The 42,550-nt window shown below is 69.4% G+C and carries 42 protein-coding genes; 17 read left to right on the top strand and 25 right to left on the bottom strand.

The window, feature by feature from the left end; translation table 11 throughout:
- Positions 1 to 262: 262 nt before the first annotated feature.
- Positions 263 to 1,000 (bottom strand): DUF2076 domain-containing protein, encoded by a 738-nt coding sequence (locus GAK38_RS16105; protein ID WP_325345863.1) that lies wholly within the window; start codon positions 998 to 1,000, stop codon positions 263 to 265.
- Between the two features lie 186 nt (positions 1,001 to 1,186).
- Between GAK38_RS16105 and GAK38_RS16100 the strand changes: the two genes are divergently transcribed.
- The gene (locus GAK38_RS16100; protein WP_325345861.1) at positions 1,187 to 2,290 is read left to right on the top strand and encodes an ROK family protein; all 1,104 of its coding nucleotides are present in this window, start codon (positions 1,187 to 1,189) and stop codon (positions 2,288 to 2,290) included.
- Positions 2,291 to 2,336: 46 nt separating this feature from the next.
- On the opposite strand, the gene GAK38_RS16095 is transcribed toward GAK38_RS16100, so the two are convergent.
- The 9 genes from GAK38_RS16095 to GAK38_RS16055 form a co-directional block, all read right to left on the bottom strand.
- On the bottom strand, positions 2,337 to 2,927 hold the full coding sequence (locus tag GAK38_RS16095) for a DUF3016 domain-containing protein (RefSeq protein ID WP_325345859.1): 591 nt from the start codon (positions 2,925 to 2,927) through the stop codon (positions 2,337 to 2,339).
- 92 nt (positions 2,928 to 3,019) lie between these two features.
- Positions 3,020 to 3,343 carry a hypothetical protein gene (locus GAK38_RS16090; RefSeq protein WP_325345858.1) on the bottom strand — a complete coding sequence of 108 codons (324 nt, stop codon included), beginning with the start codon at positions 3,341 to 3,343 and terminating at the stop codon, positions 3,020 to 3,022.
- 19 nt (positions 3,344 to 3,362) lie between these two features.
- Positions 3,363 to 3,839, bottom strand: coding sequence for an FKBP-type peptidyl-prolyl cis-trans isomerase (locus GAK38_RS16085; RefSeq protein ID WP_325345856.1), 477 nt, complete (start codon positions 3,837 to 3,839; stop codon positions 3,363 to 3,365).
- Between the two features lie 61 nt (positions 3,840 to 3,900).
- Complete coding sequence (locus GAK38_RS16080; protein ID WP_325345854.1) at positions 3,901 to 4,980, bottom strand: SDR family oxidoreductase; 1,080 nt, start codon at positions 4,978 to 4,980, stop codon at positions 3,901 to 3,903.
- An 85-nt stretch (positions 4,981 to 5,065) separates the two neighbouring features.
- On the bottom strand, positions 5,066 to 5,278 hold the full coding sequence (locus tag GAK38_RS16075; protein ID WP_325345852.1) for a helix-turn-helix domain-containing protein: 213 nt from the start codon (positions 5,276 to 5,278) through the stop codon (positions 5,066 to 5,068).
- Between the two features lie 57 nt (positions 5,279 to 5,335).
- Positions 5,336 to 6,496, bottom strand: coding sequence for a mechanosensitive ion channel family protein (locus GAK38_RS16070; RefSeq protein WP_325345850.1), 1,161 nt, complete (start codon positions 6,494 to 6,496; stop codon positions 5,336 to 5,338).
- 510 nt (positions 6,497 to 7,006) lie between these two features.
- Complete coding sequence (locus tag GAK38_RS16065) at positions 7,007 to 7,996, bottom strand: Bug family tripartite tricarboxylate transporter substrate binding protein (protein ID WP_325345848.1); 990 nt, start codon at positions 7,994 to 7,996, stop codon at positions 7,007 to 7,009.
- 20 nt (positions 7,997 to 8,016) lie between these two features.
- Positions 8,017 to 9,753: a M28 family peptidase gene (locus GAK38_RS16060; protein ID WP_325345846.1), complete on the bottom strand. Its 1,737-nt coding sequence runs from the start codon at positions 9,751 to 9,753 to the stop codon at positions 8,017 to 8,019.
- A 31-nt stretch (positions 9,754 to 9,784) separates the two neighbouring features.
- The gene (locus tag GAK38_RS16055; protein ID WP_325345845.1) at positions 9,785 to 10,666 is read right to left on the bottom strand and encodes an alpha/beta hydrolase; all 882 of its coding nucleotides are present in this window, start codon (positions 10,664 to 10,666) and stop codon (positions 9,785 to 9,787) included.
- Positions 10,667 to 10,692: 26 nt separating this feature from the next.
- Here GAK38_RS16055 and GAK38_RS16050 point away from each other — a divergent pair, with 26 nt between their 5' ends.
- Positions 10,693 to 11,637, top strand: a complete 945-nt coding sequence (locus GAK38_RS16050) for a LysR family transcriptional regulator (RefSeq protein ID WP_325345843.1) — start codon at positions 10,693 to 10,695, stop codon at positions 11,635 to 11,637.
- A 325-nt stretch (positions 11,638 to 11,962) separates the two neighbouring features.
- Here the strand turns inward: GAK38_RS16050 and GAK38_RS16045 are convergent, their stop codons facing one another.
- Entirely contained in the window at positions 11,963 to 12,766 is an 804-nt protein-coding gene (locus GAK38_RS16045) for an AraC family transcriptional regulator (RefSeq protein ID WP_325345840.1), read from the bottom strand.
- Between the two features lie 124 nt (positions 12,767 to 12,890).
- Here GAK38_RS16045 and GAK38_RS16040 point away from each other — a divergent pair, with 124 nt between their 5' ends.
- Together GAK38_RS16040 and GAK38_RS16035 are read left to right on the top strand one after the other, a co-directional pair.
- The gene (locus GAK38_RS16040; protein WP_325345838.1) at positions 12,891 to 13,535 is read left to right on the top strand and encodes an MSMEG_1061 family FMN-dependent PPOX-type flavoprotein; all 645 of its coding nucleotides are present in this window, start codon (positions 12,891 to 12,893) and stop codon (positions 13,533 to 13,535) included.
- 34 nt (positions 13,536 to 13,569) lie between these two features.
- On the top strand, positions 13,570 to 13,968 hold the full coding sequence (locus GAK38_RS16035; RefSeq protein ID WP_325345837.1) for a hypothetical protein: 399 nt from the start codon (positions 13,570 to 13,572) through the stop codon (positions 13,966 to 13,968).
- On the opposite strand, the gene GAK38_RS16030 is transcribed toward GAK38_RS16035, so the two are convergent.
- Positions 13,965 to 14,594, bottom strand: a complete 630-nt coding sequence (locus tag GAK38_RS16030) for a class I SAM-dependent methyltransferase (RefSeq protein ID WP_325345835.1) — start codon at positions 14,592 to 14,594, stop codon at positions 13,965 to 13,967. The genes GAK38_RS16035 and GAK38_RS16030 overlap by 4 nt on opposite strands.
- A gap of 232 nt (positions 14,595 to 14,826) precedes the next feature.
- Between GAK38_RS16030 and ssuD the strand changes: the two genes are divergently transcribed.
- Together ssuD and GAK38_RS16020 are read left to right on the top strand one after the other, a co-directional pair.
- The gene (gene ssuD, locus GAK38_RS16025) at positions 14,827 to 16,026 is read left to right on the top strand and encodes an FMNH2-dependent alkanesulfonate monooxygenase (RefSeq protein WP_325345833.1); all 1,200 of its coding nucleotides are present in this window, start codon (positions 14,827 to 14,829) and stop codon (positions 16,024 to 16,026) included.
- Between the two features lie 230 nt (positions 16,027 to 16,256).
- Complete coding sequence (locus GAK38_RS16020) at positions 16,257 to 18,119, top strand: ABC transporter ATP-binding protein (protein ID WP_325345831.1); 1,863 nt, start codon at positions 16,257 to 16,259, stop codon at positions 18,117 to 18,119.
- A gap of 71 nt (positions 18,120 to 18,190) precedes the next feature.
- Here GAK38_RS16020 and GAK38_RS16015 read toward each other — a convergent pair whose 3' ends face one another.
- Positions 18,191 to 18,544 (bottom strand): HPF/RaiA family ribosome-associated protein, encoded by a 354-nt coding sequence (locus GAK38_RS16015; RefSeq protein ID WP_325345829.1) that lies wholly within the window; start codon positions 18,542 to 18,544, stop codon positions 18,191 to 18,193.
- Positions 18,545 to 18,889: 345 nt separating this feature from the next.
- Between GAK38_RS16015 and GAK38_RS16010 the strand changes: the two genes are divergently transcribed.
- Together GAK38_RS16010 and pdxR are read left to right on the top strand one after the other, a co-directional pair.
- Positions 18,890 to 19,789 carry a gamma-glutamyl-gamma-aminobutyrate hydrolase family protein gene (locus GAK38_RS16010; RefSeq protein WP_325345827.1) on the top strand — a complete coding sequence of 300 codons (900 nt, stop codon included), beginning with the start codon at positions 18,890 to 18,892 and terminating at the stop codon, positions 19,787 to 19,789.
- Between the two features lie 42 nt (positions 19,790 to 19,831).
- Positions 19,832 to 21,277 (top strand): MocR-like pyridoxine biosynthesis transcription factor PdxR, encoded by a 1,446-nt coding sequence (pdxR, locus tag GAK38_RS16005; protein WP_325345825.1) that lies wholly within the window; start codon positions 19,832 to 19,834, stop codon positions 21,275 to 21,277.
- Between the two features lie 73 nt (positions 21,278 to 21,350).
- On the opposite strand, the gene GAK38_RS16000 is transcribed toward pdxR, so the two are convergent.
- From GAK38_RS16000 to GAK38_RS15950, 11 genes are all read right to left on the bottom strand, one after another.
- Positions 21,351 to 22,316: a HEAT repeat domain-containing protein gene (locus GAK38_RS16000; RefSeq protein WP_325345823.1), complete on the bottom strand. Its 966-nt coding sequence runs from the start codon at positions 22,314 to 22,316 to the stop codon at positions 21,351 to 21,353.
- A 232-nt stretch (positions 22,317 to 22,548) separates the two neighbouring features.
- Positions 22,549 to 23,547, bottom strand: coding sequence for an amidase family protein (locus GAK38_RS15995; RefSeq protein WP_325345821.1), 999 nt, complete (start codon positions 23,545 to 23,547; stop codon positions 22,549 to 22,551).
- A 9-nt stretch (positions 23,548 to 23,556) separates the two neighbouring features.
- Entirely contained in the window at positions 23,557 to 24,405 is an 849-nt protein-coding gene (locus GAK38_RS15990; protein WP_325345819.1) for an ABC transporter ATP-binding protein, read from the bottom strand.
- Positions 24,402 to 25,229, bottom strand: a complete 828-nt coding sequence (locus tag GAK38_RS15985) for an ABC transporter permease (protein ID WP_325345817.1) — start codon at positions 25,227 to 25,229, stop codon at positions 24,402 to 24,404. Before GAK38_RS15985 ends, GAK38_RS15990 begins: the two co-directional genes overlap by 4 nt.
- 21 nt (positions 25,230 to 25,250) lie before the next feature.
- Positions 25,251 to 26,684: an ABC transporter substrate-binding protein gene (locus GAK38_RS15980; protein ID WP_325345815.1), complete on the bottom strand. Its 1,434-nt coding sequence runs from the start codon at positions 26,682 to 26,684 to the stop codon at positions 25,251 to 25,253.
- A gap of 34 nt (positions 26,685 to 26,718) precedes the next feature.
- Positions 26,719 to 26,952 (bottom strand): 4Fe-4S dicluster domain-containing protein, encoded by a 234-nt coding sequence (locus GAK38_RS15975; RefSeq protein ID WP_325345813.1) that lies wholly within the window; start codon positions 26,950 to 26,952, stop codon positions 26,719 to 26,721.
- A gap of 26 nt (positions 26,953 to 26,978) precedes the next feature.
- The gene (locus tag GAK38_RS15970; protein WP_325345811.1) at positions 26,979 to 28,700 is read right to left on the bottom strand and encodes a fumarate reductase/succinate dehydrogenase flavoprotein subunit; all 1,722 of its coding nucleotides are present in this window, start codon (positions 28,698 to 28,700) and stop codon (positions 26,979 to 26,981) included.
- Positions 28,701 to 28,711: 11 nt separating this feature from the next.
- Positions 28,712 to 29,476 (bottom strand): GntR family transcriptional regulator, encoded by a 765-nt coding sequence (locus GAK38_RS15965; protein WP_325345809.1) that lies wholly within the window; start codon positions 29,474 to 29,476, stop codon positions 28,712 to 28,714.
- Positions 29,477 to 29,598: 122 nt separating this feature from the next.
- Positions 29,599 to 30,078: a carboxymuconolactone decarboxylase family protein gene (locus GAK38_RS15960; RefSeq protein ID WP_325345807.1), complete on the bottom strand. Its 480-nt coding sequence runs from the start codon at positions 30,076 to 30,078 to the stop codon at positions 29,599 to 29,601.
- A 181-nt stretch (positions 30,079 to 30,259) separates the two neighbouring features.
- A complete protein-coding gene (locus tag GAK38_RS15955; RefSeq protein ID WP_325345805.1) occupies positions 30,260 to 30,958 on the bottom strand; it encodes a GNAT family N-acetyltransferase in 699 nt (232 codons plus the stop codon).
- A 7-nt stretch (positions 30,959 to 30,965) separates the two neighbouring features.
- Positions 30,966 to 33,905: a DNA topoisomerase III gene (locus GAK38_RS15950; protein ID WP_325345803.1), complete on the bottom strand. Its 2,940-nt coding sequence runs from the start codon at positions 33,903 to 33,905 to the stop codon at positions 30,966 to 30,968.
- A 120-nt stretch (positions 33,906 to 34,025) separates the two neighbouring features.
- On the opposite strand from GAK38_RS15950, the gene GAK38_RS15945 reads away from it, so the two are divergent.
- From GAK38_RS15945 to GAK38_RS15905, 9 genes are all read left to right on the top strand, one after another.
- Positions 34,026 to 34,523 carry an SET domain-containing protein gene (locus tag GAK38_RS15945; RefSeq protein ID WP_325345801.1) on the top strand — a complete coding sequence of 166 codons (498 nt, stop codon included), beginning with the start codon at positions 34,026 to 34,028 and terminating at the stop codon, positions 34,521 to 34,523.
- Positions 34,520 to 35,353 carry a biotin--[acetyl-CoA-carboxylase] ligase gene (locus GAK38_RS15940; RefSeq protein WP_325345799.1) on the top strand — a complete coding sequence of 278 codons (834 nt, stop codon included), beginning with the start codon at positions 34,520 to 34,522 and terminating at the stop codon, positions 35,351 to 35,353. Before GAK38_RS15945 ends, GAK38_RS15940 begins: the two co-directional genes overlap by 4 nt.
- Positions 35,354 to 35,368: 15 nt before the next feature.
- Positions 35,369 to 36,013: an SPOR domain-containing protein gene (locus tag GAK38_RS15935; RefSeq protein WP_325345797.1), complete on the top strand. Its 645-nt coding sequence runs from the start codon at positions 35,369 to 35,371 to the stop codon at positions 36,011 to 36,013.
- 1,250 nt (positions 36,014 to 37,263) lie between these two features.
- Complete coding sequence (locus GAK38_RS15930) at positions 37,264 to 39,303, top strand: SLBB domain-containing protein (RefSeq protein WP_325345795.1); 2,040 nt, start codon at positions 37,264 to 37,266, stop codon at positions 39,301 to 39,303.
- 2 nt (positions 39,304 to 39,305) lie between these two features.
- Positions 39,306 to 40,199 carry a Wzz/FepE/Etk N-terminal domain-containing protein gene (locus tag GAK38_RS15925; protein WP_325345794.1) on the top strand — a complete coding sequence of 298 codons (894 nt, stop codon included), beginning with the start codon at positions 39,306 to 39,308 and terminating at the stop codon, positions 40,197 to 40,199.
- Positions 40,123 to 40,503: a GNVR domain-containing protein gene (locus GAK38_RS15920; protein WP_325345792.1), complete on the top strand. Its 381-nt coding sequence runs from the start codon at positions 40,123 to 40,125 to the stop codon at positions 40,501 to 40,503. The genes GAK38_RS15925 and GAK38_RS15920 overlap by 77 nt, the downstream gene beginning before the upstream one ends.
- Positions 40,496 to 41,095 carry a sugar transferase gene (locus GAK38_RS15915; protein ID WP_325345790.1) on the top strand — a complete coding sequence of 200 codons (600 nt, stop codon included), beginning with the start codon at positions 40,496 to 40,498 and terminating at the stop codon, positions 41,093 to 41,095. Before GAK38_RS15920 ends, GAK38_RS15915 begins: the two co-directional genes overlap by 8 nt.
- The gene (locus tag GAK38_RS15910) at positions 41,044 to 41,214 is read left to right on the top strand and encodes a sugar transferase (protein ID WP_443089231.1); all 171 of its coding nucleotides are present in this window, start codon (positions 41,044 to 41,046) and stop codon (positions 41,212 to 41,214) included. Before GAK38_RS15915 ends, GAK38_RS15910 begins: the two co-directional genes overlap by 52 nt.
- 92 nt (positions 41,215 to 41,306) lie before the next feature.
- Positions 41,307 to 42,266 (top strand): FAD-binding oxidoreductase, encoded by a 960-nt coding sequence (locus tag GAK38_RS15905; protein WP_325345786.1) that lies wholly within the window; start codon positions 41,307 to 41,309, stop codon positions 42,264 to 42,266.
- A 108-nt stretch (positions 42,267 to 42,374) separates the two neighbouring features.
- Here the strand turns inward: GAK38_RS15905 and GAK38_RS15900 are convergent.
- The coding region (locus GAK38_RS15900) for an IS3 family transposase (protein WP_325345865.1) at positions 42,375 to 42,550 on the bottom strand (176 nt) is incomplete at its 5' end.

Here is a 42,550-nt window from a genome sequence, read left to right as displayed (position 1 = left end):
CGCCTGCATCAGTCGCCCTGCTCGCACTCGCTTGCGGATGGCTTCGTCCATCTTGGCCATGCTCCCATTCTCCGATCAGACCCCTGATCCGATAACGCTCACCAGCCTCCTTGGTCGTCATGGCTCCTTAATTCTCAATAAGTGATTGATAAACCTGCTGTATCTGGCTTCGGCGCAGTCCAGCGGATTGCCGGGCTGGAGTCATGGTGAAATGAAAAACGCGCCCCGGAGGCGCGTTTTTCTTTGGGGCGACGGCTGTATGTCAGATGAAGCTCTCGCCGTCATCGTCGCCGAACGCCGGGCCATCGTCATCTGGCGTCCAGTCCGCGCTGCGCAGCGCGTCGTCCCGGCCACGGTCGCCGTCGCTGTCGTAGAAGTTCTCGTTGGTGATGTTCTGTACCACCGTCTCCTGCGGCACCATGCCCGGGCCGAGCAGGCCGCTGGCATTGCCGAAGCCGCCCAGGCCGGCCGCACCGTCGTGGCGGCCCAGCAGGTGCTCCAGGCCCTGGAACAGGAACATGCCGCCGGCCACGCCCGCCGCGGCGCTCGCTGCCGTGCCGAGAAAGCTGCCGCCCGCGCTCGGTGCGGCAGCGGCGGGGCTGCCGCCGCCGAACCAGCGCTCACGCCAGCCCGGCGCCGCAGGAGGCGGCCCATAGGCCGGCGCGGCCTGGGCCGGCGAAGGTGTGTAGGCCTGCGAGGGCGCACGGCCGAAGCCGGGCTCCGGCGGCGCAGCGCGTTCGGCCGCCCCGCCCAGGAAGCTGCCGCCGCCGGCCGCAGGCTGCTGCCGCTCCTGCTGCAGGCGCGCGATCTCCTGCTGCGCCTGTTCCAGCCCGTGCTCCAGCAGCAGGCAGCGCTGGGCCAGCAGGTAGAGCGCATCGGGCTGGCCCGCAAGCTGCTGGCGGATGCGGGCGTCGGCCTCGGCGTCCTTCTGCGCCAGCGGCCCGGCCTGGGCCAGGCGCTGCAGCAAGTCGTCAAGCAGGGAACGTTCGGTCGGGGTCATGGCAAGGGCTCCTGGGCGGCGCGGGTCGCCGCCCCTTCCCGTCCATTTTGGACCCGGACGGTGCGGCCGCGACGCACCGCGCCATCGCCTTAAGCCCCGGCTAAGCTGCGGACGAGCGCCCGGCTGACGCGGCTTTGCGCCCACAGCGGTCGGGCCGCGGACCGGCGACCGGCTCCACTCGGACCCATGCCTTCGACCCGCCGATTCGCCCCGCCTTCCCGCCCCGCCCCCGGCTGCGACGGACCGCACGCGCCCGCCGACACTCCGGCCACACGGGTGCGCGGCTACGGGCTCACGCTGCAGGTGAACGGCAATTTCCTGGGCGACCTGGCCAGCCAGACGGCGTTCCGCGGCTACCTCGACGCCTGGCGGCGGCTCTACCGCGACATGGGCGCGGACGACCCGTTCGACCGCCGCAAGACGACGCGCGAACTCTCCAAGCGCCGGCTCGACGAACTGCTGGAGGAGGACGGCGACGCCGCCGCGCTGCTGCGCGCCGCGATGGCCGACTGGTCGGAGCAGCTGGCCGAGGTGCTGCGCCGCTTCAAGCGCCAGCCGAGCTGGCGCGGCGTGGAGCGCATCGTGGTCGGCGGCGGCTTCCAGCAGAGCCGCGTGGGCGAGCTTGCGGTGGCCCGCACCGCGCGGCTGCTGCGCGACGCCGGGCTGGAGGTGCGGGTGCGCACGCTGCGCCACCATGCCGACGATGGCGGGCTGGTCGGCTGGGTGCACCTGGCGCCGCCCGACGCGCTCGAAGGCGCCGACGCGTTCCTCGCGGTGGACATCGGCGGCACCAACGTGCGCTGCGGCATCGTGGAGCTGCGCCGCAGGAAGGCCGACGATTTCTCGCGCGCCCGCGTATTGCGGCGCGCCAAGTGGTGCCACCGTGACGACGGCCCGGCGCGCACCGGCTTCGTCGACGGGCTGGCCGGCATGCTGGCCGAGCTGGTGAACTATGCCGAGCGCAAGCAGATCGCGCTCGCGCCCTTCGTCGGCGTGGCCTGCCCCGGCCTGATCGGCGAGGACGGCCGCATCGCCAGCGGCACGCAGAACCTGCCGGGCGACTGGCAGAGCCCGCGCTTCCACCTGGCCAGCGAACTCTGCGCCCGGCTGCCGAAGATCGACGGCCGGCGGCCAGAGGTGCGGCTGCACAACGATGCGGTGGTCCAGGGCCTCTCCGAACGGCCCTTCATACAGGACGTCAGGCGCTGGGCCGTGGTGACCGCAGGCACCGGGCTCGGCAATGCGAGCTATCTGAACCGCCGCACAAGAGGCAGGAGTATAGCCACCTAGTGCGCTATTTGTGGGCGCTCTGCGCCCTTTCCCTCGGGGGTATACGTCAGCCCCGGGCTGCCCGGAACTCCGATGCCAGCCAGTCGTCGATCAGCGTCTTTTCGTAGCGCAGCGGATCGGAGCCGGGGTAGCGGTTGATGCGCGACAGGAACATCGGATCGCGCAGCGCGCGGGCGCCGGTGCGCAGCACGCTGCCGTCGGCCGCGCGCAGCGTGAATTCGAGGTCGATGCGCGGCGCGTAGATGTCCTTGACGATCCGCACGTCCTCGGCCTGCGGCGCGCGCCAGGGTTCGTAGCTGCCGGCGCGGCGAATGTCGGTGATGGTCACGTCGAGCTGCTGGCCCGCCGCGAGATGGCGCGTGGCCTCGTGCGCCAGGTGCTGCTGCAGGTTGCGCAGCCATTCGTTGCGGCGGCCGGGCAGTTCGCGCGGGCTCTCGCGGGCCTCGGCGAACGCGGCCGGGTCGCCGAAGCCGACGCGCACCGGGCCGTCCGCGACCTCGGGCGGCGGCGCTGCGGCGGCGCCGGACGGGCCGGACAGCGGCGCGCAGGCTGCGAGCAGGGCCGCGCAGGCGAGCGCGGCGGCGGTGGCGGCGAGCGGGCGGCGCGCCAGGGTCTTCTGGGCAATGGTCGTCGGCACGGCGGGTCTCCTCGGAAGGTGAAGGGGGAAAAGCGTCAGTGCCAGCGTAGGACCCGGCAGCCGGCCCTTTGTTGCACGAGGTTACCAAACGGTCACATGCCGCCGTCCACCAGGGGCGGGCAGGGCCAGTTCAGCAGTTCGGCCAGGCGCTGCACCACCCACCGCGCCTCGCCGGGGCCGACCACCGAGTCGGGTGTGGCCAGCCCGGCATGGATGCGCCGCAGGACTTCTCCTTCCGACGGCGCCTGCGTGTGGTAGAGCAGTCCGGCCTGATCGACCAGCACCTGGGCCAGGTCCTCGCAGACCTCGTAGCGCGCGCGCAGTTCGGCCAGCGGCACGGCGAGCCGGCCGCGCGCGTCGCTGTGCACGGCCGAGAACGACGGCGGGATCTCGATCTGGTAGTCATCCCAGGACATGGCCGGTGCCCGCGCAGGCTCAGTGCCGGTGGCCGTGGGCGCCGTGGATGTGGCGGTGCGAGATCTCCTCGCCGGTGGCGGCGCGCACTTCCTCGACCTTGGCGGCAAAGCGCAGCGCGCGGCCGGCCAGGGCGTGGTTGCCGTCGAGCAGCACCTGCTGGCCGTTGATCTTGACCACGTTGTAGACCTGCTGCGGGTTGCCCTGGTCGTCGGTGCCACGCAGCTGGCCGCCGACCTTCACGCCGGGCGGGAAGTCGGACTTGGCGATGGTGCGCACCAGGCTCTCGTCGCGCGGGCCGAAGGCGTCCTCCACCGCGAGGTCGACGGCGACCGAGGCGCCGCTCTCCAGGCCTTCGAGCGCGGCCTCGGCCTTGGGGAACAGGTTGCCGTAGCCGCCGTGCAGGTAGGCGATGGTGTCCGCGTCGAGCTGCCGGCCGGTCTGCGGGTCGGTCAGGCGGTAGCGGAGGGTGACGGCGGTGTCCTTGGCGATCTTCATGGCTTGCGGTGGGAAGCAGGCGGCCATTGTCGCTCGCGGCCGGCCGGGCGAAGCAGGGGCCCTATGCCCCGTCCGGCCCGCGCCGCCGGCGGCGGCCGCGCTGTGCCAGCCACCAGCCGCCCGCCACGCCGACGGCCGCCAGCGCCGCGGCGCTGGCGGCCACCGAGCCGGCCCGCGCATTCGCGCCGCCGTCAATGGCCGTGTTGCGCGACGGCGCATAGAGGTTGCCGTCGGTCGCGGCGGCCGGCCTTGCGCGCCGCAGCGCACCGTCGGCCACCCAGCGCAGGAAGCGCGCGAGCGTGTTCGGCGCGACCGCATGCGCCACGCGGCCCGACAGCGCGCCCGCGCCGAGGAAGGTGACCGAGCGCGGCCGGTTCGCCGCGGCCACCACGGCGGCGGCAACGCGGCGCGGGTCCAGCATGGGCAGCGAGGGCTCGATGGCGCGGCCGGTGTAGTTGGCCGCGTGCGACAGGCCGGGCGTGTCGGCGAAGGTGGGTACCACGTCGCAGACGTGCACGTCGAGCAGGTCGGCCACCTCGGCGCGCAGGCTCTCCGACAGGCCGCGCAGGCCGAACTTGCTGGCGGTGTAGGCCGCGGCATAGGGCGCCGGCACCCAGCCGCCGACCGAGATCATGTTGATCAGCGTGCCGTGGCCCTGGCGGCGGAACAGCGGCAGCGCGGCGTGGGCGCCGTTGATGTGGCCGATCAGGTTGGCCTCGACCACGCGGCGGTGGGCGGCCGCCGGCGTGTCCTCGAACCGGCCGACGGCGCCCACGCCGACGCCGTTGACCCAGACGTCGATGCGGCCGAAGCGCGCCAGCGCCGCATCGGCCAGCGCGCGCACCGCCTCGGCATCGGTCACGTCGGTCGGCACGCCGACGGCGGCGCCGCCCTCGTGCCGGCAGGCCTGGGCCACGGCCGCGAGCGTGTCGGCATTGCGGCCGGCCAGCACCACGGTGGCGCCCTGCCGCGCGAAGGCCAGCGCGGTCGCGTGGCCGATGCCGCTGGACGCACCCGTGATCACGACGACCGGCTGCGGCGCCGGCGCGACGGCGGCCAGCGGTGCGGGCTCTACGTCGGACGGCGTGGCGACGACGGGGCGCGCAGTGGCTACGTTGGCGGATTCGGGCAGCGACGACATGCGGTGGGCTCCTTGCTTTGCTGGCAATCCTCCATTTTTTGCAGCCACGCGGCCGGCCGCCGTAGGACGGTGGCGCCCGGCGCCGTCAGTGGGTGCGCGCAGGCGCGGGCAGCACGCCCAGGCGCCGCGCGAGCCGGCCGACGTTGGCCCGGTCCAGGCCCAGCGCACGCGCCGCGGCGGCCGGGCTGCCGCCGTGGCGCTGCAATGTGTCGGCCAGCATGCGGCGCCGAAAGGCATCGACGGCGTCGCGCGGCGGCTGCAGCGCGGCAGGCGGCGGCACGGCCGTGCCCGCCGGCATGAGTTTTTCGGCCCGGCGGCCGTGCTGACCGACGGATTCGCCCTGAGGCAGGGGGTATCAGGCCACAGCGGGCGCACTACCCCCGCTAGCGGAGGTATCCCCCGCCGGTATGGGCTGCGCGGGCGGCAGGCCTGCGCAGCCCGGACCGGCCACGTAGACCGCCCGCGCCGGAATCGCGAAGCCCACGCCGATAGACTCCAGCTCCCGCATGAGCGCCAGGTTGATCTTTTGCTGGTAGTCCATGTAGAGGTTGTAGTCCGCATCCAGCACGATGTAGACCACCTCGTAGTTGAGCGCCGTGTCGCCGAAGCCCAGCAGGTGGGCGCGGTCGAAGCGCAGCTTGGGTTCCGCTTCGATGATGCGCCTGACCGCCTGTGGGCTCGCCCCGGCCTGCTCCGGCGTCGTGCCGTAGGGCACGCTGAACTTGAAGACGATGCGCCGCTCGGTCATGTAGCGGTAGTTGTTGATCGTCTGCTTGAGCAGGTCGGTGTTGCTCATCACCACGCGCTCGCCGCTGAGGCTGCGGATGCGCGTCGTCTTCAGCCCGATCTGCTGCACCGAGCCGGCCACGCTGCCCACGACGATGAAGTCGCCCACCTCGAACGGCTTGTCCACCGCGATCGCGAGCGAGGCGAACAGGTCGCCCAGGATGTTCTGCACCGCCAGCGCGATCGCCACGCCGCCGATGCCCAGGCTGGCGACGAAGGCCGTGATGTTCACGCCGAGGTTCGACAGCATGGCCAGGATCACCGTGGCCCACAGCAGCGAGCGCAGCCCCCACGACATCAGCGTGGCCGAGGCGCTGTACTGCGCCTGCTCGGTGTTGGCGAAGTGCCGCGCCCGGTAGTTACGCACGCCCATGCCCACCGCGCGCGAGCCCCACAGGCCGATCTGCAGCGCCACGGCGATGAACCACAACTGGCTCACGCGGTTGGCCCAGCGGTCCGACAGGTCGAGCATGCCCACGCCCACCAGGACGGCCGCCACGAAGATCAGCAGGTGGCTGGTGCCCGCGAGCAGTTCGGCGATCGCGCCGCCGAGCTGCCGGTGCGTGCCCTTCTCAGCGATGTGCTTGCTGCGGCGCACGGCCAGCGACAGCAGCAGGTTCATCACGAGATAGGCGACGACCGCCGCGATGACGGCGACGACGAGGCTGGACAGGGAAAGGCCCCAGAGCGTGCGGTCCTGGAGCCAGTCGATGAAGAAGGGGGGGTTCATGGCACTCCTCGGCAGGGTGGCCGACGGCGGCAGGGCAGCCGTCGATCACGATGGGTGGATGGATGGACGATGAAGAACAAGGAAGAGCGAAGGGCGACGGCCGTGCGAAACGGCGTGCCCGCGCGGCGCGGGCGCGCAGCGGAAGAGCCGATCCTAGGGAAGGTCGGCTGGGACGTTGCGTAGGCGGATGCCGCGAATGCGGGTCGAGCCGGGAAGTTGCGATGCAGGCCAGCGCAGCCCGCCCGGGCGATGCAACCGGCGAGAAGGCAGTAGTTGCCGGCCTGCTGGGGTCGGCGGGCTTTCGCCTGGGGAAGTGGCCGCTAGGCGCCCGTCAGGCCATGGCCCGCCGCTGCCCGCCCACGTCGCGACCGCGTTTCAGCCCCGGAGGCTTCAGACAACGACGTAGCCCACGCCGAACTGATCGGCGTCATTGTTGGATTTGCCCGCCGTCCTGTTGTCGTAGCGGGCGAACCGGACCTTCAACCGGCCGGCGCCGAGTGAATTTTGGCGCTATTGAGGTTTGATTCCTGCTGCTTTGATGACCTCGCCCCATTGTTTACGATCAGCCTCCAGGAATCGGCCGAATTCCTGCGGCGTGTTCGTGACGACATCCACCCCTTGGCCGGCGAAGATTTGTGCGACTTCCTTGCGTTGGCCGACTTTTCGGACCGCCTCGGACAACAGTTCGACGATCGCATGCGGCGTGCCCGCAGGTGCGAGCAGTCCGTTCCAGCCAGAGGCTTCGAAACCCGGCAGCCCCGATTCGGCCACGGTCGGCAGGTCCGGCAGCAGCGGCACCCGTTGCAGCGCCGTCTGTGCAAGCGCCTTGACGCGACCGGCCTTGATGCTGGCGGACTCGTTGATGACCGGCGAGGACAGCAGTTGTACACGTCCTGCCTGCAAGTCGGTCGACGCTTCGGATGGGCCCTTGTAGATGATGCGCTCCATGTTCAGACCGGTCCGCTGCTTGAAGAGTTCGACCGCCAGATGCGACGAACTCCCAGTCGTTCCGACCGAGAAATTGAGCTCGCCCGGCCGCGCCTTGGCGTAGGCGATGAATTCCTGCAGCGTGTTCACCGGGAAGTTCTTGGGAACCACGAATACGTTGCTCACCTTCGTGAGCAGCGAAATCGGCAGGAAGTCGCGAACGGGATCGTAGGGCAGCCGTGCCATCAGATACGGATTGGTGCTGTGGGTGCCGATGGTCCCCACGAACAAGGTGTATCCATCGGCGGGAGCGGACTTCGCCGCCACGGCGCCAATCACGCCACCGGCGCCAGCCTTGTTTTCCACGATCACCGCGCCTTTGAGTACCTTGGGAAGTTCGTTGGCGAACACCCGGGCCACGGTATCCGTCGCTCCTCCGGCGCCGACCGGCACGATGAGCTGGATGGGCCGGCCGGGAAAATCCGGTTGTGCAAAAACCGCCGAGGATGCGGAAGCGGCGGCGATGCCAAACGATGTTTCGATGAAGCTGCGCCGGGAGATGCGTTTTGTCATGGTGATTCGAACTCGGGAGATCAGGAATAGCCAATCAACGCTGAGGTAGCCTTTTGGAGCGCGAGAACGATCCGATTGGCTCCGCGCCGCACCAGAATCGCACCCTGCTTCCGCGCTTCATCGGATGCAGCGTTGAAGGAAAGCAGTGGGCTCAAGGAGGGCAGAAGGCGCAACGCGGATGCCCTGTCCGGATAGTGGCCGGATGCGGTCGAATAGAGCACGGGCGTCAGGATGCGCAGGATTTCTAACACTGCCGAATTGAAATCTCCTGAGGAAAGCCGATCGCGCTTGGCATCGAAGGCAACAGCAGCCTGTCGGTACCGGGCCACGTGGCCAGCCACTTCGTCGAGCAACTCCTCTTGATGGCCGGACTCGCTCAGCTCTTGAAGGGCCGCTTCGAAATCGGCAGCCAGCGCAGCGAGGCTGTAGGGCAGCTTCTCCGCCTCCAGGAGGCTGCGCACCAGTTGAACGTGGATCGTGGCGTCTTCCAGCAGGACCGCCGGATCGACCGCATCGGCGACGTCCTGGGCCGAATGCCACCAGCGGGGCAGCCCTGCGCCAGGGATCCTGTCGGGGTCATCCTCGGCCAGAAAGCTGCTCATCTGCAGCGACGTCACGCCGATGCCGAGGAAGCTCTGATCGGAGCCGCGGTGGGGACGGCGCCGGTCCACGTACTTGTCCGGGCGCTTGAGCAGCTGAACGGTGCCGTTGTCCTGCACCGACGAGCCGGTCACGCTGTCGATGACCCGTATCGCGAATGCCTGTGCTTCGGCCGTCACGTTGCGAAGAGCTTTTTTCACCGCGCCCTTCGAGCCGTTGATATCCACATTCAGGTAGCCGATGCAGTGGCGGTGGAGATCCAGCCAGTTCTGATCGGCGTACCAGGCCGAGCCGGCGTACCTGCCCTGCGAGTGGCCCGGCCACCAGACCATCTTCAGGCCGAAGCGGGGTTTCGTGCCCGCGAAGCAGCGGGCAATTTCAAGCAGCACCGCGTTGGCGGCCACGTTGTCGGTGGCGCCGTCGAACCAGCTGCAGTAGTGCGCGCCGGCAAGCAGGTACTCCGGCGACCTTCCTTCGATCGTCGCGACGGGCATCTTGACCGAGCGCCACCCGGTGTCGCCTTCCCCCACCCGCCGAACTTGCACCGGCCCGTTCGCAAGCCGCGCGCTGAGGTCGACGTAGTCGAACTTCGAAACCGAAACTGCGGGGATCCTGGGAATCAGCTGATGCTCCGCCTCCGTCGCAGGCGACCCCCAAATGGGAGAGCAGGTCATCTTGTGGCGCTGGGGGCCGCTGGAAGCGCCGATGAGCCCGATGGCGCCGGCCTTCAACGCGGCCGAGCAGGCGCCGTACTCCGGAAGAGCGGAAATCAGCACGACTTTTCCGCGTACATCGATACCCTGGTAGTCCACGGCCTTGCCTGCACCGACGGCTACCAATTCGCCCACGACCCCGCCCGCCCCGGTGTCTTCCGAGAAAGCGACGCCCACGGCATCCAGTTCCAGCGTGGTGCTGCCGAGCACGCCGACGGAGGCGCGGACGGGGAAGCTGATGAACGCATCGAAGGTCTGCACTTCGTAGCGCACGCCATACTCTGCAAGCTTCGCCACAATGATGTCGCAGGCCGCCGCCTCGGAAGGCTGGCCGGAGACTTTCTCGCCGACGCTGCACAGCGCCTGCACGGATTGCACCAGCCGGTCTTGGTCGGCACCTTTCAGTTCCTCGGATGCTTGCGAGGTCGGTTCGATGGCACTCATGGGTGGCTACGATGGGTGAGGTTGTGATGCATCAGGCTTTCGGTTTCTCGCGTGCCGCGAGTACCTTGTGGAAAAACTCCTGAACTTGCTTGACGACCTGAAGGCCTCGATGCGACACGTTGTCCACCACGTCGAGCTGAGCGGAGACACCGTTTGCCTCAAGCGACTTGCGAAGGGACTCGATTCGCTCGCGGCGGGTGGCACCTGCATCGTTCGCGCCCGGCATATAGAACTTGCTGCCGGGTGCATGGGTAATCTCCCAGGTGTCGGTATCGAACTTCCCGACGACCAGCTGGAGCGGTACCTCTTTCAGTTTTTCGACATCAATGCGCTTGCCGAATTTTTCGGCCATGCCCTTCGTGCCGACCCAGTAGTCCTTCCCGGCGTCCAGCAGCGTCACGGAGCCCGGCGCACCGATGGTCGCCGCCCACAGGCGTTCGGGGTAGAGATAGGCGAACCGGTTGACGAACTGGCCGCCCCCCGAATAACCGAAAAGGGCAAACTGGTCGAACGTGCGGCCATAGCGGCCGCCGACCTCCTGGACCATGTCGATCAACACCTTGTCGTAGCGAACGTCCTGCTCGACAAGGTGCTTGAACCCGTCGCGGTTGCCATCGCCCATCACGCCGGCTGGAAACAGGGGGCACAGGATCAGGCAGTTGTGCCACCGGCCGAAATCCGCGAAAGCGTTTCGGTAGTCCACGAATTGCCGGCCGGTGCCATGAACCACCACGACCAGGTTGATCTCGCAATCGCTGTCCTTGATCTGGAAAGGCACGTACAACGTGAAGGAAAAGCGAGGATCGCCCGCATGCGCGTATACCGTGGTGTTCCCAAAGTCGTAGTAGCGGTTGGAGAGTCGCTGCGACTCGGAGACAGTGGCTTGCCGGGAGGGGTGATGTTCAGTGGTCATGGTGTTGTGCTAGGACCGCTGAATTCTTGAACCACGCCAGCCGAAAGACAAACGAAATGAAATTTCGGCAGGGTAAAGGCTTCCTTTATGCTATGGCGATGCCGACATTGCGTGCCTTCAAGACGTTCATCGCCGTGTCCGAGAGTGGCTCCTTCGCTGCTGCTGCCCAGCGGGTGGCTCTTACGCCGGCTGCCGTGGGAGTTCAGATGAAGGCGCTGGAGGACGTTCTGGGTACCCCGCTGTTCGTGCGGGAAGCCCGTGGCGTGAAGCTGACGCCGGCGGCGCACGCAGCGCTACCGCGCGCGCGGCGGATGGTCGCCGAGTACGAGGATATGGTCGAGGCGCGGCAAGACGCCCGGCTCATTGCCGGGTCGATGGTTGTCGGCTCGATCACGTCGGCTGCCGCGGTCCTTGCGGAATCGGTGCTGGCGTTGAAAGCCGTCTACCCGGCGCTGAACATCACGGTCGTCCATGGCCGCAAGAGCGAGCTGCGCAACAAGGTCATCGCGCGGGAGATGGACGCCGCGATCTTTGTCGAGACCGCGGGGCGGCTCGGCGACGAGCTGGACTGGCAGCACCTCTATGCGGAGCCGCTCATGCTGGTGTGCAGTTCCGTCCACGGCCCGCACATCAGCGCCAAGGACCTGCTGAAGACACAACCCTACATCCGGTTCGACCATTCCGGCGCGACCGCCCCCATGGTCGACCAGATGCTGAAAAAGGCACAGGTTCAGCCACAGACCGTGCTCGAGATGAATTCGGTCACGAGCATCGTTGAACTGGTGCGCAAGGATGTGGGCGTGAGCATCGTGCCCATTCTTCGCTCCTTCGCCTGGGATGAAGACACGGCCTTGCGGCTCGTACCGATGCCAGGGCGGGTGTTCGAGCGACGCATCGGCATCTTGCGCGACGTCCGGCGAGCCCATGTCAACGATGCGCTGCTGCAGGAAATGCGGCGGCGATTGGCATGAATCCCCAAAGCCCTCGGATTGTTCGGTCTGAGGTTGCCCTCGAATTCCAACAACGCCGCCCGTCACTGGAACGCAGATGGCTCGATTGACGATGGAGCGCGAGTGCCAGGCGTCCGCTTGTGGCGCCAGCGCAGCCCATCGGCCAAGCCTTCAAGCAACCACCATCCTCTGCGTCGCCCGCGTCGTCGCTACATAGACCAGCCGAGCCTCCAGTTCCGCATCACCTTCGACATCGCCAGGTTTCGCATCACCGCCGTTCCGGACGGCGACCACCGGCCACTCCTTGGCGACGCAACGCGATCCCCGCGAATAGTGCGAACACGCCCTAATGCGTAGACGGCAGCGGCCCCGCCAGCCGCTCCCGGTAGACCGCCGGCGTCGCGCCGAAGGTGCGGCGGAACAGCCCGATGAAGGCGCTCGCCGTGGCATAGCCGAGGTCGAGCGCCACGGCCGTCACCGGCTGGCCGGCCGCCAGCATTTCGAGCGAGCGCATCATGCGCGCGCGCTGGCGCCAGGCGGTGAAGTTGAACCCCGTCTCGGCGACGAACCGCCGGCTCAGCGTGCGGGCGCTCACCGCGCCCCAGGCGGCCCAGTCCTCCAGCCCGCGGGGGTCGGCCGGGTCGGCGATCAGCGCGCGGGCGATGCGCTGGAGCCGCGCGTCGCGCGGCAGCGGCAGGCCCCAGGGCTCCGGCGGCAGGCTGCGGATCTCGTCGAGGATGACGGCCGCGAGATGGGCGCGGGCTTCGTCGAGCGGCTCCGCGGCCGCCCAGCTTCCGGCGCGCAGCACCGCCTCGCGCAGCAGGCCCGAGGTGCGCAGCGCGCAGGGCCGCGCCGGCAGGCCGGCGCAGGCCGGCTCGGCCACGTAGACGCTCCAGCCGTGCAAGGCCCCGTGCGAGCGGCCCGAATGCACCGTATGCGGCGGCAGCCAGACGGCATGGGTCGGCGGCACGATCCAGACGCCGTCGTCCACGCCTACCGAGAGCAGGCCGCGCAGCGAGCCGAACAGCTGGCCGCGCGCGTGTTGGTGCGCGCCCGACACCAGCTCATCCCGCTGGCTGCCGGTCACGGCGATGAGGACCGGCCCGTCCGACGTATGGACGCCGGCCAGGCGGGAGGAGAAGTCGGCCATGGCGGATTCGCGTTATCGGTTGACCGATCCAGTCTACAGCCGCCAAGGCATGCGCCCTTACGCTGGCGCATCTTCCCTTTTCCCCCCATGCCCCCTGCCCGGCGGGCTTGCAGGAGATTCGCATATGCACGTATCCGACCTTCCCCCGGCGGTGGACCTGGACAGCCTCTACGACCCGCCGGCCGAAAGGATCCAGAAGGCGGTGCTGGACCGGCTGGTGGACTTCCATCTGGAGTACCTGAAGGTCGCCACCTTCTTCTGCCTGGCCACCGGCAGCAGCGAACGCGGGCTCGATGCCTCGCCGCGCGGCGGCCCGCCGGGCTTCGTGCGCGCGCTCGACGAGCGCACCGTGGCATTCGCCGACTGGCCGGGCAACAACCGCATCGAGTCGATGCGCAACCTGGTGCAGGACGACCGGCTCGGCATGGTGTTCCTGTTTCCCGGCCTGGAAATCTTCCTGCGCATCAACGGCCGCGGCCGCATCTCCACCGCGCCCGAACTGCTGGCGCAGTTGCGCGAGGGGCCGCGGACGCCCAAGACGGCCACCGTGGTGCGGATCGACGAGGTGCTGCTGCACTGCGGCAAGGCCATCAACCGCGCGCGGCTCTGGGACGAGGGCTCGCGGCTCGATCGCAGCACGCTGCCGACGGTGGGCCGCATGGTGACCGAGCTGGCCCGCCGCGACGGCACATCTCCCGAGGCCGGCGAGGCGCAGATCGCGCAGATCGACGCCCATTACGACCATGCGGTCCGCCACGACCTGTACTGACCGGCCAGCGGACGAACGAACGAGGAGGAGGGCAATGCGGCTCGACACGACACGGTTTCCTCAGGTGTTTCTGCATGACGAGGACGCGGGTCCGGGTGCCGCATCCCCTTCGGCCGAAGCGCAACTGGAGGCGCTGCTGGAGCGCGGCGAGCGGTTCGTGCTGCTGACCGATCACCTGCCGGGCGAGCACGATCGCCAGGAGGAAAGCCACGCGGACCGGCGCGAGCGCGCGCTGTTCTTCAAGCGCAACAAGGACAGGCTGCGGCGGCTGTGCGGCGGCCTGGTGCTGATCCAGGGTGAGCGCACGGTGCCGGCGCCGGTCCGGATCGCGGCGCAGGCGGCGAGGCGGGTCCTCGGTTTTCCGCTGGTGTTCGCGCGCAGCGCGCAGGAGGCGCAGGAAGAAGCCACGCGGCTGCTTGCGCGGCAGCTCTAGCCGCCGGGCCGCCTCCCGCAGCCGCCGCCGGCGCATTCCAGCGCAAACACCGGCACCTCGGCCTTGCGGCTCAGCCACACGCCGCCGCCCATTTCCTTGAAATGGCGCGCCAGCCCGCGCCGGTACAGATCGGCGCGGTGGCGGAAGATGGCCGGGTCGGTCACGTCCTCGTCGACGATGTCGGCCTCGTAGTCCTCGCGCGCCACGGCCTCGACGTAGAGCGCGCCCTGGCTCAGCCGGCCCAGGTTGTGCAGCGCGCGCTTGAGGTCCGGCGGCGCGAGATAGGGCAGCACGCCCTGGCAGACGACGAAGTCGAACGGCTCGGCGGCGGTGTAGTCCACCACCGAACCGCGCTCCCAGCCGTAGCGGCCGCAGAGGTAGTCGCTGAACTCCACGCCGTGGTAGCTCGCACCGGAGAAGTGCCGCGCCACCGCGTCACGCCACAGGCCGATGCCGCAGCCGATGTCGAGCACGCGCTGCACCGGCACGCGCAGGTATTTCAGGTACGACGCGATGAAGGTGCCCAGCCGCTCGAAGTGCTGCGGATCGACCACGCGGGTCTTCTTGTCGAAGTAGAAGCGCCGGTAGTAGGCCTCGTCGAAGAACTGGGGGCTGGCGGATTGCATGAGCGGATGGCAGTGAAGCTGCGAGGGCGCGCAGTATGGCGCGGATCGGCGGCGACCTTGCGGCGCCGGATCGCATCGGCGGTTTGCGCATGTCGATATGACTTTTTCCGTGGACGCCGGCGCATTGCGGAAGATCAACGCCGCCGCGCCGCCGCCTTCGAAGAATGGCCTCCTCGTCACCCATCGGGCCGCGCCGCAGGGCGCGCCACACGCACTTCAGGGAGTTCTTCGAATGAGCAACGACAACGGCACCGGCGGCGGCCAGCCGCTCAATGTCTTCTGGTTCCTGCCCACCCACGGCGACGGCCGCTACCTCGGCAGCGCCAGCCAGTCGCGCGCGGTGGACCAGACCTACCTCCAGCAGATCGCCCAGGCCGCCGAGCGGCTGGGCTACGGCGGCGTGCTGATCCCGACCGGGCGCTCGTGCGAGGACTCGTGGATCGTCGCCGCGAGCCTGGTCCCGGTGACGCAGCGGCTGAAGTTCCTGGTCGCGCTGCGGCCGACGACCTTCTCGGTGACGGCCAATGCGCGCATGGCCGCGACGCTCGACCGTCTCTCGGGCGGGCGGCTGCTGGTCAACGTGGTGGCCGGCGGCGACGCGGGCGACCTGGAGGGCGACGGCACCTTCCTGAGCCACGACGCGCGCTACGACCATGCGCGCGAGTTCCTCACCGTGTGGAAGCGGCTGTTCGCCGGCGAGACGGTGGACTTCGCCGGCGAGCATGTGCAGGTCAAGGGCGCGCGGCTGAGCTTTCCGGCGCTGTCGCAGCCGCATCCGCCGCTGTTCTTCGGCGGCTCGTCGCCCGCAGGCCACGCGCTCGCGGCCGAGGAGGTGGAGCTGTACATCTCCTGGGGCGAGCGGCCGGCCGATGTGGCGGCCAAGTTCGCCGACATCCGCGCGCGCGCCGCGCAGCGGGGCTGCACGGTGCGCTTCGGCGTGCGGCTGCACGTACTGGTGCGCGAGACCGAGGACGAGGCCTGGGCCGACGCCGAGCGGCTCATCGGCAGCCTCGACGACGCGACGATCTCCCGCGCGCAGGCGTCGCTGTCGCAGCTCGATTCGCACGGCCAGCAGCGCATGACCACGCTGCACGGCGGCCGCATCGACCGCAGCCGCGCGGCGCTGGAGATCAGCCCCAACCTCTGGGCCGGCGTGGGCCTGGTGCGCGGCGGCGCGGGCACGGCGCTGGTCGGCCGCCCGCAGCAGGTGGCCGACCGGCTCAAGGAATACGCCGACCTGGGAGCCGACACCTTCGTGCTCTCGGGCTATCCGCACCTGGAGGAGGCCTACCGCTTCGCCGAGCTGGTCTTCCCGCGGCTGCCGCTGGCGCTGCGCCAGAAGGTCGGCGCCAACCTGCTGAGCCCGTTCGGCGAGGCGATCGCGCACGATGCGCAGCCGCGCCAGCCGGCGCTGAAGGTGGCGCAGAGCTAGAAAATACCCCCAGGTCCAACCGGCGCCAGTCATTGGTCCACGGGCACCAGCGCCATATATCCCCCTACAGTCCAGGCTGTGCGCCTGGTGGACACCGGCTGCTGTGCAACCAGCAGGCCGGCTGCATCGCTGCTGCGCGCGGGGCAGTGGCGCACCCTGCTCCCCAGGGCAGGACGCCTGGCATCAGGATTGCAGCGGCGAGGGGTTTCGCCGTCGCCTATCCTGCCCGCATGCCTTTGGTCTCCTGCCTCGAATCCGTCATCTCCGGCACGCGCACGCCCCCGCCGCACGGCCCGCCCTCTGGGCTCGGCGCGTTCTGCTGGCACTTCATCCGCCAGACCCGCGGGCCCTATCTGGCGATGGTGGCGACCTGCCTGCTGGTGGCGCTGGCCGACATGGGCATTCCGGTCGTGATCGGCCGGCTCGTGAAGCTGCTCGAAGCGACCGACCGCGCCGCCGCGCTCGCCGACCACGGGCTGCAGCTTGCGCTGATGCTCGGCCTCGTGCTCGTGCTGCGCCCGCTGCTGCAGGCGGCCGACACGGCCGTGCGGCACTTCCTCGTGGTGCCCGGCGTGACCAGCCTGATCCGCTGGCAGAGCCACTGGCATGTGGCACGCCAGGGCTGGTCGTTCTTCCAGAAGGACTTCGCCGGGCGCATCGCCAACCGCGTGATGCAGACCGCCGAAGCGCTGCGCGACAGCGTGATCTCGGCGATCCGCGCGCTGACCTTCATCACGACCTATGGCGTATTCGCACTGGTCCTCATGGCGCTGGCCGACTGGCGGCTCGGGCTGCCCACGCTCGCGTGGCTCGTGGCCTACGTGTTCTTCCTGCGCCACTTCGTGCCGCGGCTGCGCGAGCTGGCGCGGGTGCGCTCGGACCTGCGCTCGCTCGTCGTGGCGCGCATCGTCGACAGCTACACCAACATCCTCACGGTGAAGCTGTTCGCCAAGGTGGCCGACGAGAACGCCTATGTGCGCGAGGCGGTCGAGGAACACCAGCAGACCATCGCCGGCCACATGCGCATGGTCGCGCGCTTCGTGCTCACGCTCAACGCGATGAACGCGCTGCTGCTCACCAGCACCGCAGCCATCGGCCTGGCGCTCTGGAGCACCGGCGCGGCCAGCGCCGCGCAGGTGGCCACGGCCATCCCGCTGGCCTGGCAGATCGCCAACGCCTCGGGCTGGGTGTCGTTCGAGATCGCCGGCATCTTCGAGAACGTGGGAACGGTGCAGGACGGCATGCGGACCATCGCGGTGCCGCACGAACTGCTCGACGCGCCGGGGGCCCGGCCGCTCACGGTGGCGGCCGGCGCGATCCGCTTCGACGGCGTGCGCTTCGCCTACCACGCGGGCGGGCGGCCGGTGATCGACGGCCTGGACCTGGAGGTGCGCCCCGGCGAGCGCGTGGGCCTCGTCGGCCGCTCGGGCTCGGGCAAGTCGACGCTGGTGAGCCTGCTGCTGCGCTTCCACGACGTGGACGCGGGCCGCATCACGATCGACGGGCAGGACGTGCGCACCGTCACGCAGGAGAGCGTGCGCGCGGCCGTGGGGCTGGTGACGCAGGACACCTCGCTGCTGCACCGCTCCATTGCCGACAACATCCGCTACGGCCGCCCGCAGTCCACGGCGGCCGAGATCGAGCGGGCCGCGCGGCTGGCGCATGCGCACGAGTTCATCGAAAAGCTCGACGACGGCAGCGGGCGCACCGGCTACGACGCGCACGTGGGCGAGCGCGGCGTCAAGCTCTCGGGCGGGCAGCGCCAGCGCATCGCGATCGCGCGGGTGATATTGAAGGATGCGCCGATCCTCGTGCTCGACGAGGCGACGAGCGCCCTCGACAGCGAGATCGAGGCCGCGATCCAGGAGCAGCTCGCGGGCCTCATGGAAGGCAAGACGGTGATCGCCATCGCCCACCGGCTCTCGACCATCGCGCGCATGGACCGGCTCGTCGTGCTCGACGCCGGCCGCATCGCCGAGCAGGGCACGCATGCCGAGCTGCTGGCGCGCGGCGGCCACTACGCGGCGCTGTGGCGCCACCAGTCGGGCGGCTTCCTGGCGGAGGACGACGCGCCGGTGGCCGAGGCGGCCTGACAACAACAAAAACGAAGCCCGGCACGCGGGCCGGGCTGGCGCAGCCGCAGGCGGCGGCCGGGGGCGCCGCGTCAGGCCGCGGGCTCCTGCGCGCCGCGGATCGATTCGCGCCCGTGGTCCTTCAGGCGGCCGACTTCGGCGTCAAGCGCATGCTGGAGCTTGGTGATCGCGGCGGTGAAGGCCACGGCCGTCTTGTCGGCCTCGGCGCTCGCGGCCACCGCCGGCCGGCCGTTGACGCGCGCCTCGATCAGCGCGCGCTTGTCGGCTGCGCCGGACTTGCCGGCATCGACGTCGCTCAGGAAGACCTCCACGCGGCTCACGTAGTCGCGGAAGCGCGCCAGCCGGGTCGTGGTCTCGTCCTGCAGCCACTGGGCCAGCGACTCGCCGCCGTGGATGTGATCGTCGGTGCGTACCTGGACTTGCATGTGCTTTCTCCTTTCTCGCGTTGGCGAACATGCCTCGTTGATCGCACCGCAGCCGGGTCGCTGCGTTGCATGCAGCCATCATGCGCCTGCCCGGCGCGGCCGGCGTTAACTTCTGTCAAAGGTGCGCTGCCGGACACATACTCCCTGACCCAACATCCCATTGTGCCCTTCCTTCAATCGCTACAGATCGATACCTTGGGAAGTATTGCCGCTCCACGCTGCCGGCGCCCACCGTTCGCGCCGCCGCGCGTCACATTCCTACACCTCTGCCATGGTCCAGGTGCTACAAAAGAATCCATGTCTTTCCGCGCTGCCCGCGCATGTGTGCCGTGGCGGCACCGTGCCATGAAGCATCCTGCCAAGAACCTCGCCACCGGCGCCGGCCCGCGCCTCAAGATCGGCCTGTCGGCCTGCTTCCAGCACGCCGACCCGTCGCGCCCGCTGTTCACCAACAAGACGCTGCAGTACGTGGAACAGTCGATCGCGCACTGGATCATGTCGGCCGGCGCGATGGTGGTGATGGTGCCCTGCCCCACCGGCGAGACGGCGCGCGGCGACGTCACGCTGGGCCACTACGCCGAATGGCTCGACGGCGTGGTCATGCACGGCGGCGCCGACGTCTGGCCCGGCAGCTACGGCGAAGCGCCGCTGAAGGACGCCTGGCTCGGCGACCGGGTGCGCGACCTCTACGACCTGGCCGTGGTCGAGGCCTTCGAGCAGGCCGGCAAGCCGATCTTCGGCGTCTGCCGCGGGCTGCAGCTGATCAACGTGGCCTTCGGCGGCACGCTCTATCAGGACATCGAGACGCAGCATCCGAACGCGCAGCAGCACCGCAACGCCGCGGCCTACGACCAGCACTTCCACGAGATCGACATCGTGCCCGGCACGCGGCTGGCGCAGATGTACCCCGGCATGGAGCGCACCACGGTCAACAGCATCCACCACCAGGGCATCAAGGCGCTGGCGCCGGACTTCGTCGTCGAAGCCTGGAGCTATCCCGACGCGGTGCCCGAGGCGATCCGGCGCCGGGCGCACCGGGGCCGCGGCTACATCGCGGCCACGCAGTGGCACCCCGAATTCCACCGGGCGGGCAGCGGCGGAGGCTTCGATGACACCGCCATCCTGCAGGACTTCCTGGCCGCCTGCGCCCGCGCCAAGGTGCGGCCGCGGCCGGGGCACAGCCCGTTCCGCATCCGCGACCGGGCGGCGCGGCTGCTGCGCCAGGCGCTGCTGCTGCGGCGCTGACACACAATGACCTGGAGCGAAAACAGACCTCCGCACCAGGCCATGACTGCTGACGCTCCCGCCCCGGCGGACGCCTTTGCGCCGCTGGTCCCGCAGGGCGGCGCACCGCTGTACCGCCAGCTCTACGACCGGGTGCGCGCCGCCGTCGGCGCCGGCACGCTGGCACCCGGCGACCGGCTGCCCTCGGCCCGCGCGCTGTCCAGGGAGCTGGGCGTGGCCTGCGGCACCATCGAGGTGGCCTACGAACTGCTGGCCTCCGAGGGCTACCTGCTGGCGCGCGGCCAGGCGGGCACCGTCGTCCACCCGGCCCTGCAGCCTGCCGCCGCCGCCACATCGCCCCCTCCGCCCGGCCCGGCCCCGCGGACCGGCGACCCGCACGCGCTGCTGTCGCGGCCTGCGCAGCTGCTGCCCTTCCAGATGGGCGTGCCGGCGCTCGACGCCTTCCCGCGCAAGCTCTGGGCGCGGCTGGGCGCGCGCTACCTGCGCGGCATGCAGGCGGCCGACCTGGACTATCCCGCGCCGCACGGCCTGCCGGCGCTGCGCAGCGCCATCGCGTCGTACCTGCAGGTGGCGCGCGGCATCGACTGCGGCGCGCACCAGGTCTTCGTCACCACCGGCCACCGCAGCAACGTGCAGCTGGCCGCGCTGGCGCTGCTGCACGCGGGCGACCGGGCCTGGGTCGAGGACCCGGGCTATCCGCCCACGCGCCAGCTGCTGCAGGCCATGGGCCTGGACACCGTGCCGGTGCCGGTCGACGCGCACGGGCTGGACGTGGAGCGCGGCATCGCGCTGGCGCCCGACGCCCGGCTCGCCGCCGTCACGCCGGCGCACCAGAGCCCGCTGTCGATGTCGTTGTCGCTGCCGCGCCGGCAGGCGCTGCTGGACTGGGCCGCCGCGCGCGGCGCCTGGGTGCTGGAGGACGACTACGACGGCGAATACCGCTACGCCAGCCGGCCGCTGCCGGCGCTGGCGAGCCTGGACCGCCACGGCCGCGTGCTCCATGCGGGCAGCTTCAGCCAGGTGCTGTTCCCGGGCATCCGGCTGGCCTACCTGGTGGTGCCGGACGCGCAGGTGGCCATCTTCGAGCGCGTCCACCATGTGTTCTTCGCCGCAGCCGCGCCGGCGGGCACGCAGTCCGTCGTCGCCGGCTTCATGGCCGAGGGGCATTTCTCCCGCCACATCCAGCGCATGCGCCGGCTCTATGCCGAGCGCCGCGCCGCTACGCTCGCCGCGCTGGAGCGCGGCCCGGGCGCGCGCCTGCAAGCCGCGCCCCAGCCCGGCGGCATGCACCTGGTCGTGCGGCTGCCGGGCGAGCGCACCGACGTGCCGCTGGCCGAGCGGCTGCTGGCCCACGGCATGGCGGTGCAGCCGATGTCGCGCTGGTGGGCGTCGGGCCGCGGCGACGCAGCGATCCTCGCGAGCTTCACCAACTGCACCGATCCGGCGCTGGCGGAGCGGCTGGGCGCGTTGATCCGAGCGTCGCTCTAGGCTGCATACCCCCGCCCCATCCAGCCGCTGGCGCGCATATCAGAGGCGCTCCATGGCAGTCACCCCGGGGTATTCATTTGCCGATGCCGAGCTGCCCGATTGCCAGGCGTGCCAACTTGCGCACTTCCGGGTCGGGGTCCTGCGCCGCCCGCTCCAGCGCGGGCAGCGCCGCCGGGTTGCCGATCTCGCCGAGCGCCAGCGCGGCCTCCTTGCGCAGGTTGCTGATCGTGTGGTCCAGCGCCCGCAGCAGCGCCGGCACGGCCGCCGCGAAGCGCAGGCGACCCAGGCTGCGCGCGGCGCGCAGGCGCACCTGCCAGTAGGCGTCGTCCAGCGAGCGCACGAGCGCGTCGCCGGCCCGGGGCTCGGCCAGCTTGCCGAGCGCGGTGGCCGCCTCCTCGCGCACCGCCCAGGCCGCATCGGCCAGCGCGGCCTGTACCGCGGCTGCGGCGGCGGCATCGCCCGTGGCGAAGGCCAGAGCGCCCACGGCCGCGCGGCGCACCTCGTCGGCCGGGTCGGCGGTGGCCAGGGCCGCCAGTGCAGGCAGCGCCGGCGCATGCCGCAGGTAGCCCAGCACGCCGACGGCCTCGCGGCGCAGGGCGGCATCGGGCGTGGCCAGCGCATCCAGCGCAGGCGCCGCCGCGTCGGCCACGCGCAGCTCGCGCAGCGCCCGCAGCACGGCCGCCCGCACGTGCGCCGGTCCATCGGACGCGAACGGCAGCAGCCAGGCCGCGCTGGCCGGCTGCTTGAGCTCGCTCAGCGTGTGGGCGGCGGCCGCGCGCGCTTCGGCATCCGCATCGTCGAGCAGCGCCGCGAGGCCGGCCACGGCCTCCCCGGTTTCGATGCCGAGCAGGCCCTCGGCCGCGGCCGCGCGCACCGCGGCGGCCGGATCGCGCAGCGCCGCCACCAGCAGCGGCGCCTGGTCGGGGTCGGCCTCGTCGGCGATCTGCAGCACGGCGATGCGCCGCACCTCGGGGTCGGGTGATTGCAGACGCGGGTCGGAAGGAAGGATGGATTCGCCGGCGGCGTGCGAAGAAGGCATGGATGGAGAAACCGAGAAAAAGGAAACGGCCGGTCAGCGTTCCGGCCGGAAGCGGCGCGCAGCCGCGCCTTCGGCACCGTACCAGGGCAGCGCCGCGCGCAGGCCGCGCTCGAACAGCAGGTCGGCCAGGAAGCCAAGCAACCGAGCGTGAGCAAGCCGACGAACATGTGGTCCACGCGGAACACCTGCTGCGACATCTGGATCAGGTAGCCCATGCCGTACTCGGCACCGGTCAGCTCCGAGGCCACGAGCAACAGCGCCGTGCCCAGGCTGATGCGCCGTAGCGCAGGCGGCGCTCGGGCACCAGTGCGCTGCCGAACAGCAGTGCGCCGGCTTCGAGGAAGGGTGCGAGGTCCACCGGATGCGGCACGCCGCCGAGGACCTGAAGATGGTCGAGCGCGCGGCCGTACTGGCGCTCGGCTAGCACGTCGCCGAAGAACTCGCGCTGCTGCGCCAACGGCACGCCGAACACGAAATGGCGTGGAGGCGATGCCGCAGCCGGCAGCAGTGCCTCGGCCCGCGAATAGGCGTCGCGCGGATCGGGGCCCACAGCACCGACAGCACGTCGTAGGCGTCGTCCACCGTGAGCGCGAACACGGGCGCGACATCGAAGCTGCGGTGGCAGTGGACGAAGCCAAAGGTGCTGACGATGCCCGGCGTGGGCTTGAGCCCGACGATGTTGTTGCAGGCCGTCGGCGCCCGGCCCGAGCCGCCGGTGTCGGAACCGATCGAGAATGACACCAAGCCCGCCGCACAGCGACGGCCGAGCCGGATCTCGATTCACAGGCACGTCGTCGTCGCTGAAGGCATTGCGGCAGAAGCCTCCGGGGCTGCGGATGCCGACCAGGCCGGTGGCGAACTGGTCGAGGTTCTGCTTGCCGATCAGCAGCGCGCCCGCGGCGTCCAATCGCTCGGCCACGGCCGCGCTGTGCTGCGGCACGTATGCGAAAGCCGCGCAGCCGGCCGTGGTGGGCAGGCCGGCGATGTCGATGTTGTCCTTCACGCCATCGGGCAGGCCGTAGAGCGGCAGGGCCTCGCCCGCGGCCTTGCGGCGCTCGATGTCGCGCGCCCGGCGCAGCGCCGCTTCGCGCGGAAGGAGATGCAGCCAGACGTGGTCGTCGCCGCGCGCCTGCACGCGGTCGTATACCACGTCCACCACGGCCGACGGGGTGAGCGTGCCGGCCGCATAGGCCGCACGCAGCGTCGCGAAGTTCAGGCCGATGCCGGTCATCGCGTGGTCTCAGAGCGCGAAGCGCAGTTGCCCGCCCGGCACCGCGGTGCCGCCGAGCGGCGTGAGACGCTCGTTGCGTACCGCGCCTTCGGCATGCGGATGCAGCAGGCCCAGGCAGTGGCGTTTGAGGGCGACGAACTGCGGATCGGTCACCAGCTCGGCACCGCGCGGGCGGGCAAAGCCGGGGCGCAGGTTCTCGATGATGCGGCCGGGGCGCGGGCCCATCACCAGCACCCGGTCGGCGAGGAACAGCGCCTCGTCGATGTCGTGGGTGACGAAGACCACAGTGGTGCGCACCCGTGCCCACACGTCCAGCAGCAGCTGCTGCATGCGCACTCGGGTGAGCGCGTCGAGCGCACCGAAGGGCTCGTCCATGAGCAGCACGCGCGGATGGTTGATGAGCACGCGCGCGATCTCCACGCGCTGCTGCATGCCGCCCGACAGCTCGCCCGGATAGCGCGACTCCTGCCCCTCCAGGCCGACGAGCCGCAGCAGTTCACGTGCCTGCCGTTCGCGCTGCGCGCGCGGCACGCCCTTCATCTTCAGGCCGAAGGCCACGTTGGCCAGCACGCGCTTCCACGGGAACAGCGTGTGGTGCTGGAAGACGAGGCCGCGCTCCGGGTCCGGGCCGTCGATAGGCCGGCCGTCCAGGGTGAGCCGGCCGCGGCCCGGCGCGAGGTGGCCGGCCAGGGCACCGAGCAGCGTGGACTTGCCGCAGCCCGAGGGGCCGAGCAGGCAGACGAACTCGCCGGCCGGTATCTCCAGTGCTTCCTGCTGGTGCAGCACCAGCGCGCCGCCCAGCGTGATTGCCACGTCCTCGATGCCGATGCGGCCGCCGTCGACGATGGCATTGCTCATCGCCCGGCCCCCTGCGGCCGGTACCACGGCGTGAGCCGGCGGCCGGCGGCGCGGATCAGCGCGCTGCTGCCCATGCCGAGCAGGCCGATGACCAGCATGCCGACGACGATGTCGGCATAGTTCTGGATCGTGTAGGCCTCCCAGGTGTGGTAGCCGATGCCGTACTGGCCGGCGATCATCTCGGCCGTGACCAGGCAGAACCAGCAGGTGCCCATGCCAATGGACAGCCCGGTGACGATGCCGGGCAGCGCGCCGGGCGCGATCACCTCGGTGAAGAGCCGCCAGCGCCGCGTGCCCAGGCTGCGCGCCGAGGCGACGAGTCGCGGGTCCACCGCCTCCACGCCGTGGATGGTGGACAGCAGGATCGGGAAAAGCGCCCCGACGAAGGTGATGAAGACCATGCTGCCTTCGGACGAAGGAAACATCAGGATCGCCAGCGGTATCCAGGCGACCGCAGGGATTGGCCGCAGCACCTCCAGCGGCGGCAGCAGGACGTCGCGCGCCCAGCGCAGCCGCCCGATCAGCAGGCCCAGCACGATGCCGGCCAAAGCCGCCAGGCCGAAGCCCAGGCCCACGCGCTGGAGGCTGCTGGCCAGGTGCGGCCAGAGCTTGGGCGACCGCGCGAAGGCCCAGGCCGACTCCAGCACCTCGCCGGGCGGCGGCACGTTGGCAAAGGTCACCAGGCCCAGGTTGGCATGGCGCGTGGACAGCAGATGCCATGCCAGCACGCAGGCCAGCACAGCTGCGGCACCCCGCAGGATGTGCGGCGAGGCTTCGCGCACGCGGCGGGCCCGGCCGGCGGCCGGCAATGGCAGCGAGGACATGGTGGAGCTCCGCTGCCGGGCTCAGGCCGCGGCCTGGACGGCGGTGCGCGCGCCGGCGAAGTCGAGCACGCGGCCCTTGTTCGCGTTGGCATAGCCGACGGCCGCGTCCTTCTGCAGGAAGGCGCTGAGCTGGCCCTTGGCGTCCTGCGCATACCAGGTGGTGGGCGCCAGCAGCTTGATGCGGTGGATCAGATCGTGCACGTACACCGCGCGCACCTTGGCGCCCGACTGCTCGATGCGGCGCAGGTCGACCAGCGCGCCTTCGATGGCGGCGTAGTGGCGCACCTTGGGCTCGCCCTGCACCCAGATGCCGGCCACGCGCCGGAAGTCGGCGATGGGCCTGCCCGTCACCGCGTCGTTCGCTTTGAGCGGCAGCCTGTCGTAGTTGGCCAGGCGCGCCTGGTAGTCGAGGCCGGACTGCTTGAAGGCGGCGCGCACGTAACGGTCGTCGATGAAGGTCTGCGCGTCGAGCGGCGCCTCGCGCCCCAGCAGCTTGAGGGTGTCGATCGACGTGGCCAGCGCCTTGCGGTACTCGGGCTTCCAGGTCAGGTCGCGGGTCTGCAGGCCCAGGGGGCCGTGGTAGAGGTAGTTGATCGCGGCCTCGATGCCGGTGACCTTCTCGATCAGCTCGCTGTACTTCTCAGGCTCGGCGGCGAACAGGCGGTCGGCCTCGATGGCCGCGCGCAGGAAGGCGACAATGATCTCCGGATGCTTCTCTGCATAGGCCGCGTTGGCCAGCGTGCCGTGGTAGGTCGGCGCCTCGGCCTGCGAGCCGTCGTAGATCTTGCGGGCGAAGCCGCGGTGCTCGAACAGCTCGGAGAACGGCACGAAGTCGGCATGGGCCTCGATCTTGTTGGCTTGCAGCGCCGGGCCGGCCACCTCGGGCGCCTGGGTGATGATGTTGACGTCCTTGCGCGGGTCCCAGCCCTGGGCCGCGACGGCGCGCAGCAGCATGCCGTGGGCGGTGGAGGCGAAGGGCACCGAGATCGTGCGCCCCTTGAGCTCCGACAGCGAGGTCACGCTCGACTGCAGCGGCACGACGATGCCGTTGCCGCTGCCGCCGGTGCTGCCCGACAGCACGGTGAAGAAGACGCTGCGCCTGCCGGCCTTGAGGAAGGCCGCGCCGTTGTTGGCGCCGGGAAAGTCGGCCATCGAGCCGATGTCGAGCTTGTCGGCCACCATCTCGTTGGTCAGCGGTGCGCCCGAGGTGAAATTCTTCCACTGGATGTCGTAGCTCGCGTCCTTGTAGCGGCCCTCGCGCGGCAGGTACTTCTCGAGCAGCTTGAGTTCGCGGATCAGCAGGCCGCCGGTGGCGCAGTTGATGGTCGTGTCCTGCGTGCCGATGGCGATGCGGATATTCTCGCCGCCCTGGGCGCGGACTGCCGGCAGGCCGGCGGCCAGGCCCAGCGCGGCGGTGGACAGCGCAAGGGCGCGCCTTCTCGTGGTTCTTGTCATGGTTCCTCCAGGGTCGTGGTTGAAAGAAAGGGATTCAGCGCAGCAGGTAGGGGATGTCGACCGTGATCGCCCCGGTGGGGCAGTCCTTCTCGCAGGGCAGGCAGTACCAGCACTCGTCGTACTTCATGTAGGCCTTGCCTTCGCGGGCGTCGATGGCGAGCACATCGAGCGGGCAGACGTCGACGCAGATCGTGCAGCCCTTGTGGGCGATGCACTTGTCCGGGTCCACGCGCACCGGCACGCTGGTGGGCTGGAGGGCCAGGGGCATGGGGCAGTCCTCGTTCTTCTTCGGTGTCAGGCCGGCGCAGCGGTGCGCAGGTGGTGGTAGGCGTCCATCTCACGCTCGGCGACCGGCACCAGGTAGGGTGCGACCGGGCGCTTGAAACAGGCCATCGCGCCGTCGGCACGCTTGTGCAGCTGGACATGGCAGAACCAGTCGGCGGCGTTGCGCGCGGGATGGTCCACGCGGTAGTGGTAGAGGCCCCAGCGGCTCTCGGTGCGGAACAGCGAGGCGCGTGCGGCCATCTCGGCGCAGTCGCGGATCGCATGCACCTCCAGTGCGCGCAGCAGCTCGTGCGGGCCGGGCGCGGCGATGCGGTCGAGGTCCTCGCGGATCTGCGCGAAGCGGTCGAGGCCGATCTCCATCTTGCGCGTCACCTTGGGCGGCTGGAGATAGTCGTTGACCAGGCGGCGCAGCTTGTATTCGACCTGGTTCGGCGGCAGGCCTTCGCTGCGGCCGAGCGGCGCCGAGACGCGGGCATGCTCGCGCGCGACCTGCTCCGCATCCGCCGCGGGCAGCGCGGCCTCGGCGCAGCGCCGCGCGGCGCTCTCGCCGGCCAGGCGGCCGTAGACGAAGGCGCCAAGCATGTAGTTGTGCGGCACGCAGGCCAAGTCACCTGCGGCATAGAGGCCGGGCACGGTGGTTTGCGCGTGCTCGTCGACCCAGACGCCCGAGGCCGAATGGCCGCTGCACAGGCCGATCTCGGAGAGATGCATCTCCACCATCTGCTCGCGGTAGTCGGTGCCGCGCCTGGCGTGGAAGCGGCCGCGGCTCGGGCGCTCGTTGGTGTGCAGGATCTGCTCGATGGTGGCGATGGTCTCCTCGGCCAGGTGGTCGAGCTTGAGGAACACCGGGCCGTTGCCTCCCTGCAGTTCGTTGTAGAACTCCAGCATCATCTGCCCGCTCCAGTAGTCGCACTCGATGAAGCGCTGGCCCTGGTTGTTGGTGGTGTGGCCGCCGAACGGGCCGGTCACGTAGGCACAGGCCGGGCCGTTGTAGTCCTTGATCAGCGGGTTGATCTGGAAGCATTCGATGCCCGACAGTTCCGCACCCGCGTGGTAGGCCATGCTGTAGCCGTCGCCCGCGTTGGTCGGATTTTCATACGTGCCGAACAGGTAGCCCGATGCCGGCAGCCCCAGCCGCCCGGCCGCGCCGGTGGCCAGCACCACGGCCTTGGCGCGCACCACGTGGAACTCCGCTGTGCGGCAGTCGAAGGCCATCGCGCCCGCGATGCTGCCGTCGGCCGCGGTGAGCAGCCGCGTGGCCACCAGGCGCTGCGACATTTCCACGCGCAGGCGCTTCAGGCGCCGGTACAGCACGGCTTTGACGTTGTGGCCCTCGGGCATGGGCAGCACATAGGTGCCCATGTGGTGCACCTTGCGCATGGCGTAGTCGCCGGTCTCGTCCTTCTCGAACTTGACGCCCCAGCGGTCCAGTTCCTCGATCATCGAAAAGCTGTTGCGCGCATAGGCCAGGACGGTCGCCTGGTTCACGATGCCGTCGTTGGCGATCGTGATCTCCTTGACATACTGCTCTGGCGTAGCAAAGCCGGGCACCACGGCGTTGTTCAGCCCGTCCATGCCCATCGAGATGGCGCCGCTGCGCTTGACGTTGGCCTTCTCCAGCAGCAATACGTCGAGACGCGGATCGGCCTCCTTGGCCTTGGCCGCGGCCATCGGGCCGGCGGTGCCGCCGCCGATGACGAGCACGTCGACAGTGCGTTCGATGATGTCCATGCCGAGCTCCGTCAGGCTTCCCGGCCCGGCGTGCGGGCGATGCGCAGGCGGTACTGGAAGGCGTCGCCGCGGAAGTACAGATCCTCGAAGTCCAGCGGCGCGCCGGCGGCGGTGTGGGTCAGGCGCTCGATGCGCAGCAGCGCCGTGCCTTCCTCGATGTCGAGCGCATGCGACAGGGCGTCGTCGGCCAGGGTCGCGTCGATCTGCAGATCGGCATGGCCGAGCGGGATGCCGTAGTCGTTCTCCAGGATCAGGAAGATGTCGCGCCCGGCCAGGTCCTCCTGGCGCAGCCTCTCGCCGATGGCATGCGGCAGGTAGGTGACTTCATACGAGACCGGCGCGCGGTTGATGCAGCGCACGCGCTTGATCTGCGCCACCGGCTCGCCCACCGCCACGCCCAGCTTGCGGGCGACGCGCGCCGAGGCCGGCACCGTCTTGTGGCTCATGACACGGTTGCGCACCTCGTAGCCCATGCGGTTGAGCGCTTCGGCGAAGCCTTCGAGCTGCGACAGCTGCTGGAAGGCCTTGGGCTTGGAGACGAAGGTGCCCTTGCCGGGGATCTTGAAGATAAGGTTCTCGCGCTGCAGGTCGGACAGCGCCTGACGCACGGTGATGCGGCTGGCCGAGAACAGCGCGCCGAGTTCGCTCTCGGAGGGCAGCTGCGCATGCGGCACATAGGTGCCGTCGAGGATGCGTTCGCGCAGGCGCTCGCGCACCTGGGCGTGCAGCGGCAGGGCCGAAGGCTCGGCGGTCTTCTGGGTCGGGGAGAGGGGCATTGCGGGTCTTCCTGTCATGACAGGTCATGTCACGGCGGGAGACGAAACGGCGAACATCTCCATGGAAAATACAGAAATCGTGCTTTCTTATGCGAAAAACACGGGCACATCGGCCCAGCGGTTCAGGCCAGGCCGGACTTGTCCAGACCGTAGAGCTTGTCCCTGGAGCCCGGCACGGCCTGGAAAGCGACGCCGAGGCGGTTCCAGCCGTTGATGGCGACGACCAGGAAGGACAGGTCGGCCAAGTCCTCTTCGGACAGTTGTTCGCGCACGCGGGTGAAGATGTCGTCCGCCACACCGTTCGGACCGAGGCGGGTCAGGGTCTCGGTCCATTCGAGCACGGCGCGTTCGCGCGGCGTGAACAGCGGCGATTCGCGCCAGACGACCACATGGTGCAGGCGCAGTTCGCGCTCGCCGTGGATGCGCGCTTCCTTCACATGCATGTCCACGCAGAAGGCGCAGCCGTTGAGCTGCGAGGCGCGCAGCGTGACCAGGTGGCCGACCTCGGCCAGGAAGGGCTTGCCGTACAGCAGCTGGCTGAATTCGAGGTACTTGCGGGCGGCGTCGGGGGAGGACGCGACGTAGTCGAGACGTTGGCGCATGGCCGGCTTCCTTGGAGGGTTGGAATGCCGCCATTCTTGCGAACGCCTGGCCGGGCGACCCAGGGCCAAGATCGGTGTTTCCGACTGGTCCATATCGGACCAGCGCACATACTCCCTCACTCAACTCCCGGCAGCGCCCAGACGGCGGGCGCTATGGATCAGTTACCCTGGGAGTACCAGATCAGCGAATCCCGCTGCGCCCGTGGCTGCTGACACCGGCGTCGATCGTGCCGAACACCTCGACACCGCTGCCGCTGCCGTAGCCATCGCTGGAACTGCGCGCGCCGCCTTCGGAGGCACAACCGGCCGCCAGCAGCGCGGCGCCACCCGCCAGCACGACGGCGGCAAGACGGCGGAACAGCGGGGAAAGAAGCCAAGCCATGCGCTGACTGTAGGCGCGGCCGGCCCGGCGGTCTGTCACGAATTGCGCGCGGGCGGCCGGGCGATGAAGGCCTGCCTGCCGTGCCGGTCGAACCCGGCGGTCTCGTAGAAGCGCAGCGCGGCCTCGTCCTGCCGGCCGGTCATCAGCATCGCCTTGTAGCACCCGCTCCCAGGCCAGGGCCAGCGCATGGGCCAGCAGCGCATGCCCGTGGCCCTGCCCGCGGTGGCCGGCATGCGTGACCACGTTCTCCACCAGCGCATAGGGCCGGCAGCCACGCGTGAGGTTGGGCACCACGACCAGCTTGCAGCTCGCCACGAGCGCATCGCCGTCGAAGCCGCCCAGGCACTGCTGCCGCGCATCGGCCAGCAGCTCGCGCCACACGCCCTCGACCACGCTGCGCGCCGGCAGCGGGTCGTCCTGCGCATGCAGGTGGGTGTAGAGCGCGAGCAGGGCGTCAAGGTCGCCCTGCCGCAGGCGGCGGATGGCCAGCAGCGCCATGCGTAGGTCAGCCCAGGTGCTTGCCCACGATCCCCGCCAGCTCGAACATCGTCGCCTGCGGCTTGCCAAACACCGGCGCCAGCTTGCCGTCGGCGTTGATGGTCCGCTTGTCCTTCGCGTCCTGCAGGCCCTGGGCCTTGATGTAGCCCCAGAGCTTCTTGACGACCTCGGTGCGGGCGAACGGGCCGTCGCCGATCACCGCCGCCAGCGCCGGGCTCGGCTTCAGGTTGCCGGTGGCCGGCTTGCGCGGGGCGGCGGCCTTCTTGGCTGCGGGCGCCTTCTTCGCCGCCGCGGCCTTCTTCGCGGGCGCAGCAGCGGCGGCCGCCGTCTTGCGCGGCGGGAACTTGCTCTTGCCCTCGCGCGGCTCGAATTCGAAGTTGACCTTGCCGGCCGCCGCGTCCCAGACCAGGTAGGCCTTGAACGCGCGGCGCGTCTTGTTGGAGATGAACTTGTCGAGCAGGTCGGTCTTGCCGGTGGCCAGCAGCTTGGCGACCTGCTCGCGGCTGATCGGCTGCTGCAGAATGACCTTGCCGATCTTGAAGCTGCTCGTGGGCGTGGGATGCTGCACCGTGGGCACGGCGCGCTCGCTCACGTAGTAGCTGCCGTGCTCATAGACCTGGCCGTCGTCGGCCGGCGATGGGCCGAGCGGCTCCTGCCCGCTGAAGTCGACCAGTTCGCCCGGGTCGGCCGCGTCCTTCTCGTCGCCGAAGTCGAACTCCAGCTTGTAGCGGCCGGGCGCCTCGTCGTCCTGCACGAGTGCGATCTCGGCGGTGAACGGCCAGCCGGCCTTGCTGCGGAAGCCCTCCAGCGGGCCGATGCGGCGGTCGCGCAGGAAGGCTTCGGCCTCGGCCACTTCGAAGGTGCGGCCGGCGGGCGACTTGCCGAACGAGAAGCCGCAGCCGCTGGCGCCGTCCTTGCCGGTGCAGGCGTACCTGCGGTAGTTCTCGCGCACGATGCCGCCGCAGTTGGGGCACGGCGTGGCCAGCGTGGCGTAGTCGCCGGGCACGGTGTCGCGGTCGTACTCCTTGGCCTTCTTGACGATGTGCTCGGTCATCTGCGCGATCTGCGCCATGAACGCCTGGCGGCTCAGCGCGCCATTTTCCATCTGGGCGAGCTTGTATTCCCATTCGCCGGTCAGCTGCGGCCGGGAGAGTTCTTCGACGCCCAGGCCGCGCAGCAGCGTCATGAGCTGGAAGGCCTTGGCCGTGGGAATCAGCTCGCGGCCTTCGCGCAGCATGTACTTCTCGGTCAGCAGCCCTTCGATGATGGCCGCGCGCGTGGCCGGCGTGCCCAGGCCCTTCTCCTGCATGGCCTCGCGCAGCTCGTCGTCGTCGATGGCCTTGCCCGCGCCCTCCATGGCGCCCAGCAGCGTGGCTTCGGAGAAGCGCGCTGGCGGGCGGGTCTTGAGCCCCTTGGCCTCGGCATGCTCGGTGCGCACGACCTCCTCGGGGCGCACGGGCACGAGGCGCTTGTCCTTTCCATCCCCCTTGCCTTCGGCCGCGGCCTCCTCGTCGGCCGCCTCGCGGCCGTAGATGGCGAGCCAGCCAGGCTTGACCAGCACCTTGCCATCGCTGCGGAAACTGTGGGAGGTACCCCCGTGTGCCACCGTGCTGATGCGCGTGGTGACCTGATACTCCGCCGCGGGGAAGAAGACGGAGAGAAAGCGCCGCACCACGAAGTCGTAGAGCCGCTGCTCGGCCTCCGACAGTCCCGCGGGGGGCTGAAGCGTCGGGATGATGGCGAAGTGGTCGCTGACCTTGGCGTTGTCGAAGATGCGCTTGTTGGGCTTGACGTAGTTGCCGTCGAGCGCCTGCTGCGCGAACGGCGCGAGGTGGCGCAGGCCGCTGCCGGCCAGCGCGCCGAGCGTCTGCTTCGTCACCGGCAGGTAGTCCTCGGGCAGGTGGCGCGAGTCGGTCCGCGGATAGGTCAGCGCCTTGTGGCGCTCGTAGAGGCTCTGCGCCAGCGCGAGCGTGGTCTTGGCCGAGAAGCCGAAGCGGCTGTTGGCCTCGCGCTGCAGCGAGGTCAGGTCGAACAGCGCGGGCGAGAGCTGGGTCGAGGGCTTGCTTTCCTCGCTCACGCTGGCGGCGCGGCCGCGCACCGCTTCGGCGATGGCGATGGCTTCGCGCAGATTCCAGAGGCGGTCGGGCCGCAGTTCCGGGTCCGGCTGGCCGTCGGGGCCGGGCGGGGGCCTGCGGAACTTCGGGTCGAACCACTTGCCCGCGTATTCGCCGGCCTCGGCCAGGAAGGTGGCATGCACCTCCCAGTAGTCGCGGCTCACGAACTTGCGGATCTTCTCCTCGCGCTCCACCACGATCGAGAGCGTGGGCGTCTGCACCCGCCCCACGGTGGTGAGGAAGAAGCCGCCGTCGCGCGAGTTGAAGGCGGTCATCGCGCGCGTGCCGTTGATGCCGACGAGCCAGTCGGCCTCGGAGCGACTGCGCGCGGCGTCGGCCAGGCCCTGCATCTGCTGGTCGCTGCGCAGGCGCTCGAAACCTTCGCGGATGGCCTGCGGCGTCATCGACTGCAGCCACAGCCGCTGCACCGGCTTGCCCAGGGGCTTGCCGCCGCCGGCGTACTGCTCGATCAGCCGGAAGATGAGTTCGCCCTCGCGGCCCGCGTCGCAGGCGTTGATCAGGGCCGTGACGTCCTTGCGCCTGGCCAGGCGCACCACGGCGTTCAGGCGCGTCCTGGTCTTGTCCACCGGCTTCAGGTCGAAGTGCGGCGGGATCACCGGCAGGTGGGCGAAGCTCCACTTGCCGCGCTTGACGTCGAACTCCTCCGGCGCCTGAATCTCCACCAGGTGGCCGACGGCGCTCGTCACCACGTAGCGCTCGCTCTCGAAATACTCGTCGTGCTTGTCGAAGCGGCCGGCCACGGGCGTCAGCGCGCGCATGATGTCCTGCGCGACCGAAGGCTTCTCCGCAATCACCAAAGTCTTGCTGCTCATGGATGGGGGACTCGTTTCTCTGCGTTGTTCATACAATGCCGCGGTTCGCACGCGCATGCGCGCGCCCTCGCGTGTGTGCACATTCCAAGTTATCAGGTTTTCGCTTCGCCGCTCCGACCCATGCCCACCCGATCCCGCCCGCCGGCCGCGCTGCCCGGCCGCCGCATCCAGACTCGCCGCTCGGGCGTCCACGGCAAGGGCGTGTTCGCGGTGCAGGACATCGCCGAGGGCGAGACCATCATCGAATACGTCGGCGAGATCATCAGCTGGCAGGAGGCGCAGCGCCGCCATCCGCACGACCCCGACGACCCGAACCACACCTTCTACTTCCACGTGGACGAAGACCGGGTCATCGACGCCAACCACGGCGGCAACTCCTCGCGCTGGATCAACCATTCCTGCGACCCCAACTGCTGGACCGACGAGCAGGACGGCCGCATCTTCATCCGCGCGCGCCGCAACATCCGCGCGGGCGAGGAACTCAACTACGACTACGGCCTGATCATCGAGGAGCGCTACACGAAGAAGCTCAAGGCCGCGTACCCCTGCTGGTGCGGCAGCAGGAACTGCCGCGGCACCCTCCTCGCCCCCAAGCGCGGCTGGAGGCCGCCCCAATGACCGCGGCGCCGGTCCGCTGGCCCGCCGAGGCGATCTGGGAGGCGGTGTCGCCCCGGCTGCCGGGCTTCTCGGTCGAGATCCTGCCCGAGATCGATTCCACCAGCACCGAGCTGATGCGCCGCGCACGTGCCGGCCAGGCCGACCCGGTGCTGCTCGTGGCCGAGCAGCAGACCGCCGGCCGCGGCCGCCTCGGCCGCACCTGGCATGGCGCGGCGGGCGCGTCGCTCACGTTCTCGCTGGGCCTGCCGCTGGCACCCGCGGCCGGCTGGGCCGGGCTGTCGCTGGCCGTGGGCGTGGCCGTGGCTGAAGGACTGCAGCCGCGGCCTGCGGCCGGCGCGCCGCGCATCGGCCTCAAGTGGCCCAACGACCTCTGGGTCTGCGGCCCCGCGGGCGACCGCAAGCTCGGCGGCATCCTGGTCGAGACCGCCAGCCTCGCTGGCGGCGCCGATCCGGCGGCACAGCGCTATGCTGTGGTCGGCGTGGGCGTCAACGCGCAGCCCTCCTCGACCGTAGGCGAGGAACTGCGCACGCCCGCCGCCAGCCTGCAGGAGATCGACGCCGGCCTCGACGCATCCGCGGCGCTGCTGCGCGTGGCCGCGCCGCTGGTGCAGGCGGTGCTGGCCTTCGGCCAATTCGGCTTTGGCCCGTTTTGCGAACGCTTCGCCGCGCGCGACGTGCTGCGCGACCGCACCGTGACGCTCAGCGATGGACGGGGGGGTACCTGCCACGGCGTGGGCAATGACGGCGCGCTGCTGGTACATACCCCCGAGGGCATGGTTGAGGTGACCAGCGCCGAAGTCAGCGTGCGGCCCGCCGCCGCGGCACGCTGACGCGGCGCCGATCCGATGCTGCGCGCCGTCGCCATCCTGCTGCTGCTGGCCAACCTGGCCTACTGGGCCTGGGGCGAGGGCCTGTTCGGCGCCACGCTGGGCCCGGCGGTGCAGGCCGAGCCGCAGCGGCTCGAACACCAGGTGCGGCCCGCGGCGCTGCGCGTGCTGCGGCCGAACGAGCTGCCGGCCGCCGCCCCGGCGCCGGGCACCGAATGCCTGCAGGCCGGCGTCTTCACCGACGCGCGCCAGGCCGAGGCGCTGCGCTCCGCCGCCGCGGCCGCGCTGCCGCCCGGGCGCTGGAGCCTGGACGCCAGCACCGTGCCGGCCCGATGGATCGTCTACATGGGCCGCTATGCCGACGCGGGCGACGTAGCCCGCAAGCGCGCCGAGCTGCGCGCGCGCCACGTGGCCTTCGAGCCGCTGGCCAATCCAGCGCTGGAGCCCGGCCTGTCGCTCGGCGGCTTCGGCTCCCAGGCCGAGGCCCAGCAGGCATTGAACAGCTTGGCCCAGCGCGGCGTGCGCACCGCCCGCGTGGTGCAGGAGCGGCCCGAGACGGCCGGCTACACGCTGCGCCTGCCGGCGGTGGACGAGGCGCTGCGCACGCAGCTCGACGCGCTGCGGCCGGCGCTGGCCGGCCGCATGCTGTCGGTCTGCGGCTGAACCGGAGCCCGGGGGTAGCCGCGCACCAGCCCTCCAACCTGCACATTGCCCCACGGGATCGACCGTGATGTCGGCGACGGTGAAGGAAGCGTTGCGGTCAAGGGCGGCCGACGCTTCAAATCCGCATCTCCGAAAGCCATCCATCACTGTGCGCTGGAAATGTCGCAATCACGCAACACTTTTGTGACGGCTATCGCAGCCGTTTTCATCGCGCCCCCGAGGGCGCGCTACCCCGTGTTCCGACGGACGCCACCGTTGCGATGCAGCCAATCGCAAACGCGCCGTTGGTACAGCCAGGGTTTTTTGCACTATCCAAGGATGCCAAATCTCGCACGTAAACCGGCCCGATGACATCCGCTGCACATTCAGGATACTTTTCTCAAGCAGTTACAATTTTCGGCGCCGTGGCACGCGGCGCCGAGTAAAAGTCACTGGTTATGTGTCCATATTCGGCCCTTCGCTTTTTTGCCTCTGCCAGCCCAGTGCTACCGCGGCAGCCATCCGCCATAGCGGGCGACAGCAGGACGCCACGCGGCCTGCCGCGCTCCGGACCCCGCTGACCTCACCAGTGACCATGCACCTCTGCGAATTAGCTTTGGATGGCAGTCCTGGCGCCCACGTGCCATACGTACCTGTGCCGCCGTGTCCGGCCCTTTTCTCCCGCCCTTGATCTCAGCCGGCACCGTTAGCCGCGCGTCCGGCCCGAGATTCATTTGTCTTTTCCTTTCGTCCGCCATTTCATTGCAATGACCTCGAGCCTGTTTCGAACATCACGCCACCGCCTTCCGGCAAGCGCCATCGCCACAGCGCTCCTCGTATCCAACGCGATGGCACCTGTCTACGCACAGACCGCCATCCAAGGCTTCGGATCGACCGGCTCGGGCTTCTCGACGAGCACTTCCGGCGGAGGCACGGCGGCATCGCCGGCCGCCACGACCAGCGGCAGTGGCCGCAGCAATACCGGCGACACATCAGGCGCGGCGGATGCAACCGGCCAAACCGGCCAAACCGGCCAAACCGGCCAAACCGGCCAAACCGGCAACACCAACGGCGCACCCTCAGCGCAGGGCAACCGGCTGGACAATTCGGCGCGGTCGCTCGACCGCAGCGGCAATGCACGCTCGCTTGATGGCGCAAGAAGGGGCGAAGACTCCGACGCCCAAAGCAGGGTAGCGAAGAATCCGGGCTCCAAACAACCGGGCGGCCGAGAAGAACGCCCGCAGCGCCCGCCGAGCCAGTTCCAGCAGTTCGTGCAACAGGCCACCGGCAAGCTGCTGCCCCTGTACGGCAGCGAACTCTTCAACGCGCCTGAGGTCACCTTCGTGCCCGACGCGTCCTCACCTGCGCCGGCCGACTACGTCCTTGGCCCCGGCGACGAAGTGCGGCTGCAGGTCTGGGGCGGCGTGGACTACGACGGCTCGCTCACCATCGACCGCAACGGCCAGGTCACGATCCCGCGCGCAGGCACCGTCAATCTCGCTGGCGTGCGCGTGCGCGACGTGGAATCGGCGCTGCGCAGCCAGCTCGGCCGCACCTTCGCCAACTTCGAGCTCAATGCCAACCTTGGCCGGCTGCGCACCATCCAGGTCTACGTGGTTGGCCAGGCCCAGCGGCCCGGCACCTATACGCTTTCGAGCCTGAGCACCCTGGTCAACGCCCTGTTCGCCAGTGGCGGCCCGAACGCCAACGGCAGCATGCGCCGCATCGAGCTCAAGCGCGGCGGCAGGCACGTCACCACCCTCGACCTCTACAACTTCATCGGCAGCGGCGACAAGAGCGGCGACACCGCGCTGCAACCCGGCGACGTGATCGTCATCCCGCCGGTCGGCCCACAGGTCGCCATCACCGGTGCACTCGACCAAGCCGCGATCTACGAACTCAAGGACAAGGCGACCACGCTCAACGACGTGCTGGCGCTGAGCGGCGGCGTACCCACGCTGGCCACCCCGCGCAAGGCGCTGCTCGAACGCGTCGACCCCAGCCAGACGCCTGCGCGCCAGGTGCAGGACATCGCCCTCGACGGCCAGGGCCTGCGCCAGCCGCTGCGCGATGGCGACATCGTGACCCTGCTGCCCATCAGCCCCGCCTTCGCCAACGCCGTCACGCTGCAGGGCAACGTGGCCGCACCGCTGCGCTACCGCTGGTTCCCGGGCATGAAGCTGCGCGACCTGATCCCCGAGCGCGAAGCGCTCATCACCTCGGACTACTTCCAGCGCAAGAACCTGCTGGTGCAGAGCGTCGAAACCAACGATGCGGGCTCGACCAGGGGCGCTGGCGGCGCGTTGACAAACCGCGTGCGCACCATGGTCGACCAGATCAACTGGGACTATGCCGTGATCGAGCGGCTCGACCGCGACCAGCTGCGCACCCAGATCGTTCCCTTCAACCTCGGCCGGCTGCTGCAGGGCGACGAAACGCAGAACCTGCCCCTGCAGCAGGGCGACGTAGTCACCGTGCTGAGCCAGAAGGATCTGCAACTGCCCGCGCTTCGCCAGACCCGGCTGGTCCGCCTCGAAGGGGAAGTCGCGGCCGCCGGCCTTTACGAAATACAGCCCGGCGAGACGCTGCGCCAGCTCATCGAGCGCGTGGGCGGCCTCACACCGCAGGCCTATGTGTTCGGCACCGCGCTCGACCGCGAAGCGGTGCGCAAGAAGCAGCAGGAAAACCTGGAACAGCTGATCCGCCGCCTGGAGTCGCAACAGCAGAGCCAGATCCTCTACCAAGTCGCCAACCACCCGACGACCGATTCCGCCAGCCAAGCCATCATCCTGCAGCAGCAGCAGGCGCTGGGCCGCAGCCAGATCGAGGCGCTGCGCAAGATGCGCAGCGACGGCCGCATCGCCCTGGAACTCGACCCGCGCCAGCAGACCGTTGCCGCCCTGCCCGACCTGCCGCTCGAAGACGGCGACCACATCGTCGTCCCCTCCACGCCGGGCTTCGTCTCTGCCGTGGGCGCCGTCAACAATGAAAACGTCTTCATCTACCGCCCAAGCCGCACCGTGGCTGAAGTGGCACAGTCGGCCGGCCTGCGTGAGGAAGCGGACCGCGATCAGATGTTCGTGCTGCGGGCCGATGGCAGCATCATCACGCGCCGCGACAGCCGTGGCGGATTCTTCGGTGGCGGCTTCGACAGCCTGGCGTTGATGCCGGGCGACACGCTGGTCGTGCCCGAGAAGCTCGACCGCGAGACCACGCGCAACTTCGTCGCCCGGCAACTCAAGGACTGGACGCAGATTCTTTCGCAGTTCGGCCTGGGCGTCGCGGCCATCAAGGTCATCAAGGATCTGTGACGATGGTCTCTTATATCGACAACCCGTCGGCTCACACGCCTACAGAAGCAGCGGACGAAGACGAGATCAGCATCCTCGACGTGCTGCTGGTCATTGCCGAGAACCTGCGGTTGCTCATCGTCGGGCCGATCCTGGCAGGCCTGGTGGCACTGGGCATCGCGTTCCTGATCCCGCCCACCTACACCGCCGAGGCTACCTTCCTGCCTCCGCAGCAGCAGCAGAGCATGGCTGCGAGCATGCTGCAGTCGCTCGGCACCATTGGCGGCTTGGCGGGCGCGGCGTCAGGGCTGAAGAACCCGACTGACCAGTACGTCGCCCTGCTCAAGTCAACCACCGTCGAAGACGCGCTCGTCGAGCGGTTCGGCCTGCTGGAGCGCTACGGCGAGAAGTACCGGCAAGACGCCCGCAAGGTTCTGGAAAGGAGCAGCCGCATCAGCGGCGGCAAGGACGGGCTGATCACGATCACGTTCGACGACAAGGATCCGGAATTCGCCGCCAGGGTCGCCAACGCCTATATCGAGGAGTTGGGACATCTGCTCAACCGCCTCGCGGTGACCGAGGCGCAGCAGCGCCGCGTGTTCTTCGAGAAGCAGTTGAACGAGACCAAGGGCCGGCTCACCGCAGCCCAGCAGGCCCTGGCTGCCAGCGGCGTTAGCGTCAACGCGCTCAACACCAACCCGACGACCGCGCTCGAAGGCCCGGCCCGGCTGCGCGCCCAGGTCACAGCACAGGAAGTAAAGCTGGCCTCCATGCGAAGCTACCTGACCGGTTCCGCGCCGGAAGTCCGGCAGGCCCAGGCGGAACTCGCTGCACTGCGCAGTGAACTTGCCAAGGCCGAGCGCGAACAGCCTGCGGCCGGCGGCCGGCGGCAACGACTACATCGCCAAATTCCGTGAATTCAAGTATCAGGAAACGCTCTTCGACCTGTTCGCCCGGCAGTTCGAGGTGGCCAAGGTGGACGAAAGCAAGGAAGGCGCGGTCATCCAGACCGTAGACGCAGCAACGCCGCCAGAGCGCAAGTCCAAACCGAGGAAAGCGGTCATCGCCATCATTGCCACGGTCGCGGCAGGTTTCCTGCTCTTGGTCTTCGTCTTCATCCGCCATGCGCTGCGCAACGTCAGCAGTGACGAAGACCCAGTAGTCGCCGGCAAACTCGCGCGGCTCCGACAAGCATTGCGAGGAGTGGTAGCCCGTGCCTGAAAAGTCTCAGCATACATCCGGTCCGGCCAAGGAAGCAACGACCTTCCCCTCTGCGGATCTGGCGCTGCCGACGGCTGCGGCCTCTCGGGCGCAGTGGGCGTTGGCAGTCAAGCGCACTGTGGACATCGTCGGCGCGCTGTCGTTCTTCCTCCGCCTCGGCTGGCTCTACATCGCCGTCTGGTGGATGGTGCTGCTCACCACCGGCCGCCCCGCCATCTACCGGCACACGCGCATCGGGAAGAACGGCAAGGAATTCGCCTGCCTGAAATTCCGCTCGATGGTCGTGGACGGCGACAGAGTGCTTGCCGAACTGCTGGCATCGGACCTCGCGCTGCGCAAGGAGTGGGAGGAAACACACAAACTCCGCAACGACCCCCGCATCACGCGCTTCGGCCATTTCATCCGCAAGACCAGCCTGGACGAACTGCCACAATTTTGGAATGTGCTGCGCGGCGACATGCGCCTCGTCGGCCCACGCGCCCCGTCGTGCGCCGCGAACTGGACGAGCGCTACGGCCTGCATGCGCCGCTCTACACCAGCATGCGGCCCGGAATCACGGGGCTTTGGCAGGTCAGCGGCCGATCGAATCTGAGCTATGCGGAGCGTGTGGCGCTGGACGCCCACTACGTGCATCACTGGACGATCACCAACGATTTGCGGTTGCTGTGGCGCACAGTAGCAGTGGTACTCCACAGGGATGGCTCCTACTGATGCCGCCCGTTCGTTCACAGAGCTTCGCCTGGCCGATCCTGTCATGACGCTGGTGCATCTTGCCAACGGCCGGGCGTTCGAGGCCGCAAACGATGTGTCGATTCTCGATGCAGCGCGCAGCGCGCAGCGCGGGCGTCGTGCTCCAGCATAGTTGCCGAACCGGCAGATGCGGTGCCTGCAAGTGCCGCGTCATCCAGGGACAGACGCAGCGACTCGGCAGTGACGAGAGTCTGAGTGTCGCCGAGAAGGTGCAGGGCTGGATTCTCACCTGCACCTTTGCGGCCGCCGACAGCGAACTGCAACTCGATACTGAAGACGTCAGCATCCTGGCCAACTATCCCGCGCGCACTACGCCCTGCCGCATCGACGGACTCGAACTGCTTGCGCCGGACGTGATGCGTGTGACACTGCGGTTTCCGCCGAACGGCGCGCCCCTCTATCTGGCAGGGCAGTACGCCGATGTCATCGGTCCGGGCGGGATACGCCGGAGCTATTCCATCGCCAATGCACCCGATGCTTCGGGTAAGGTCGAGCTTCACGTCCGGCGCGTTCCGGGCGGGGCACTCAGCCGGTACTGGTTCGAGCAAGCCAGGGCTGGTGACCTCCTGCGGCTCGACGGTCCCAAAGGCAGCTTCTATCTGCGCGACGTGGCAGGGCTCGACCTGGTCTTCATGGCCACGGGCACGGGCTACGCGCCTGTGCAGGCCATGCTCGCCGCCCTCACGGCGCGCGAACTCTCCGAACAACCGCGTTCCATCACGCTCTACTGGGGCGGACGAACGCCGGCCGATCTCTATCGCCGACCCTCCGCTCCGGCAGGTGCCGCGTTCCGCTTCGTCCCCGTACTTTCCCGGGCCGACAATAGCTGGAGCGGCGCCAGGGGCTATGTGCAGCACGCCCTGCTGGCAGACCGGCAAACATTCGATAGCTCAGCCGTCTACGCCTGTGGCTCGATGACTATGATCGCCGACGCTTCCACTGTGCTGGAAGGTGCAGGCCTGCCAAATCGGCGCTTCTTCTCCGACGCATTCGTCAGCTCATCCGCGCATTGATATCGAAATCTAGGCAAACAATGAAAGCAGTCATCCTAGCCGGTGGCTTGGGCACACGCCTGAGCGAAGTGAGGTTGCCCCTGAAAACCGGAGTGCATAGCCCGGTCATCAAGCGGCAGATTTGCGCTGCGTCGCCAACCAGCGTTGTTCGAACTGCATGGGGCTGAGGTAGCCCAACGCCGAATGTAGCCGCGAATGGTTGTAGAAGGCGATCCAGTCCATGACCGCCTGGCGTGCCTGCTCGCGTGTGGCAAACCGTTGACCATGGACGCAGGCCGTCTTCA

The organism is Xylophilus sp. (assembly GCA_009914555.1).
Lineage (GTDB): Bacteria > Pseudomonadota > Gammaproteobacteria > Burkholderiales > Burkholderiaceae_C > WNDY01.
The sequence above is the reverse complement of the archived record's forward strand: the minus strand, read 5'-3'. Positions and strand labels throughout refer to the sequence as shown.

Excerpts from the sequence above, each read along its gene's own strand:
- GAK38_RS16105 (WP_325345863.1), bottom strand. The coding sequence starts at position 1,000 with ATGACCCCGACCGAACGTTCCCTGCTTGACGACTTGCTGCAGCGCCTG.
- GAK38_RS16100 (WP_325345861.1), top strand. The coding sequence starts at position 1,187 with ATGCCTTCGACCCGCCGATTCGCCCCGCCTTCCCGCCCCGCCCCCGGC.
- GAK38_RS16090 (WP_325345858.1), bottom strand. The coding sequence starts at position 3,343 with ATGTCCTGGGATGACTACCAGATCGAGATCCCGCCGTCGTTCTCGGCC.
- GAK38_RS16085 (WP_325345856.1), bottom strand. The coding sequence starts at position 3,839 with ATGAAGATCGCCAAGGACACCGCCGTCACCCTCCGCTACCGCCTGACC.
- GAK38_RS16080 (WP_325345854.1), bottom strand. The coding sequence starts at position 4,980 with ATGTCGTCGCTGCCCGAATCCGCCAACGTAGCCACTGCGCGCCCCGTC.
- GAK38_RS16075 (WP_325345852.1), bottom strand. The coding sequence starts at position 5,278 with ATGCCGGCGGGCACGGCCGTGCCGCCGCCTGCCGCGCTGCAGCCGCCG.
- GAK38_RS16070 (WP_325345850.1), bottom strand. The coding sequence starts at position 6,496 with ATGAACCCCCCCTTCTTCATCGACTGGCTCCAGGACCGCACGCTCTGG.
- GAK38_RS16065 (WP_325345848.1), bottom strand. The coding sequence starts at position 7,996 with ATGACAAAACGCATCTCCCGGCGCAGCTTCATCGAAACATCGTTTGGC.
- GAK38_RS16060 (WP_325345846.1), bottom strand. The coding sequence starts at position 9,753 with ATGAGTGCCATCGAACCGACCTCGCAAGCATCCGAGGAACTGAAAGGT.
- GAK38_RS16055 (WP_325345845.1), bottom strand. The coding sequence starts at position 10,666 with ATGACCACTGAACATCACCCCTCCCGGCAAGCCACTGTCTCCGAGTCG.
- GAK38_RS16045 (WP_325345840.1), bottom strand. The coding sequence starts at position 12,766 with ATGGCCGACTTCTCCTCCCGCCTGGCCGGCGTCCATACGTCGGACGGG.
- GAK38_RS16040 (WP_325345838.1), top strand. The coding sequence starts at position 12,891 with ATGCACGTATCCGACCTTCCCCCGGCGGTGGACCTGGACAGCCTCTAC.
- GAK38_RS16035 (WP_325345837.1), top strand. The coding sequence starts at position 13,570 with ATGCGGCTCGACACGACACGGTTTCCTCAGGTGTTTCTGCATGACGAG.
- GAK38_RS16030 (WP_325345835.1), bottom strand. The coding sequence starts at position 14,594 with ATGCAATCCGCCAGCCCCCAGTTCTTCGACGAGGCCTACTACCGGCGC.
- ssuD (WP_325345833.1), top strand. The coding sequence starts at position 14,827 with ATGAGCAACGACAACGGCACCGGCGGCGGCCAGCCGCTCAATGTCTTC.
- GAK38_RS16020 (WP_325345831.1), top strand. The coding sequence starts at position 16,257 with ATGCCTTTGGTCTCCTGCCTCGAATCCGTCATCTCCGGCACGCGCACG.
- GAK38_RS16015 (WP_325345829.1), bottom strand. The coding sequence starts at position 18,544 with ATGCAAGTCCAGGTACGCACCGACGATCACATCCACGGCGGCGAGTCG.
- GAK38_RS16010 (WP_325345827.1), top strand. The coding sequence starts at position 18,890 with ATGAAGCATCCTGCCAAGAACCTCGCCACCGGCGCCGGCCCGCGCCTC.
- pdxR (WP_325345825.1), top strand. The coding sequence starts at position 19,832 with ATGACTGCTGACGCTCCCGCCCCGGCGGACGCCTTTGCGCCGCTGGTC.
- GAK38_RS16000 (WP_325345823.1), bottom strand. The coding sequence starts at position 22,316 with ATGCCTTCTTCGCACGCCGCCGGCGAATCCATCCTTCCTTCCGACCCG.
- GAK38_RS15995 (WP_325345821.1), bottom strand. The coding sequence starts at position 23,547 with ATGACCGGCATCGGCCTGAACTTCGCGACGCTGCGTGCGGCCTATGCG.
- GAK38_RS15990 (WP_325345819.1), bottom strand. The coding sequence starts at position 24,405 with ATGAGCAATGCCATCGTCGACGGCGGCCGCATCGGCATCGAGGACGTG.
- GAK38_RS15985 (WP_325345817.1), bottom strand. The coding sequence starts at position 25,229 with ATGTCCTCGCTGCCATTGCCGGCCGCCGGCCGGGCCCGCCGCGTGCGC.
- GAK38_RS15980 (WP_325345815.1), bottom strand. The coding sequence starts at position 26,684 with ATGACAAGAACCACGAGAAGGCGCGCCCTTGCGCTGTCCACCGCCGCG.
- GAK38_RS15975 (WP_325345813.1), bottom strand. The coding sequence starts at position 26,952 with ATGCCCCTGGCCCTCCAGCCCACCAGCGTGCCGGTGCGCGTGGACCCG.
- GAK38_RS15970 (WP_325345811.1), bottom strand. The coding sequence starts at position 28,700 with ATGGACATCATCGAACGCACTGTCGACGTGCTCGTCATCGGCGGCGGC.
- GAK38_RS15965 (WP_325345809.1), bottom strand. The coding sequence starts at position 29,476 with ATGCCCCTCTCCCCGACCCAGAAGACCGCCGAGCCTTCGGCCCTGCCG.
- GAK38_RS15960 (WP_325345807.1), bottom strand. The coding sequence starts at position 30,078 with ATGCGCCAACGTCTCGACTACGTCGCGTCCTCCCCCGACGCCGCCCGC.
- GAK38_RS15955 (WP_325345805.1), bottom strand. The coding sequence starts at position 30,958 with ATGGCGCTGCTGGCCATCCGCCGCCTGCGGCAGGGCGACCTTGACGCC.
- GAK38_RS15950 (WP_325345803.1), bottom strand. The coding sequence starts at position 33,905 with ATGAGCAGCAAGACTTTGGTGATTGCGGAGAAGCCTTCGGTCGCGCAG.
- GAK38_RS15945 (WP_325345801.1), top strand. The coding sequence starts at position 34,026 with ATGCCCACCCGATCCCGCCCGCCGGCCGCGCTGCCCGGCCGCCGCATC.
- GAK38_RS15940 (WP_325345799.1), top strand. The coding sequence starts at position 34,520 with ATGACCGCGGCGCCGGTCCGCTGGCCCGCCGAGGCGATCTGGGAGGCG.
- GAK38_RS15935 (WP_325345797.1), top strand. The coding sequence starts at position 35,369 with ATGCTGCGCGCCGTCGCCATCCTGCTGCTGCTGGCCAACCTGGCCTAC.
- GAK38_RS15925 (WP_325345794.1), top strand. The coding sequence starts at position 39,306 with ATGGTCTCTTATATCGACAACCCGTCGGCTCACACGCCTACAGAAGCA.
- GAK38_RS15910 (WP_443089231.1), top strand. The coding sequence starts at position 41,044 with ATGCGGCCCGGAATCACGGGGCTTTGGCAGGTCAGCGGCCGATCGAAT.
- GAK38_RS15905 (WP_325345786.1), top strand. The coding sequence starts at position 41,307 with ATGTGTCGATTCTCGATGCAGCGCGCAGCGCGCAGCGCGGGCGTCGTG.